Source organism: Aeromonas sp. FDAARGOS 1403 (assembly GCF_019047325.1).
Lineage (GTDB): Bacteria > Pseudomonadota > Gammaproteobacteria > Enterobacterales > Aeromonadaceae > Aeromonas > Aeromonas dhakensis.
Window position 1 is genome coordinate 2082925 of record NZ_CP077249.1, and the last position, 57671, is coordinate 2140595.

At 62.6% G+C, this 57671-nt stretch carries 49 protein-coding genes (2 of these 49 only partly in view); 30 read left to right on the top strand and 19 right to left on the bottom strand.

Annotated features, from left to right (window positions below; translation table 11 throughout):
- Both glnD and map read right to left on the bottom strand, forming a co-directional pair.
- Positions 1-285, bottom strand: the 5' end (the start) of a protein-coding gene (gene glnD / locus I6L33_RS09985; protein ID WP_005303472.1) for a bifunctional uridylyltransferase/uridylyl-removing protein GlnD. The gene continues 2352 nt to the left of window position 1, outside the view; the window shows 285 of its 2637 coding nt (coding positions 1-285); its start codon is at positions 283-285; the stop codon falls past the left edge of the window.
- 85 nt (positions 286-370) lie between these two features.
- Positions 371-1159, bottom strand: a complete 789-nt coding sequence (gene map, locus I6L33_RS09990) for a type I methionyl aminopeptidase (RefSeq protein WP_005303471.1) — start codon at positions 1157-1159, stop codon at positions 371-373.
- A 361-nt stretch (positions 1160-1520) separates the two neighbouring features.
- On the opposite strand from map, the gene rpsB reads away from it, so the two are divergent.
- From rpsB to pdxY, 21 genes are all read left to right on the top strand, one after another.
- Entirely contained in the window at positions 1521-2249 is a 729-nt protein-coding gene (gene rpsB, locus I6L33_RS09995) for a 30S ribosomal protein S2 (protein WP_005303470.1), read from the top strand.
- Positions 2250-2353: 104 nt separating this feature from the next.
- A complete protein-coding gene (tsf, locus tag I6L33_RS10000; protein WP_005303460.1) occupies positions 2354-3235 on the top strand; it encodes a translation elongation factor Ts in 882 nt (293 codons plus the stop codon).
- A gap of 71 nt (positions 3236-3306) precedes the next feature.
- Positions 3307-4041: a UMP kinase gene (gene pyrH / locus I6L33_RS10005; protein ID WP_005303458.1), complete on the top strand. Its 735-nt coding sequence runs from the start codon at positions 3307-3309 to the stop codon at positions 4039-4041.
- 94 nt (positions 4042-4135) lie between these two features.
- Positions 4136-4693, top strand: coding sequence for a ribosome recycling factor (gene frr / locus I6L33_RS10010; RefSeq protein ID WP_005303456.1), 558 nt, complete (start codon positions 4136-4138; stop codon positions 4691-4693).
- Between the two features lie 72 nt (positions 4694-4765).
- Positions 4766-5542: a polyprenyl diphosphate synthase gene (gene uppS, locus I6L33_RS10015; protein ID WP_005303454.1), complete on the top strand. Its 777-nt coding sequence runs from the start codon at positions 4766-4768 to the stop codon at positions 5540-5542.
- 26 nt (positions 5543-5568) lie between these two features.
- Positions 5569-6426, top strand: coding sequence for a phosphatidate cytidylyltransferase (locus I6L33_RS10020; RefSeq protein WP_005303453.1), 858 nt, complete (start codon positions 5569-5571; stop codon positions 6424-6426).
- 63 nt (positions 6427-6489) lie between these two features.
- Positions 6490-7683, top strand: a complete 1194-nt coding sequence (gene ispC, locus I6L33_RS10025) for a 1-deoxy-D-xylulose-5-phosphate reductoisomerase (protein WP_005303450.1) — start codon at positions 6490-6492, stop codon at positions 7681-7683.
- An 82-nt stretch (positions 7684-7765) separates the two neighbouring features.
- Entirely contained in the window at positions 7766-9118 is a 1353-nt protein-coding gene (gene rseP / locus I6L33_RS10030) for a sigma E protease regulator RseP (RefSeq protein ID WP_017764119.1), read from the top strand.
- Between the two features lie 34 nt (positions 9119-9152).
- Positions 9153-11576: an outer membrane protein assembly factor BamA gene (gene bamA / locus I6L33_RS10035; RefSeq protein WP_005303446.1), complete on the top strand. Its 2424-nt coding sequence runs from the start codon at positions 9153-9155 to the stop codon at positions 11574-11576.
- Positions 11577-11724: 148 nt separating this feature from the next.
- The gene (locus tag I6L33_RS10040; protein ID WP_017764121.1) at positions 11725-12237 is read left to right on the top strand and encodes an OmpH family outer membrane protein; all 513 of its coding nucleotides are present in this window, start codon (positions 11725-11727) and stop codon (positions 12235-12237) included.
- A gap of 3 nt (positions 12238-12240) precedes the next feature.
- Positions 12241-13260: a UDP-3-O-(3-hydroxymyristoyl)glucosamine N-acyltransferase gene (gene lpxD, locus I6L33_RS10045; RefSeq protein ID WP_005303442.1), complete on the top strand. Its 1020-nt coding sequence runs from the start codon at positions 12241-12243 to the stop codon at positions 13258-13260.
- 24 nt (positions 13261-13284) lie between these two features.
- A complete protein-coding gene (gene fabZ, locus I6L33_RS10050; RefSeq protein WP_010634777.1) occupies positions 13285-13746 on the top strand; it encodes a 3-hydroxyacyl-ACP dehydratase FabZ in 462 nt (153 codons plus the stop codon).
- Between the two features lie 5 nt (positions 13747-13751).
- Entirely contained in the window at positions 13752-14543 is a 792-nt protein-coding gene (gene lpxA, locus I6L33_RS10055; RefSeq protein ID WP_017764123.1) for an acyl-ACP--UDP-N-acetylglucosamine O-acyltransferase, read from the top strand.
- Positions 14536-15675, top strand: coding sequence for a lipid-A-disaccharide synthase (gene lpxB, locus I6L33_RS10060; protein ID WP_216973992.1), 1140 nt, complete (start codon positions 14536-14538; stop codon positions 15673-15675). The genes lpxA and lpxB overlap by 8 nt, the downstream gene beginning before the upstream one ends.
- 75 nt (positions 15676-15750) lie before the next feature.
- Complete coding sequence (rnhB, locus tag I6L33_RS10065; protein WP_019839053.1) at positions 15751-16341, top strand: ribonuclease HII; 591 nt, start codon at positions 15751-15753, stop codon at positions 16339-16341.
- 53 nt (positions 16342-16394) lie between these two features.
- Positions 16395-19874 carry a DNA polymerase III subunit alpha gene (gene dnaE / locus I6L33_RS10070; protein ID WP_216974118.1) on the top strand — a complete coding sequence of 1160 codons (3480 nt, stop codon included), beginning with the start codon at positions 16395-16397 and terminating at the stop codon, positions 19872-19874.
- 16 nt (positions 19875-19890) lie between these two features.
- The gene (gene accA, locus I6L33_RS10075) at positions 19891-20841 is read left to right on the top strand and encodes an acetyl-CoA carboxylase carboxyl transferase subunit alpha (RefSeq protein WP_005303428.1); all 951 of its coding nucleotides are present in this window, start codon (positions 19891-19893) and stop codon (positions 20839-20841) included.
- A 400-nt stretch (positions 20842-21241) separates the two neighbouring features.
- Positions 21242-22768, top strand: coding sequence for a lysine decarboxylation/transport transcriptional activator CadC (gene cadC, locus I6L33_RS10080; protein ID WP_201880358.1), 1527 nt, complete (start codon positions 21242-21244; stop codon positions 22766-22768).
- Between the two features lie 764 nt (positions 22769-23532).
- Entirely contained in the window at positions 23533-24867 is a 1335-nt protein-coding gene (cadB, locus tag I6L33_RS10085; RefSeq protein ID WP_017764129.1) for a cadaverine/lysine antiporter, read from the top strand.
- Between the two features lie 77 nt (positions 24868-24944).
- Positions 24945-27077 (top strand): lysine decarboxylase CadA, encoded by a 2133-nt coding sequence (locus I6L33_RS10090; RefSeq protein WP_211028285.1) that lies wholly within the window; start codon positions 24945-24947, stop codon positions 27075-27077.
- A gap of 71 nt (positions 27078-27148) precedes the next feature.
- Positions 27149-28012, top strand: a complete 864-nt coding sequence (gene pdxY / locus I6L33_RS10095; protein WP_211028286.1) for a pyridoxal kinase PdxY — start codon at positions 27149-27151, stop codon at positions 28010-28012.
- A 7-nt stretch (positions 28013-28019) separates the two neighbouring features.
- On the opposite strand, the gene I6L33_RS10100 is transcribed toward pdxY, so the two are convergent.
- Entirely contained in the window at positions 28020-29438 is a 1419-nt protein-coding gene (locus tag I6L33_RS10100) for an MATE family efflux transporter (RefSeq protein WP_005303418.1), read from the bottom strand.
- A 99-nt stretch (positions 29439-29537) separates the two neighbouring features.
- On the bottom strand, positions 29538-30452 hold the full coding sequence (locus I6L33_RS10105; RefSeq protein WP_065018166.1) for a LysR family transcriptional regulator: 915 nt from the start codon (positions 30450-30452) through the stop codon (positions 29538-29540).
- Between the two features lie 507 nt (positions 30453-30959).
- On the opposite strand from I6L33_RS10105, the gene I6L33_RS10110 reads away from it, so the two are divergent.
- Positions 30960-32255, top strand: a complete 1296-nt coding sequence (locus I6L33_RS10110; protein WP_005303413.1) for an HAAAP family serine/threonine permease — start codon at positions 30960-30962, stop codon at positions 32253-32255.
- 177 nt (positions 32256-32432) lie between these two features.
- Complete coding sequence (gene yjeH, locus I6L33_RS10115) at positions 32433-33713, top strand: L-methionine/branched-chain amino acid transporter (RefSeq protein ID WP_216973993.1); 1281 nt, start codon at positions 32433-32435, stop codon at positions 33711-33713.
- 40 nt (positions 33714-33753) lie between these two features.
- Here yjeH and I6L33_RS10120 read toward each other — a convergent pair whose 3' ends face one another.
- From I6L33_RS10120 to I6L33_RS10135, 4 genes are all read right to left on the bottom strand, one after another.
- Positions 33754-34293 carry a GNAT family N-acetyltransferase gene (locus tag I6L33_RS10120; protein ID WP_216973994.1) on the bottom strand — a complete coding sequence of 180 codons (540 nt, stop codon included), beginning with the start codon at positions 34291-34293 and terminating at the stop codon, positions 33754-33756.
- A gap of 72 nt (positions 34294-34365) precedes the next feature.
- The gene (locus I6L33_RS10125; protein WP_216973995.1) at positions 34366-36099 is read right to left on the bottom strand and encodes an ABC-F family ATP-binding cassette domain-containing protein; all 1734 of its coding nucleotides are present in this window, start codon (positions 36097-36099) and stop codon (positions 34366-34368) included.
- Between the two features lie 363 nt (positions 36100-36462).
- The gene (locus tag I6L33_RS10130) at positions 36463-36900 is read right to left on the bottom strand and encodes a PliI family lysozyme inhibitor of I-type lysozyme (protein ID WP_005303404.1); all 438 of its coding nucleotides are present in this window, start codon (positions 36898-36900) and stop codon (positions 36463-36465) included.
- 111 nt (positions 36901-37011) lie between these two features.
- Entirely contained in the window at positions 37012-39042 is a 2031-nt protein-coding gene (locus I6L33_RS10135) for a M13 family metallopeptidase (RefSeq protein ID WP_024941006.1), read from the bottom strand.
- A gap of 126 nt (positions 39043-39168) precedes the next feature.
- On the opposite strand from I6L33_RS10135, the gene tilS reads away from it, so the two are divergent.
- Positions 39169-40509: a tRNA lysidine(34) synthetase TilS gene (gene tilS / locus I6L33_RS10140; protein WP_216973996.1), complete on the top strand. Its 1341-nt coding sequence runs from the start codon at positions 39169-39171 to the stop codon at positions 40507-40509.
- A 66-nt stretch (positions 40510-40575) separates the two neighbouring features.
- On the opposite strand, the gene I6L33_RS10145 is transcribed toward tilS, so the two are convergent.
- Positions 40576-41496 carry a GGDEF domain-containing protein gene (locus I6L33_RS10145; RefSeq protein WP_005303398.1) on the bottom strand — a complete coding sequence of 307 codons (921 nt, stop codon included), beginning with the start codon at positions 41494-41496 and terminating at the stop codon, positions 40576-40578.
- A 100-nt stretch (positions 41497-41596) separates the two neighbouring features.
- Between I6L33_RS10145 and I6L33_RS10150 the strand changes: the two genes are divergently transcribed.
- Positions 41597-43549, top strand: a complete 1953-nt coding sequence (locus I6L33_RS10150) for a cation:proton antiporter (RefSeq protein WP_054545359.1) — start codon at positions 41597-41599, stop codon at positions 43547-43549.
- 66 nt (positions 43550-43615) lie between these two features.
- Here I6L33_RS10150 and I6L33_RS10155 read toward each other — a convergent pair whose 3' ends face one another.
- The 4 genes from I6L33_RS10155 to I6L33_RS10170 all read right to left on the bottom strand — a co-directional run bounded on the left by I6L33_RS10155 (position 43616) and on the right by I6L33_RS10170 (position 47138).
- A complete protein-coding gene (locus tag I6L33_RS10155; RefSeq protein ID WP_024941010.1) occupies positions 43616-44761 on the bottom strand; it encodes a patatin-like phospholipase family protein in 1146 nt (381 codons plus the stop codon).
- Positions 44762-44882: 121 nt separating this feature from the next.
- The gene (locus I6L33_RS10160) at positions 44883-45752 is read right to left on the bottom strand and encodes an alpha/beta hydrolase (RefSeq protein WP_216973997.1); all 870 of its coding nucleotides are present in this window, start codon (positions 45750-45752) and stop codon (positions 44883-44885) included.
- 71 nt (positions 45753-45823) lie between these two features.
- On the bottom strand, positions 45824-46405 hold the full coding sequence (locus I6L33_RS10165) for a TetR/AcrR family transcriptional regulator (RefSeq protein WP_010634758.1): 582 nt from the start codon (positions 46403-46405) through the stop codon (positions 45824-45826).
- A gap of 88 nt (positions 46406-46493) precedes the next feature.
- Complete coding sequence (locus I6L33_RS10170) at positions 46494-47138, bottom strand: response regulator transcription factor (RefSeq protein WP_095593209.1); 645 nt, start codon at positions 47136-47138, stop codon at positions 46494-46496.
- Positions 47139-47296: 158 nt separating this feature from the next.
- Between I6L33_RS10170 and I6L33_RS10175 the strand changes: the two genes are divergently transcribed.
- Positions 47297-47923 (top strand): glutathione S-transferase, encoded by a 627-nt coding sequence (locus I6L33_RS10175; RefSeq protein WP_025202074.1) that lies wholly within the window; start codon positions 47297-47299, stop codon positions 47921-47923.
- 106 nt (positions 47924-48029) lie between these two features.
- On the opposite strand, the gene I6L33_RS10180 is transcribed toward I6L33_RS10175, so the two are convergent.
- The 5 genes from I6L33_RS10180 to I6L33_RS10200 all read right to left on the bottom strand — a co-directional run bounded on the left by I6L33_RS10180 (position 48030) and on the right by I6L33_RS10200 (position 53541).
- Positions 48030-50138, bottom strand: a complete 2109-nt coding sequence (locus tag I6L33_RS10180) for an alpha-amylase (RefSeq protein ID WP_216973998.1) — start codon at positions 50136-50138, stop codon at positions 48030-48032.
- A gap of 208 nt (positions 50139-50346) precedes the next feature.
- The gene (locus tag I6L33_RS10185) at positions 50347-51510 is read right to left on the bottom strand and encodes a hypothetical protein (RefSeq protein ID WP_216973999.1); all 1164 of its coding nucleotides are present in this window, start codon (positions 51508-51510) and stop codon (positions 50347-50349) included.
- Positions 51510-51881, bottom strand: a complete 372-nt coding sequence (locus I6L33_RS10190; RefSeq protein WP_005303379.1) for a GtrA family protein — start codon at positions 51879-51881, stop codon at positions 51510-51512. The genes I6L33_RS10185 and I6L33_RS10190 overlap by 1 nt, the downstream gene beginning before the upstream one ends.
- A complete protein-coding gene (locus I6L33_RS10195) occupies positions 51878-52939 on the bottom strand; it encodes a glycosyltransferase family 2 protein (protein ID WP_124249174.1) in 1062 nt (353 codons plus the stop codon). Before I6L33_RS10195 ends, I6L33_RS10190 begins: the two co-directional genes overlap by 4 nt.
- Positions 52940-52995: 56 nt before the next feature.
- Positions 52996-53541 carry a hypothetical protein gene (locus I6L33_RS10200; protein ID WP_016349902.1) on the bottom strand — a complete coding sequence of 182 codons (546 nt, stop codon included), beginning with the start codon at positions 53539-53541 and terminating at the stop codon, positions 52996-52998.
- Positions 53542-53856: 315 nt separating this feature from the next.
- On the opposite strand from I6L33_RS10200, the gene I6L33_RS10205 reads away from it, so the two are divergent.
- From I6L33_RS10205 to I6L33_RS10220, 4 genes are all read left to right on the top strand, one after another.
- The gene (locus tag I6L33_RS10205) at positions 53857-54627 is read left to right on the top strand and encodes an ABC transporter substrate-binding protein (RefSeq protein ID WP_211028932.1); all 771 of its coding nucleotides are present in this window, start codon (positions 53857-53859) and stop codon (positions 54625-54627) included.
- Positions 54628-54708: 81 nt separating this feature from the next.
- Positions 54709-56193 carry a murein L,D-transpeptidase gene (locus tag I6L33_RS10210; protein WP_005303371.1) on the top strand — a complete coding sequence of 495 codons (1485 nt, stop codon included), beginning with the start codon at positions 54709-54711 and terminating at the stop codon, positions 56191-56193.
- A 150-nt stretch (positions 56194-56343) separates the two neighbouring features.
- The gene (locus I6L33_RS10215; RefSeq protein ID WP_005303369.1) at positions 56344-56889 is read left to right on the top strand and encodes a DUF882 domain-containing protein; all 546 of its coding nucleotides are present in this window, start codon (positions 56344-56346) and stop codon (positions 56887-56889) included.
- A 92-nt stretch (positions 56890-56981) separates the two neighbouring features.
- A complete protein-coding gene (locus tag I6L33_RS10220) occupies positions 56982-57233 on the top strand; it encodes a hypothetical protein (RefSeq protein WP_005303367.1) in 252 nt (83 codons plus the stop codon).
- Between the two features lie 93 nt (positions 57234-57326).
- Here I6L33_RS10220 and I6L33_RS10225 read toward each other — a convergent pair whose 3' ends face one another.
- Positions 57327-57671 carry the 3' portion of a trimeric intracellular cation channel family protein gene (locus tag I6L33_RS10225; RefSeq protein WP_005303366.1) on the bottom strand. 270 nt of this gene lie beyond the right edge of the window, so only the last 345 of its 615 coding nucleotides appear in the window; the start codon falls outside the window, past its right edge; it ends in the stop codon at positions 57327-57329.

Below are 57671 nucleotides of genomic sequence, written 5' to 3' on the forward strand. Positions count from 1 at the left end.
GAGGATCAGCAGGTCTATGTCGGAGTGGGGGTGCAGCTCGCCGCGGCCATAGCCTCCCACCGCGATCAGGGTGAGCTCCGTCTTGTCGAAGCCGAATTTCTGCCACAGCCGGGTCAGCAGCTGGTCCATGTATTCGGAGCGGGTGGCCACCAGTTCGATGATGTTGTCACCGGCGTCGAAGCGGGCGTGCAGCCAGCCGAGAAAACGGCTCAGGTACTCCTTGCAGTTCTCGCGGGTGAGCTGATCGTCGGGCAGCAGATGGGGGGAAAGCAGGCTGGCGTCCATGGCGTCTCACACTCTTGTCGCAGGCCGAAGTGCGGGGCCTGCGGCTGATAAAAACAAAACCCCGGCGAGGGGCCGGGGTTTGATGTTAACCGTGTTTGATGAGACGGTCGATAGTGTCGTCCGGGCGCAGGGTCAGCACCTCGCAGCCATCCTCGGTCACCAGCAGGGTGTGCTCCCACTGGGCGGAGTCGCCGCCATCCTTGGTGGTCACGGTCCAGCCATCCTTCGGGTTGACCTTGCAGTGGTACTTCTTGCTGTTGACCATGGGCTCGATGGTGAAGCACATGCCAGGTTTGAGCTCCAGCTTGCCGCCGTTGCGGTAGTGCAGGATCTGCGGCTCTTCGTGGAACTCGGCCCCGATGCCGTGACCACAGTAGTCACGTACCACGGAGAAACCGGCCTTCTCGACGATGGGCTGGATCACGGCGCCGATCTCGGTGATGCACATGCCGGGGCGCACCTGCTTGATGGCGGCGTAGAGGCTTTCCTGAGCCACCTTGCAGAGCTGGCGGCGCAGCGGGGTGGTCTCGCCCACGATGAACATGGCGGAGGTATCACCGTGGTAGCCATCCTTGATGACGGTGATGTCGAGGTTGATGATGTCACCCTCGCGCAGCTTCTTGTGGTTCGGAATGCCGTGGCAGATCACATCGTTCACCGAGGTGCAGATGGACTTGGGGAAGCCGTGATAGTTGAGCGGGGCAGGGATGGCCTGCTGCACGTCGACCATGTAGTTGTGGCAGATGGTGTTCAGTTCGTCGGTGGTGACGCCCGCCTTGACGTGGGGGGCGATCATGACCAGCACATCGGCGGCCAGCTGGCCGGCAACGCGCATCTTTTCAATCTCTTCCGGTGTCTTGATTTTAATGGACATGGGATCTCTCTTGGGACCTGACCGCGCACCCTGTGATGTCCGGCAATCAGGTAATGAAAAATAGATGCGTTTGCAATCAGGCCAAAATTTTATCCCCAACCCCCGTTTACTTCCAGTGTGATTGTCATCACAGCGTCAAATCGGTGCCGCAACCTGCTCGGCAGGGATCCATTTTTAGCGGTACGGCTGGTGGTGTCCTGACCAAAGTTATGGTATAAAGCGCGCCGGAATGGGGAACTTGTCTCCCCGTACCATCACCCTTACTTAAACAACACACACACATCGACACATATGCCGGGGTGCCTTAACGGGTCGGTTATATGGGATGTGTGGAGGCCTAACCCCAATACAGAGGTATAAAATGGCTAAAGTTTCTATGCGCGACATGCTGCAAGCCGGCGTTCACTTCGGTCACCAGACTCGTTACTGGAACCCGAAAATGAAATCCTACATCTTCGGTGCCCGCAGCAAGGTTCACATCATCAACCTGGAAAAAACCGTTCCGATGTTTGACGATGCCATGAACTTCATCAGCTCCGTAGCTGCCAAGAAGGGCAAGGTACTGTTCGTAGGTACCAAGCGTGCCGCGTCTGAAGCCGTAAAAGAAGCCGCTGAGCGTTGCGACCAGTTCTATGTTAACCACCGCTGGCTGGGCGGCATGCTGACCAACTGGAAAACCGTTCGTCAGTCCATCAAGCGCCTGAAAGATCTGGAAACCCAGAGCCAAGACGGTACCTTCGACAAGCTGACCAAGAAAGAGGCGCTGATGCGTACTCGCGAAATGGAAAAGCTGGAGAAGAGCCTGGGTGGTATCAAGAACATGGGCGGCCTGCCTGACGTTCTGTTCGTTGTCGATGCCGACCACGAGCACATCGCTATCAAAGAAGCCAACAACCTGGGTATCCCGGTAGTTTCCATCGTTGATACCAACTCCAACCCGGACGGCGTTGACTATGTCATCCCGGGTAACGACGACGCTATCCGTGCCGTTCAGCTGTACCTGAATGCTGCTGCTGACACCGTACTGGAAGCTCGCGCTCAGGACATCGTTGTTCAAGCCGAACAAGATGGCTTCGTTGAAGCTGAGTAATTGATAAGGACTGCAAAGCCCTTATTAACCAAGCTGATGTAATTGGTTAGCAGGGGCCCTTGTGGCCCCTGTTTCTTGTCAATTCAAGACCGAGGATACTGGACATGGCAAACATTTCTGCCGCCCTGGTAAAAGAACTGCGCGAGCGCACCGCCGCTGGCATGATGGATTGCAAAAAAGCACTGGAAGAAGCCAACGGTGATATCGAACTGGCTATCGAAAACATGCGCAAATCCGGTCAGGCCAAAGCCGCCAAGAAAGCTGGCCGTATCGCCGCTGAAGGTGTGATCTTCGCCCGTACCGAAGGCAACGTTGCCGTCATGATCGAGCTGAACTGCGAGACTGACTTCGTTTCCAAGGATGCCGGCTTCCTGGCCATGGGTCAGAAAATCGTTGAGATCGCCGCTACCCAGAAGATTGCTGACGTTGACGCGCTGAAAGCCGCTGACTTCGGCAACGGCGAGTCCGTAGAGCTGACCATCACCAACCTGATCGCCAAGATCGGTGAGAACATGAACCTGCGTCGCGTGATGCTGGTTGAAGGTGACAACCTGGGCACCTACGTTCACGGTTCCCGCATCGGTGTTATCACCAAGCTGGTCGGTGGTACCGACGAGCTGGCCAAAGATCTGGCCATGCACGTTGCTGCCAACAGCCCGCAATTCGTCAAGCCGGAAGATGTGTCTGCCGACGTCGTTGCCAAAGAGCGCGAAATCCAGATCGACATCGCCATCAACTCCGGCAAGCCGAAAGAGATCGCCGAGAAGATGGTTGAAGGCCGCATGAAGAAGTTCACTGGTGAGGTTTCCCTGACTGGTCAGCCGTTCGTGAAGGATCCTTCCATGACCGTTGCCGAGCTGCTGAAGAAAGAAGGCGCTGACGTTGTTTCCTTCACCCGTTTCGAAGTGGGCGAAGGCATCGAGAAGCAAGAGACCGATTTCGCTGCAGAAGTAGCAGCTCAAATCGCGGCCGCTCAAAAGGCCTAATCGAACCGGTTTTTCCGTTTCCCCAGACCGCGACTTATGTCGCGGTCTTTATATGACCAGGAATCAGTGACATGAGTACCAATCCCAAGCCTGCATACAGACGTGTTCTTCTGAAGTTGAGTGGTGAAGCCCTGCAAGGATCCGAGGGTTTTGGCATTGATCCGGCAGTGCTGGATCGGATGGCCCAAGAGATCAAAGAACTGGTTGAGCTGGGTGTTCAGGTCGGTCTGGTCATCGGTGGCGGCAACCTGTTCCGTGGTGCCGGTCTTGCCAAGGCGGGCATGAACCGCGTGGTGGGCGACCACATGGGTATGCTGGCTACCGTGATGAACGGTCTGGCCATGCGTGATGCCCTGCATCGTGCTTATGTGAATGCCCGTCTGATGTCTGCCATCTCCCTGCAAGGCATCTGTGACTCCTATGTCTGGGCTGAAGCCATCAGCCAGCTGCGCGCCGGCAAGGTGGTGATCTTCTCCGCCGGTACCGGCAACCCCTTCTTTACTACCGATTCTGCGGCCTGTCTGCGCGGGATCGAGATCGAAGCTGACGTCGTGCTCAAGGCCACCAAGGTGGATGGCGTGTTCACGGATGATCCGGTCAAGAATCCGGATGCCGTGCTGTACCATGAACTGAGTTATGATGAAGTTCTTGAAAAAGAACTCAAAGTGATGGATCTTGCTGCTTTTACTCTGGCCCGCGACCACGATCTGCCGATCCGCGTGTTCAACATGAACAAGCCGGGTGCGCTGCGTCGGGTGATCATGGGTGAGCCGGAAGGTACCCTGATCCACCATGTCAGCAAGTGAGACAAGCGTGAGCTCCGGCTCGTTTGTCCATGACGCCAGCAAATAAGATAGATACGGGCCGGTAGACGGCTCGTTCGCCAAAAGGAAAACCACTGTGATCAACGAGATTAAAAACGACGCCAAGGACCGTATGGGCAAGAGTGTCGAGTCGCTCAAGACCCAGATGTCCAAGATCCGCACCGGCCGCGCTCACCCGAGCCTGCTCGACGGCATCCAGGTGGAGTATTACGGTGCCGCCACTCCTCTGAAACAGTTGGCCAACGTGGTGGCAGAAGATGCCCGCACCCTCTCCATCTCCATCTTCGATCGCTCCATGATCCAGGCGGTGGAAAAGGCCATCCTGACCTCCGATCTGGGCCTGAACCCGTCCAGCAACGGCCAGACCCTGCGCGTGCCGCTGCCGCCGCTGACCGAAGAGCGCCGTCGTGATCTGACCAAGATCGTGCGTGCCGAAGCGGAAGGTGCCCGGGTTGCCGTTCGTAACATCCGTCGCGATGCCAACGCCGATCTGAAGGCCCTGCTCAAAGACAAGGAGATCTCCGAAGACGACGACCGTCGTGCCCAGGAAGAGATCCAGAAGTTGACCGATTCCTTCATCAAGCTGGTAGACGATGCACTGGCCGTGAAGGAAAAGGAGCTAATGGAAATCTAAGCCTCTGACAGGTATATTACGAGCGCCGTGTAGTGCCCCTGCACGGCGCTTTTGTCTTTGTGGGAGAAATGAATGTCGCTTTTGGCAGCCGTAGGTGATTGTGCCAATTCGTCCTTGCCTCGTCATGTGGCCATCATCATGGATGGCAACGGACGCTGGGCCCAGAACCGTGGCAAGATGCGGGTCTATGGCCACAAGGCCGGCGTGAAGTCCGTTCGCGAGGCGGTAACCTTTGCCGCGCGTGCCAAGCTGGATGCGCTCACCCTGTTTGCGTTTTCCAGCGAGAACTGGCGCCGTCCAGAAGGGGAGGTCAGTGCCCTGATGGAGCTGTTCATGACGGTGCTGGGCCGCGAGGTGCAGAAGCTGCACAGCAACGGCATTCGGCTCAAGGTGATCGGTGATACCGCCCGCTTCAGCGAACGGCTGCAGGCCAAAATCGCCAAGGCGGAGGCGCTGACCGCCAACAACAGGGGGCTGACCCTCAACATCGCCGCCAATTACGGTGGCCAGTGGGACATCACCCAGGCGGCCCGCAAGCTGGCCACGGCTGTGGCGGCAGGTGAATTGTCGGCCGACCAGATTGATGAAACCCTGCTTGGTCGCGAGGTGTGCATGGCCGACCTGCCGCCGGTGGATCTGCTGATCCGTACCGGTGGCGATCATCGCATCAGCAACTTCGTGCTGTGGCAGCTCGCCTATGCCGAGCTCTATTTTACCCCGGTGCTGTGGCCCGACTTCGGCGAAGCCGAGTTCAGCGAGGCCGTGGCCTCCTTCGTCTCCCGTGAGCGCCGTTTTGGCTGCACCGGTGAACAGATCCGGGAATTGATCGCCGAGCAACAGACCGGCTAACCCCCCTCCCAAGAGAGAGGCTTCTTTTGCTAAAACAACGAATTATTACCGCATTGCTACTGGTTCCCCTGGTGTTGGGAGCCCTCTTTTTTCTGCCGTTGAAATTCTTTGCCCTGTTGGCATCTCTGGTATTTCTGTTGGCCAGCCGCGAGTGGAGCGGCTTTGTCTCCGCCAAACCGCAACAGTGGCTGCCGCTGGTCTATTGCCTGCTGCTCGGTGCCAGCCTGTTCTGGCTGCCGGTGGAGCAGTTGTGGACTCCCCACCTGCATCCGCTGGTGATGGGCGTGCTCTGGACCGCCGTCAGCTGGTGGCTGCTGGGGCTGCTGCTGGTGCTGCGCTACCCCCAGAGCGCCAAGCTGTGGAAGGAGTCCATCTGGCTCAAGTCCCTGTTCGGTCTGGTGACCCTGGTGCCCTTCTTCTGGTCCCTGGTGGCCATCCGTGGTTACAACTTCTATCACGACCCCATGATGGGAGCCTGGATCCTGCTGTTCGTGATGGGACTGGTCTGGGCGGCAGATTCTGGCGCGTATTTTTTCGGCAAGGCGTTCGGCAAACACAAGCTGGCGCCGGCCGTGAGCCCGGGTAAAACCATCGAAGGCATGTGTGGCGGCCTGTTTACCGCCAGCCTGCTGGCGGTGGGGGTGACCTGGTTCATGGGCTTCGTGCCCGCCAAGATGGCCATAGTGCTGTTCTGCTCCCTGCTGGCGGTGCTCGCCTCTGTGCTCGGTGACCTGACCGAGAGCATGTTCAAGCGCGAGGCCGGCATCAAGGATTCAGGGACCCTGCTGCCCGGTCACGGCGGCATTCTCGACCGTATCGACAGCCTGACCGCCGCCCTGCCGGTATTCCTGCTCAGCTACCTGTTGCTCAGCCAGGAGTTCTGATGGACTGCCCGATGATCCGGCAGGCCGCAGGTGCCATCCATTCGTCATACAGCGGGAGTTTTGATGCATAACCTGGTGATTCTGGGAGCTTCCGGCTCCATTGGTCAGAGTACGCTCAAGGTACTGCGGCACAATCCTGGGCGCTGGCAGGTGCTGGCGCTGACGGCGGCCCGCAGCGTGGATGCCATGCTGCGCGACTGCCTCGAGTTTTCCCCCCGTTTCGCCGTCATGGTGGATGAGGCGGCTGCCGCCGAGCTGGCAGGTCAACTCAAGACCCACGGCAGCGCCACCCGGGTGCTGTCCGGTCCGGCCGCCCTGTGCGACGTGGCCGCTCACCCCGATGCCCACAGTGTGATGGCGGCCATCGTCGGTGCCGCCGGCCTCGCGCCCACCATGGCCGCCGTGCGGGCCGGCAAGCGCATCCTGCTGGCCAACAAGGAGGCGCTGGTGATGTCCGGAGCCTTCTTCATGGAGGCGGTACGCGAGCACGGCGCCGAGCTGCTGCCCATCGACAGCGAACACAACGCCATTTTCCAGTGCCTGCCCGAGGCCATCCAGCGCCAGCCGGGCTTTTGCGACCTGGCGGGGGCGGGGATCAGCAAGATCCTGCTGACCGGCTCCGGCGGCCCGTTCCGCTACACCGACATCGGCGAGCTGGCCCATGTCACCCCGGCCCAGGCCATCGCCCATCCCAACTGGTCCATGGGGGCCAAGATCTCGGTCGACTCCGCCACCATGATCAACAAGGGGCTGGAGTATATCGAGGCGCGCTGGCTGTTCAACGCGGCGCCCGAGCAGATCCAGGTGGTGATCCATCCCCAGTCGGTCATCCACTCCATGGTGCAGTACAAGGACGGCTCCGTGCTGGCTCAGCTCGGCAACCCGGACATGTGCACCCCCATCGCCCACGCCCTGGCCTATCCGGCTCGGGTCGAGTCCGGTGTGGAACCTTTGGACTTCTTCAGTGTCGGAGAGTTCAGCTTTATCCGTCCCGACTATGAGCGCTATCCCTGCCTGGCGCTGGCCATGAGTGCCTGCCGGCAGGGGCAGGCCGCGACCACGGCCCTCAATGCCGCCAACGAGGAGGCCGTAGCGGCTTTCCTTGCAGAGCGGATCGGTTTTATGGATATTGCCAGAGTCAATGAGGCCACCATGCTCGCCCTGGGCGGCACGGATGTCGGCTCGCTGGACGATTTGATTGCGCTGGATGGGGCGGCCCGTGCCCGTGCTCACAATTTGATTGAGGAGCTTAGCTGATGAGAAGTATTTCGTGGCATTGTGCTGCCTTCACCCTGAATGTCGGAGACAGGACCATGCATGAATGCGAGGTGATGGGCTGATGGGTGGTGTGTTGTGGAACATTGGTGCCTTTATCGTCGCCCTCGGGTTGCTGGTGGCGGTACATGAATTCGGCCACTTCTGGGTGGCCCGCCGCTGCGGCGTCAAGGTCGAGCGCTTCTCCATCGGTTTTGGCAAGGCGATCTGGCGCCGGCTTGGCAAGGATGGCACCGAGTACGTGCTGGCCCTGATCCCCCTTGGCGGTTACGTCAAGATGCTGGACGGCCGGGTCGACGAGCTCAAGCCCGGTGACGAGCAATACGCTTTCAACCACAAGAGCGTCTGGGCGCGGATGGCCATCGTCGCAGCCGGCCCCATGGCCAACTTCGTGTTTGCCCTGTTCGCCCTCTGGCTGATGTTCATGATCGGCGTCCCCGCCGTCAAACCCGTGGTGGGCGAGGTGCGTCCCGCCTCCATCGTGGCGGCGGCCGGGGTGGAGCCCGGCATGGAGATCGTCGGCGTCGGCGGCGAGGAGACAGGTGACTGGGAGAGCGTGACCTATGCCCTCATCAGCCACCTTGGCGATGACTCGGTCCAGCTCAAGCTCAAGGCGGCCAACACCAGCTATGCAGTGGACAAGACCCTGCAGCTGGCCGGCTGGAAGTTTGATCCCGACAAGGAGTCCCCCATCGGGAGCCTCGGGATAGTGCCCCTCGGCGGCAAGGTGCTGCCGGTGGTCGATGCGGTGGTGGCCGCGAGCGCCAGCGAGAAGGCTGGCCTCCAGGCTGGTGATCGCATCAAGCGGGTAGGGGATGAGGCGATCACCGAGTGGGCCCAGTTTGTCCACCAGGTGCAGCAGTCGCCCAGGCAGCCGCTTGAGGTGACCGTCGAGCGGGCGGGCAGCGAGCTGACCCTGACCCTGACCCCGGATGCCAAGAAGGTGCGGGGCCAGCTGGTCGGTTTCGTCGGCCTGTCGCCGCAACTGGTTCCATTACCGGATGAGTATCGGATTCTGTTACAGTATGGGCCTTTGCAAGCCCTGTGGCAGGGCGCCCAGAAGACCTGGAGCCTGACCACCCTGACCTTCGACATGATCGGCAAGCTGATCGGTGGCATCGTCTCGCTGGACAACCTGAGCGGCCCCATATCCATTGCCAAGGGGGCGGGCAGCAGTGCCGACTATGGACTGGTCTATTTCCTCGGCTTCCTGGCGCTCATCAGCGTCAACCTGGGGATCATCAACCTGTTCCCCCTGCCGGTGCTGGACGGTGGCCATCTGGTCTACTTCCTCATCGAGGCGGTCACCGGCAAGCCGGTATCGGAAAAAATTCAGGAAGTGGGTTTCCGGATTGGCGCCGCCATTCTGATGTTACTGATGGGTATTGCGCTGTTTAATGATTTCGCTCGCCTCTGAGGCCAGAGCATCAACAAGGACACATAAGAACAAAATGGCTGTTAAAAAAGCATTGGTGTTGAGTTGCCTGCTGGGTGCCAGTTTCCTGGCCCAGGCGGCCCCTGCCTCTTTTGTGGTGCAAGATATTCAGGTTGAAGGTCTGCAGCGGGTGACCCTGGGTGCCGCCCTGTTGAACCTGCCGATCCGGGTTGGCGATTCCGTCGACTCCGTCGCGCTGGCCAACGCCATCAAGAAACTCTATGCCTCCGGCAACTTCGAGGACGTCAAGGTCTACCGCGACGGCCAGGTACTGCAGGTGATGGTCAAGGAGCGGCCGACCATCTCCAGCATCGAATTCTCCGGCAACAAGGACATCAAGGAGGAGCAACTGACCCAGAGCCTGGAGTCCTCCGGCATCCGGGTGGGTGATCCCCTCGATCGCACCGTGCTGAGCTCCCTCGAGAAGGGGCTGGAAGATTTCTATTACGGCGTGGGCAAGTACTCCGCCAAGGTCAAGGCCATCGTCACCCCGCTGCCGCGCAACCGGGTCGACCTCAAGTTCACCTTCGTGGAAGGGGAAGCGGCCAAGATCCAGCAGATCAATATCGTCGGCAACAACGTCTTCCCGGAAGAGAAGCTGCTGGCCCAGCTCTCCCTCAAGGATGACGTGCCCTGGTGGAACTTCACCGGCGACCAGCGCTACCAGAAACAGAAGCTGGCCGGCGACATCGAAACCCTGCGCTCCTACTACATGGACCGCGGCTACATCCGCTTCCAGCAGGAGTCCACCCAGGTCTCCATGACCCCGGACAAGAAGGGGGTCTACGTCACCCTCAACGTCAAGGAAGGGGATCAGTACAAGGTCTCCGGCATCCAGCTCAAGGGCGATCTGATCGATCGCGGCGGCGAGATGAAGGGGCTCATCCCCATCGAGACCGGCAGCATCTACTCCGCCAGCCAGGTGACCCATACCGAAGAGGTGCTCTCCAAGTTCCTCGGTCGCTACGGCTACGCCTACCCGAAAGTGGTCACCTTCCCGCAGGTCAACGACCAGACCAAGGAAGTGGAGCTCATTGTCAACATCGAGCCGGGCCCGCGCGTCTACGTGCGCAACATCAACTTCAGCGGCAACGTTACCACCAAGGACGAAGTGCTGCGCCGCGAGATGCGTCAGATGGAGGGCACCTGGCTCTCCTCCGACAGCGTCGAGCAGTCCAAGACCCGTCTCAACCGCCTCGGCTTCTTCGAGAGCGCCGAAGTGGACACCAAGCGGGTGCCGGGCAGCGATGACCAGGTCGATCTGGACTTCAAGGTCAAGGAGCAGCCGGCCGGCTCCATCAACGCCGGTGTGGGCTACGGTACCGAATCTGGCCTGAGCCTGCAGGCGGGCCTGCAGCAGGACAACTTCATGGGGACCGGCAAGAAGATCGGCATCTCCGCCAGTACCAACAAGTACTCCAAGAGCGTCGACCTCAGCTACAACGATCCCTACTTCACCGTGGACGGGGTCAGCCTGGGCGGTCGTCTCTACTACAACCAGTTCAGTGCGGCCGACGCCAACATCGTGGACTACGAGAACACCACCATCGGCTTCCGCCTCTCCAGTGGTTTCCCGGTCAACGAGAACAACCGTCTCGACTTCAGCCTCGGGGTCGAAAACAACAAACTGTCCCAGCCCAACCCCTATCTGCAGGTGGATGAGTTCTGGAAGGTGTACAGCAAGAACAAGGATGGCGACAACCGCATGGTGTTCAACACCGTCGACGTCACCGCCGGCTGGACCCGCTCCACCCTCAACAAGGGCCAGTTCCCGACCGCCGGTGATCGTCAGCGGGTCAACGCCAAGGTCACAGTGCCGGGCATGGATCTGCAGTACTTCAAGCTCAACGCCGAAGACGCGCACTACTTCCCGTTCGATGCGGATCACAAGTGGGTGCTGATGGCCAAGGCGCGTGCCTCCTACGGCAACGGCTACGGCAGCAACGGCAACTATGATCATGTACTGCCGTTCTTCGAGAACTACTTCGCCGGTGGTTTCGACACCCTGCGCGGCTTCAAGAGCAACACCGTCGGTCCGAAGGCGCTCTACTACTACAACCTGAGCGGCAACGACGTCATCCAGGGCACCGACAGCTCGGTGGGCGGCAACGCCCTGGCGGTCGCCTCCCTCGAGATGATAGTGCCGACGCCGTTTGCGTCCGAGACCTATCAGCCGCAACTGCGGACCAGCTTCTTCATCGATGCCGGCTCCGTGTGGGATACCACCTTCGACTATGACCAGTATCGCAACCGTTGCTTCAGCGGCTGCAACTATCTGGCCGACTATTCGGATCCGACCAACTACCGCGCCTCGGCCGGTCTGTCGCTGCAGTGGCTCTCCCCGATGGGCCCGCTGGTGTTCGCGATTGCCCGTCCGCTCAAGCAGTACGAGGGCGACCGGACCGAGTTCTTCTCATTCAACATCGGCCGTACCTTCTAAGGACGGACCTTGCCCCCACCCAATGGTGGGGGTATTCAATGATGGGACGCGCAGCCTGCGTGCCTCACCAGGTAACAAGTCGGTCTGGGTACCACTTGCATAATCAGGTAAATCAGGTAGCCCTCACATGAGGGAACAAGGAGTAAGTGTGAATAAAGCGTTGAAAGTAGCTGGTTTGAGTTTTGCACTGATGGCTGCCGGCATGGGCTCCGCCTTGGCCGAGACCAAGATCGCCGTGGTCGACATGGGCGAAGTCTTCCAGAAGCTGCCCCAGCGTGAAGCCGTTTCCAAGAAGCTGAAAGGCGAATTCGAGCCGCGCATGCGCGAGCTGCAGAAGCTGGAAGCCGATGGTCAGAAACTGGTCGAGAAGTTCAAGAAGGACGAAGCCTTCATGAGCGCCGACCAGAAAAAACAAAGCCAGGAGAAGCTGGCCAAGCTGCAGATGGAGTTCAACCAGAAGCGTCAGGCGTTTGAACAGGACAACGGTCGCCGTCAGTCCGAAGAGCGCAACAAGATCCTGACCAAGGTGCAGGCTGCCATCGACTCCATCGCCAAGAGCAATGGTTACGATCTGGTGCTGGAGCGCAATGCCGCCCCGTACGCCGCCAGCAAGCTGGACATCTCTGCCCAGGTTATTTCTCAGGTAAGCAAGAGCAACTAATTGATGGCATTCACTCTCGCACAGCTGGCCCAGCAACTGGGGGCCCAGGTCCATGGCGACGGAACCCTGGAAATCCGCAAGGTAGCGACACTGGAAAAGGCCGGGGAGGGGGACATCACCTTCCTGTCCAATAAAAAGTACCGGCATTATCTGGAGCAGAGCAAGGCGACCGCCGTGCTCATCACAGAAGCGGATCTGCCATTTTGTCCCACCAATGCCCTGGTGCTCAAAGACCCCTACGTGGGTTTTGCAAGGGTTGCCCAACTGCTGGACACCACGCCGCAGCCGGCCACGGATATCCATCCGAGCGCGGTGATCGCGGCGGACGTGCAACTGGGCGAGAGAGTGGCCATCGGGGCCAATGCGGTGATCGAATCCGGCGTGGTGCTGGGGGATGATGTGCGCATCGGTCCGGGCTGTTTCGTTGGCAAGAATACCCGACTGGGAGCCCGCTCCCGGTTGTGGGCCAACGTCACCCTCTATCACGACGTCACCATGGGCACCGACTGTCTGGTTCAATCCGGCACAGTGATCGGCGCCGATGGTTTCGGTTATGCCAACGAGCGCGGCGAGTGGATCAAGATCCCCCAGCTCGGCGGCGTGACCATCGGCAACCGGGTCGAGATCGGTGCCTGCACCACCATCGACCGCGGCGCGCTGGAAGATACCCGCATCGCTGACAACGTCATCATCGACAACCAGTGCCAGATCGCCCACAACGTCGAGATCGGCTACGGCACCGCCGTGGCGGGCTCCACCGTGATGGCAGGTAGTCTCAAGGTCGGCAAATACTGTATCATTGGCGGCGCCTCCGTCTTTAACGGGCATATGGAGATCTGCGACCAGGCCACCGTTACCGGCATGGCCATGGTGATGCGACCCATTACCGAGCCCGGTGTCTACTCTTCCGGCATCCCCCTGCAAACCAATAAAGAGTGGCGCAAGACCGCCGCCCGGGTGATGCGTATCGAAGAGATGCACAAGCGGTTGAGCAAGCTTGAGAAGAAGCTGGACCAAGAATAATCACGATTGGTATAGGGTACTGTTTTGACTACTGAAAAGAAGAGCCTGGGTATCCAGGAAATAATGGATCTGCTGCCCCACCGTTATCCGTTCCTGATGGTGGACAAGGTGGAAAACTACGAGATCAGCGATGAGCGCAAGACCCTGCGCGCCATCAAGAACGTCTCCTTCAACGAGCCGATCTTCCAGGGGCACTTCCCGGCCAAGCCGGTGTTCCCCGGTGTGCTGATCCTGGAAGCCATGGCACAGGCCACCGGTATCCTGGCGTTTACCATGGTGGGCAAGCCGTCCCCCAACGAACTCTATTACTTTGCCTCAATCGACAACGCTCGTTTCAAGCGTCCGGTTGGCCCCGGCGATCAGCTGGTGCTCGACGTGGAGTTCCTGAAAGAGCGTCGCGGTATCGCCAAGTTCACCGGTGTGGCCACGGTCAACGGTGAAGTGGTCTGTACCGCCGAGCTGATGTGCGCCAAACGCGAGGTTTAACACACGTGATCGACCAGACTGCCATCATTCACGATACTGCCGTCGTCCATGAGTCTGCCGTCATCGGTAAAGGGGTTGAAATCGGCCCCTTTTCTGTCATCGGTGCCGAGGTGGAAATCGGCGACAACACCTGGGTCAGCTCCCATGTGGTGATCAAGGGCCCGACCAGGATTGGTCGTGGCAACAAGATCTTCCAGCACACCTCCATCGGTGAGGATTGCCAGGACAAGAAGTACGCCGGCGAGCGCACCTTCCTCGAGATCGGCGACAACAACGTCTTTCGCGAGAACTGTACCGTGCACCGCGGCACCATCCAGGATCAGTCCCTGACCCGGATCGGCAGCGGCAACCTGTTCATGGTCAACGTTCACGTTGCCCACGACTGCATCATCGGTGACAACTGCATCTTCGCCAACAACGCGACCCTGGCGGGTCACGTGGTGATCGGCGATTTCGTGATCTTCGGCGGTCTCTCCGCGATCCACCAGTTCGGCCGCGTCGGCTCCCACGCCTTCGTCGGTGGCTGCGCCGCCCTCAACAAGGACGTGCCGCCCTACGTGATGGCCGCCGGCAACTACGCCAAACCGTTCGGGGTCAACTCCGAAGGGCTGCGTCGCCGCGGTTACACGCCTGAGGCCATCTCCGCCGTCAAGCGCGCCTACAAGGAGATCTTCCGCTCCGGCAAGACCGTCGAAGAGGTGCTGCCTGTGCTGATCGAGATGGCGCAAGCCGAGCCGGCCGTCCAGCTCTATGTGGACTTCCTCAAAGACAACGAGCGCGGGATCATCCGTGCCTGATCCGGTTCGCATCGGTGTCGTCGCCGGAGAGGTCTCCGGCGACATTCTGGCTGCCGGTCTGGTACGCGAGCTGCAGGCCCGCTACCCGGACGCGCAGTTCGAAGGGATCGCCGGGCCGCGCATGCAGGCCCTCGGCGTGAAGGCCCTGTTCGAGATGGAAGAGCTCTCCGTCATGGGGATCACCGAGGTGCTGGGCCGTCTGCCGCGCATCCTCAAGGTCCGCCGCGAACTGCTGCGCCACTTCATCGCCAATCCACCCGATATCTTCATCGGGGTGGATGCACCGGATTTCAATATCGGGGTGGAGCTGAAACTGCGCCGCGCCGGTATCAAGACGGTTCACTACGTCAGCCCCTCGGTATGGGCCTGGCGCCAGAACCGCATTCACAAGATCAAGGCCGCCACCGACATGGTGCTCGCCTTCCTGCCGTTCGAGAAAGCCTTCTACGACCGCTTTGACGCCCCCTGCCGCTTCGTCGGCCACACCATGGCGGACGACATTCCGCTGGTGCCGGATCAGGCCGCGGTGCGCAGAACCCTCGGCATCGATGCCAACCGCCGCTGGCTGGCGGTGCTGCCGGGCAGCCGCACGGCGGAAGTGGGCTTCATGTCCCCCCTGTTTCTCGAGGCGTGCAAGCACCTGACGGTGCGCTACCCGGATCTCGGCTTCATCGTGCCGCTGGTCAACCAGAAGCGGCGCGAGCAGTTCATGGTCATCAAGGCCGACGTGGCGCCGGATCTCGACATGGTGCTGCTGGAAGGGCAGGGCCGCGAGGCGATGATCGCCGCCGACGTGGTGATGCTGGCCTCCGGCACCGCGGCGCTTGAAGCCATGCTGGTGAAAAAACCCATGGTGGTGGGCTACAAGCTCAAGCCTTTCAGCTACTGGCTGGCCCAGCGGCTGGTGAAGACCGAATTCGTCTCCCTGCCCAACCTGTTGGCCGGCCGCATGCTGGTGCCCGAACTCATCCAGCACGAGTGCACCCCGGAGAACCTGGTGGTCGAGGTGAGCAAGTATTTCGAGCACGACAACAGCGCGCTGGTAAACACCTTCACCGAGCTCCATCAGCTCATTCGCTGCAATGCCGACCACCAGGCCGCCGAGGCGGTGGCCGAGCTGCTGGGCCGGTAGAGGGCGGGCGGCCAGTGTGGCTGCACCAACGCGACGCCAGGCCCTGCGGGGCCTGTTTTGATTCAAGGCTACAAGATGATGATCGATATTCCTGACGACAAGCTGGTTGCCGGTGTGGACGAGGTGGGCCGCGGCCCCCTGGTGGGAGACGTGGTCACCGCCGCCGTCATCCTCGACCCGGCCAACCCGATCGAGGGGCTCAACGACTCCAAGAAGCTCTCCGAGAAGAAGCGGCTCGCCCTGTTTGACGAGATCAAAGAGAAGGCGCTGGCCTTCGCCATCGGTCGCGCCAGCCCGGCGGAGATCGACGAGCTCAACATCCTGCACGCCACCATGCTGGCGATGCAGCGCGCCGTGGCGGGGCTCAAGGTCACGCCCGAGCTGGTCTTCATCGATGGCAACCGCTGCCCGGCTCTGCCGATGGAGGCCCGCGCCGTGGTCAAGGGCGACAGCCTGGTGGCCGCCATCAGCGCCGCCTCGATCCTCGCCAAGGTGACCCGGGATGCGGAGATGACCGAGCTGGACAGCCGCCATCCCGAGTACGGCTTTGCCCGCCACAAGGGCTATCCGACTGCGGAGCACCTCGCCATCCTGGCCGAGCGCGGCCCGTTGCCGGAATATCGTCAAAGTTTCAAACCGGTGCGCCGCGCACTGGGAGTGGAATAACCCATGCTGATTTGTCTAAGCGATGGCTGCTTGCGTAATGAGAGGGCATGACGATGGCTGACCCCCGTTTCATTCACCTGCGGGTGCATACCGACTTCTCCATGGTGGATGGTCTGCAGAAGATCAACCCCATCGTCGGGGCCGCGGCGGCCGACAACATGCCGGCGCTGGCCCTGACCGACCAGATGAACATGTGCGGCCTGGTGCGCTTCTATGGCGCCGCCCACGGCAAGGGGATCAAGCCCCTGGTCGGTGCCGACTTCTGGGTGCAGAGCAGTGAACTCGGCGACGAGCAGTTCCGCCTCACCCTGCTCGCCATGGACAACGACGGCTACCAGAACATCACCCTGCTCATCTCCCGTGGCTATCAGCGCGGTCATGTGCAGGGACGGCCGGTCATCGACAAGGAGTGGCTGGTCGAGCACGCCAAGGGGATGATCGTGCTCTCCGGCGGTCGCGAGGGGGACGTGGGCAAGTTCCTGCTCAAGGGCAACCGCCAGATGACCGAGCAGTGCGTCGCCTTCTATCAGACCCACTTCCCCGATGCCTACTACCTGGAGCTGCTGCGTACCGGTCGCCCCGACGAGGAGGTCTATCTCCACATGGCGGTGAACCTCGCGAGCGAGTTCGCGCTGCCGGTGGTGGCCACCAACGAGGTGGTGTTCCTCACCGCCGATGACTTCGACGCCCACGAGATCCGGGTCGCCATCCACGACGGCTACACCCTGATGGACAAGCGTCGCCCGCGCCGCTACAGCCCGCAGCAGTACCTGCGCAGCCAGGACGAGATGTGCGAGCTGTTCGCCGACATCCCGGAGGCGCTGGAGAACACGGTGGAGATCGCCAAGCGCTGCAACGTGACGGTGCGTCTGGGTGAATACTTCCTGCCGAACTTCCCCACCGGCGACATGACCACCGAAGACTTCCTGGTGGCCAAGTCGAAAGAGGGGCTGGAGGAGCGGCTCGAGTTCCTGTTCCCGGATCCGGCGGTGCGTGCCGAGCGTCGTCCCGAGTACGACGAGCGCCTCGACATCGAGCTCAAGGTGATCAACCAGATGGGCTTCCCGGGTTACTTCCTCATCGTGATGGAGTTTATCCAGTGGTCCAAGGACAACGGCATCCCGGTCGGCCCGGGCCGGGGGTCCGGTGCGGGTTCGCTGGTGGCCTACGCCCTCAAGATCACCGACCTGGATCCACTCGAATTTGACCTGCTGTTCGAACGTTTCCTGAACCCGGAGCGGGTCTCCATGCCCGACTTCGACGTCGACTTCTGCATGGACCGACGGGACGAGGTGATCGAACACGTCTCCGAGATGTACGGCCGGGACGCTGTGTCCCAGATCATCACCTTCGGCAGCATGGCGGCCAAGGCGGTGGTACGGGACGTGGGCCGGGTGCTGGGCCACGCCTACGGTTTCGTCGATCGCATCTCGAAACTCATTCCGCCGGATCCCGGCATGACCCTGGCCAAGGCGTTCGAGGCCGAGCCCAAGCTGCCCGAGCTCTACGAGCAGGACGAGGAGGTCAAAGACCTCATCGACATGGCGCGCCGGCTCGAAGGGGTGGTGCGCAACGCCGGCAAACACGCCGGTGGCGTGGTGATCGCGCCCACCAAGATCACCGACTTTGCACCGCTCTACTGCGATGACGAGGGGCACCACCCGGTCACCCAGTTCGACAAGAACGACGTGGAGTATGCCGGCCTGGTGAAGTTCGACTTCCTGGGTCTGCGCACGCTCACCATCATCGACTGGGCCCTCGGCATGATAAACCCGCGTCTTGCCAAAGAGGGCAAGCCGCCGGTCGACATCGCCGCCATCCCCATCGACGACAAGCGCTCGTTCGACCTGCTGCAGCGCTACGAGACCACCGCGGTATTCCAGCTCGAATCCCGCGGCATGAAGGATCTCATCAAGCGGCTGCAGCCGGACTGCTTCGAAGACATGATCGCTCTGGTGGCCCTGTTCCGGCCGGGCCCGCTGCAGTCGGGCATGGTGGACAACTTCATCGACCGCAAACACGGCAATGAAGCCATCTCCTATCCGGACGAGAAGTGGCAGCACGAGAGCCTGCAACCCATTCTGGAGCCCACCTACGGCATCATCCTCTACCAGGAACAGGTGATGCAGATCGCCCAGACTCTGGCGGGCTACACGCTCGGTGGCGCTGACATGCTGCGCCGGGCGATGGGCAAGAAAAAACCCGAGGAGATGGCCAAGCAGCGGGCTGGTTTTGAAGAGGGCGCCATCAAGAACGGCGTCGACGGCGAGCTGGCGATGAAGATCTTCGACCTGGTGGAGAAGTTCGCGGGCTACGGCTTCAACAAGTCGCACTCTGCCGCCTATGCGCTGGTCTCCTACCAGACCCTCTGGCTCAAGACCCACTTCCCGGCCGAGTTCATGGCGGCGGTGATGACCGCCGACATGGACAACACCGACAAGATAGTGACCCTGGTGGACGAGTGTCAGCGGATGGGGCTGACGGTGATCCCGCCGGATGTGAACACCGGCCGCTACCGCTTCAGCGTCAACGAAGACGGTCACATCGTCTACGGCATCGGCGCGGTGAAGGGGGTGGGGGAAGGTCCCATCGATGCGATCCTGGAAGCACGGGATCGGGATGGCCCGTTCCGCGACCTGTTCGACTTCTGCAACCGGGTCGACATCAAGAAGCTCAACAAGCGGGTGATGGAGAAGCTTATCCTCTCCGGTGCCATGGACCGGCTCGGCCCTCACCGCGCCGCCCTGATGGCGACCCTGGAGGAGGCGATGCGTGCCGCCGAGCAGCACGCCAAGGCCCAGGCGGTGGGGCAGGTCGACATGTTCGGCGTGCTCACCGAGGAGATAGACGACGTCAAGAAGGCGTTCGCCAACGTGCCGCACTGGCCTGACAAGGTCTGGCTGGAAGGGGAGCGCGAGACCCTCGGGCTCTACCTGACCGGTCACCCCATCAACCAGTACAGCGGCGAATTGCGTCGTTACACCTCGGGTCGCCTGTGCGATCTGCATCCCACCTCCCGCGATACCGTGACCACGGCGGCGGGGCTGGTGATCGCGGCGCGCAGCATGGTGACCAAGCGTGGCAACAAGATGGGGATCTTCACCCTGGACGACCGTTCCGGTCGCCTCGATGTGACCCTGTTCAGTGAAGCGCTGGAAAAATATGAAGAGTTGATGCAAAAAGACCGTATTTTGGTGGTTTCTGGACAGGTCAGCTTTGATGACTTCTCCGGTGGCCTTAAAATGTCGGCCCGTGAATTACTGGATATCAACGATGCGAGAGAGCGTTTTGCCAGGGCAATCCGCATCTCTCTCGATGAACAGCGAATCGATGATCGCTTTTTCCCGCGTTTGTGCGAGATTTTGGAGCCCGCCCGTGCCGGAGTCTGTCCGGTTCAGGTAAACTATCGTCGCCCCGGCTCCCGGGTGCGATTGACGCTCGGCACCGAGTGGCGGGTGACGCCCACCGATCAACTGATAGATGACTTGCGCGTCCTGCTGGGACGAGAGCGGGTTGAATTGGTTTTTGATTAGAGGATCTATAGTCCCTATGAGTCTTTTTCTGGATTTTGAACAGCCGATCGCCGAGTTGCAGGCACAGATCGATGAACTGCGCCATGTGAGCGAGCACAACAGTGCCGTGGATCTGAGCGAAGATATTCGTCGGCTGGAGAAGAAAAACGAAGAGCTGACCAAGAAGATCTTCGGCGATCTGGGCGCCTGGCAGGTATCCCAGATGGCGCGTCATCCACAGCGCCCCTATACCCTCGACTACATCGAGCACATCTTCACCGATTTCGACGAGCTGGCCGGCGATCGCGCCTATGCCGATGACAAGGCCATCGTCGGCGGCATCGCCCGTCTGGACGGCGAGCCTGTGATGGTCATCGGCCACCAGAAGGGGCGCGAGACCAAGGAGAAGATCAAGCGCAACTTCGGCATGCCGCGCCCGGAAGGGTACCGCAAGGCCCTGCGCCTGATGGAGATGGCCGAGCGCTTCAAGATGCCGATCATCACCTTCATCGACACCCCGGGCGCCTACCCGGGCGTCGGTGCCGAGGAGCGTGGCCAGTCCGAAGCGATTGCCCGCAACCTGAAAGTGATGGCCGGTCTGACCGTGCCGGTGGTCTGCACCGTGATCGGTGAAGGCGGCTCCGGCGGCGCCCTGGCCATCGGTGTCGGCGATCGCGTCAACATGCTGCAGTACTCCACCTACTCCGTCATCTCGCCGGAAGGCTGTGCCTCCATCCTGTGGAAGAGCGCCGACAAGGCACCGGTGGCTGCCGATGCCATGGGCATCACGGCCCAGCGTCTGAAAGAGCTCAAGCTCATCGACAACATCGTTGAGGAGCCGCTCGGCGGCGCCCACCGCAACGTGGAGAAGATGGCCAAGCACCTGAAAGACCGCATCCAGCAGGATCTCAACGCCCTGCGTCCCCTCGACAACGAGCAGCTGCTGGAGCAGCGCTACCAGCGTCTGCTGGGCTACGGCTACTGCTGAGCCCGGTCGGGAACAAATGGATGATGAAAGGCCCTCGCACTGCGGGGGCCTTCTTTTTTACGGCGGCAGGCGCCCTGTCGGCAGGGAAAAATCCTGTCCATATGGATACCTGTTGGCACGATGTTTGCCAAAACCCCCATGTTGGATCAATTCAGCGGCGATTTGTGGCCAAAAAAAGTGGGATCCCACTCCCGTTTTGCTTAAAGTGACCCTTTCCGATCGACCCGATCGGCATGCCCGCAAGGACGCTCTGCGGACGTAAACAGGCCAGCCCGGCCTGACTCACAGGAATGTTCACCCCGCCGGCGGCACTGCCTTTTGCAGCGCCCTGCTGCCCGTTCAGCCGCCCGGTGTTACGTCACTCTCATCTTGCATCGTCTCCATCTGCAGCGAGTGAATCATGAGCGAATCGGTTTTTGAGATCCACGACTGGACCCTGAGCGTCGACGACAACATGCTCTGTCGCCCCGACCGCGAGGTCTACCTCGAGCCCCGGCTGGTCAATCTGTTGCGCTTCCTGGCGAGCAACGCCGGCACCGTGTTCGGGCGCGACTGCCTGATCAACGAGGTGTGGGACGGCGCCGAGGTGACCGATCAGGTGGTCACCCAATCCATCTTCGAGCTGCGCAAGATCCTCAAGGATGGCCGCAACGACGCCGCCGACTACATAGTCACAGTGCCCAAGCGCGGCTACAAGCTGGTGGCGCCGGTGCGGCCGCAGCAGGTGGTCTCGGTGGTGATGGCAGGCGAGCAGGAGAGCGTGAGTGCCCCCCGGCCGCCGCTTGCGGCGCCAGCCATCGATGAAGAGGAGGAGCAGGCCAACGTCACTCCCTTCCCGGCCGGCCCGCTGACCCGCGCCGTCACCACCCATGCCCGGGAGGGGGGCAGCCGCTGGAAGCTGGTGGGGTTCGATATTTTCGTGGTGGCGATCCTGGTCACCCTGGTCAGCCTGCTCAGTTATCAGCACGCCAGCCCCCAGGTGCACTCCATGCTGGATCCCGAGCTGCTGGTGTTTCGTTTTCACTCCGGCATGGATGGCAGCAACGAGAACGTGCGCCTCGCCGACGGCATCACCCGCGCCCTGATGGGGGAGGTGGCCGCCGCTACGCCGCTGCGGGTGCAGTACGGCGCCAACACCCTGATGGGGGGCATCCTGCCCGGCAAGGAGTTGAGCGTACGGGTCTCCCGCCAGCCGGGGGGCACCTATCTCGATCTGGAGTACCGCAACATCAACACCAACCGGGTGCTGTTCAGCCACCAGTACCAGCTCAGCCGCCACAACGTGCACGGGGTCTTGCAGGCGAGCAGCCGGGATCTGCTGAGCGCCCTCAATCAGCCCGACGCGCAGCCTGGCATGGGCTGGCCCACCGATGACGGCGCCTTGATGGCCATGATGGAGGCGCACTACTACATCAACAGCCAGGATCCGGTGGCCCTCAAGCGCGGCGTCGAGCTGCTCGACAAGTCGCTGACCAGCCAGCCGGATCAGCCGCTGCTGCTGGCGGAGCGCTATCTGGCCGGGGAGGCGCTGGCAACCCTGACGGGCACCCCCCAGAGCGACCGGTTGCAGCAGATAGGTGCTCACCTGGCCCGGGTGGTTCAGAGCCAGCCGTTGCAGCCGGCCCGGGTGTGGGAGGCGCTGACCCTGCAGGCCATTCTGGGCGGCCAGCAGCAGGAGGCCAACCGTCTGCTGGGCGAGGCTGGCAGCCGGGGTCGTTCTGTGCTCTATCACATATTGCGCGGCAAGCTGGCGGAGCTGGACGGTCACCCGGAAGCGGCGGGGGATGCCTACAGCCAGGCCTTCCTGATGGAGGCGACCGAGCAGACCTACCTGCTCTGCCAGCAGCTCGGCTTCTACAGCAACATGGAAACCCTCACCCCGGCGCTGTTCAACGCCCTGGGCCAGAGCAAGGTCAAGCTGTTCTGAGCGGCGCCGGCCGCGCTCTGCCCCGCCGATCGCAGGCCGCCCACGGGCGGCCTGCGTATTTCTTGCCCTCCCATGGGCACTCGGGCTTGCTTCCCTATCCCTATCCCTATCCCTATCCCTATCCCTATCCCTATCCCTATCCCTTGCCCGCAGCAACGACTGGCCATGGCAGGCCTGTGGCGGCGCCATCCCCCTGTTCCATCCTCTGCTGATCAAGCTCCGGCCGCCATTTGCAGCTGCAGCCTGTCGATGCCGACAGTCGTGACCGTCGCCCCGGCGACCTGGCCGCCTTAGTCAATATCGCACCGTGTCATCACTGCGTCTGTTTGGTGTGGGGGGGGGGGTTATGTCGGCCAAGGTGGCCTCGGATCATGCAAAGTGAGGGGTGAAGGAAGGGCGGTGAGGGGAAAAGGGGGTCGCTTTGGCATATGCAGTTCGGGGGAGAGGGGGTTGTTGGCCCAGCTGCACCGCAGCGGGTCATCAGAAAAATATCAAGGTGGTTCGGGTGGCACCGAGTGCTCTCATCAAGGGGGGCAACGGATATCAAGGTTTTATCAAGATGCTTGCGGCGCCTTCAGTCAACTTGCTGTTTTAACTCTGTTTTTATCAGCGTCGACAGGCGGGCTGAAAAAGTTTGCTCATGTTTTTATCCCTTAGCGGGACTTTATGTTTTCCGGGGCGCAGAGGCCTAGTCTGTGGCCATTGATTGGCGGAAGGCTCCGCCAAGCGTGTGTTTGATGCCTTAATATCGACCCGGAGATTTTATGTCCCTAGATACGAGCAAGAAGATCGGCCTTGTCGCCTGTACAGGTGTAGTGGCCGGCAACATGATGGGGAGCGGTATCGCGCTGCTGCCCTCGGCCCTGGCCACCATAGGTTCCATCTCTGTGTTCAGCTGGGCCATCTGCCTGGTCGGCGCCATGGGGCTGGCCTTCGTGTTCGCCCGCCTGGCCACCAAGAACCCGCAAGAGGGCGGCCCCATCGCCTACGCCGGCGAGATCTCCCCTGTGTTCGGTTTCCAGACCGGCGTGCTCTACTACCACGCCAACTGGATCGGCAACCTGGCCATCGCCATCACCGGCGTCTCCTACCTCTCCGTCTTCTTCCCGATCCTCAACAGCCCGATCCCGGCCGCCGCGGCCACCATCGCCGCCGTCTGGATCTTCACCCTAGTCAACCTGCTTGGCGGCAGCTGGGTGAGCCGGCTCTGTACTTTGGGTCTGGTGCTGATCCTGCTGCCGGTGGTGGGCACCGCCCTGGTGGGTTGGGGTCACTTCGACAGCGCCGTCTACAGCCAGAACTGGAACACCACCAGCGGCAGCGACCTGCATGCGGTCATCAGCGCCGTGCTGATCTGCCTCTGGTCCTTCGTGGGGGTAGAGTCTGCCGCCGTCTCTTCCGGCATGGTGAAGAATCCCAAGCGCACCGTACCGCTCGCCACCATGCTGGGCACCGGTATCGCGGGGGTCATCTACATCCTCTCCACCCAGGTGATCAGCGGTATGTTCCCGGCCGGTGAAGTGGCTGCCTCCGGCGCCCCGTTTGCCATGGCCTCCTCCGTCATCTTCGGCAACTGGTCCGCACCGTTCGTCTCCGCCTTCACCGCCCTGGCCTGCTTCACCTCGCTGGGCTCCTGGATGATGCTGGTGGGCGAGGCGGGCAAGCGCGCCGCCCACGACGGCAACTTCCCGAAAATCTACGGCGAAGTGGACAAGAACGGCGTGGCCAAGAAGGGTCTGATCCTGGGCTCCCTCAAGATGACTGCGCTGATGATCGGCCTGACTGCCTTCACCTCCCAGTCCGCCCACGCGGCCGATCTCTTCAACGTGCTGACCACAGATGCGGTGCTGCTGACCATGCTGCCCTACTTCTACTCCAGCATTAACCTCATTCGCTTCGAGGGCATGACCTCCCGCAGCATCGGCGCCATGATCTTCTCCGGTGTGGCCTGCGTCTTCTGCCTGATTGCCCTGATGGGGGCCAAGGGTTCCAACCTCACAGCAACCTTCGTGGTGTCGCTCATCATCCTGATGTTCTACGCCAAAAAACTGGGCCTGCGTCAGCACGATGCCCTGCTGAGCGAACAGCCCAGCAACTGATTTCCCCTTTTATCTTCCGAGCGCTCTTCACTCACCATCCCTGATGGAGAGCGCCCTCTTACGTGTGGAGCATCAAGATGAACATCATTGCCATCCTCAACCACCTCGGCGTTTTCTTCAAAGAAGAACCCATTCGCCAGCTGCAAGCCTCCCTCGAGCGCAAGGGTTTCGAGGTCGTCTATCCGGTCGATGTGGCCGACTTGCTGAAACTCATCGAGAAGAACCCCCGCGTCTGCGGTGCCATCTTTGACTGGGACAAATACTCCCTGGGTTTGTGCAAGGAGATCCACGATCGCAACGAGAAGCTGCCGATCTTCGCCTTCGCCAACGACCAGTCCACCCTGGACATTCACCTGACCGACCTGCGCCTGAACGTGCACTTCTTCGAGTACCGTCTCGGCATGGCTGACGACATCGCCCTCAAGATGGGTCAGGCCACCCAGGAGTACCAAGATGCCATCCTGCCGCCCTTCACCAAGGCGCTGTTCAAGTACGTGGAAGAGGGCAAGTACACCTTCTGTACCCCGGGTCACATGGGCGGTACCGCCTTCCAGATGAGCCCGGCCGGCAGCATCTTCTATGACTTCTACGGCCCGAACGCGTTCAAGGCGGACGTCTCCATCTCCATGCCGGAGCTGGGCTCCCTGCTGGATCACTCCGGTCCGCACAAGGAAGCCGAAGAGTACATCGCTCGTACCTTCAACGCCGATCGCTCCTACATCGTCACCAACGGCACCTCCACCGCCAACAAGATCGTCGGCATGTACTCCGCGCCGGCCGGCAGCACAGTGCTGGTGGATCGCAACTGCCACAAGTCGCTCACTCACCTGATGATGATGAACGACGTGACCCCGATCTACTTCCGTCCGACCCGCAACGCCTACGGCATTCTGGGTGGCATCCCGCAGAGCGAATTCAGCCGCGACACCATCGCTGCCAAGGTCGCCGCTACCCCGGGTGCCCAGGCGCCGCGCTACGCCGTGATCACCAACTCCACCTATGACGGCCTGCTCTACAACACCGGCTTCATCAAGGAGGCGCTGGACACCCCCTACATCCACTTCGACAGTGCCTGGGTGCCCTACACCAACTTCAGCCCGATCTACGAAGGCAAGTGCGGCATGAGCGGCGAAGCCATGCCGGGCAAGGTGTTCTACGAAACCCAGTCCACCCACAAGCTGCTGGCGGCCTTCTCCCAGGCGTCGATGATCCACATCAAGGGTGACGTGGAGGAAGAGACCTTCAACGAAGCCTTCATGATGCACACCTCCACCTCGCCGCAGTACGGCATAGTGGCATCGACCGAGATCTCCGCTGCCATGATGCGTGGCAACACCGGCAAGCGGCTGATCAAGGACTCCATCGATCGCGCCATCTCCTTCCGCAAAGAGATCAAGCGTCTGCGTGAGCAGAGCGAAGGCTGGTTCTTCGATGTATGGCAGCCGGACAACATCGACACCGTCGAGTGCTGGAAGCTGGATCCGAAGGATGACTGGCACGGCTTCAAGGACATCGACGACGACCACATGTACCTGGATCCCATCAAGGTGACCCTGCTGACCCCGGGCATGGGCCGTGATGGCCAGCTGCTGGAGCGCGGTCTCCCGGCGTCCCTGGTTTCCAAGTTCCTGGACGAGCGCGGCATCGTGGTGGAGAAGACCGGCCCCTACAACCTGCTGTTCCTCTTCTCCATCGGTATCGATCAGTCCAAGGCGATGCAGCTGCTGCGCGCCCTGACCGAGTTCAAGCGCGGTTACGACCTGAACCTGACCATCAAGAGCATTCTGCCGAGCCTCTATCGTGAAGACCCGAGCTTCTACGAAGGGATGCGCATCCAGGAGCTGGCCCAGCGCATTCACGAGCTGACCAGCAAGTACCGTCTGCCGGAGCTGATGTTCAAGGCATTCGACGTGCTGCCGGAGATGAAGATGACCCCGCATGCCGCCTGGCAGCAGGAGCTGGCCGGCAACGTGGTGGAAGTGCCGCTGCGCGACATGGTGGACCGCATCAGCGCCAACATGATCCTGCCGTACCCGCCGGGAGTGCCGCTGGTGCTGCCGGGCGAGATGGTGACCCAGGATTCCCTGCCGGTGCTCGAGTTCCTCGAGATGCTGTGCGAGATCGGGGCCCACTACCCGGGCTTCGAGACCGACATCCACGGCCTCTATCGTCAGGCCGATGGCAGCTACACCGTCAAGGTGCTGCGCTAATCACAGTGACAACAACGGGCCGCAAGGCCCGTTTTTCCCATTTTGGTTCATCCATTTTTTTGCGAGTCAGCATGAAGCGAGTTCTCTCCATCCAGTCTCACGTGGTGTTCGGTTGCGCCGGCAACAGCGCCGCCGTGTTTCCCATGCGCCGCATGGGGCTGGAGGTGTGGCCCGTCAACACGGTGCAATTTTCCAACCATACCCAGTACAGCGCCGGCTGGCAGGGGATGGTGATGCCAAACGGCCATATCCGCCAGCTGATGGCGGGGCTGGCCGACATCGGCGTACTGGGGCAGTGCGATGCGATCCTGAGCGGCTATCTCGGCTCGGCCGAGCAGGGGGAGGAGATCCTGGCGGCGGTGGCTCACCTCAAGGCGCTCAATCCGGCCGCCCGCTATTTTTGCGACCCCGTGATGGGGCATCCCGACAAGGGGTGCATCGTCGCGCCCGGCGTCGCCGATTTTCTGAAAAACCGCGCGCTGGCCTGCGCCGACCTGCTGGCCCCCAATCTGCTGGAGCTGGAGCAGCTCACCGGCCGTGAGATCCACAATCTGAGCGAGGCACTGGCGGCGTGCCAGCAACTGCGTGAGGGTGGCGTCGAGCTGGTGATGGTCAAGCATCTGGGCCGCGCCGGCTTGAGCCTGGATCGGTTCGAAATGCTGCTGGTGTGCGAAGAGGGGGCGTTTCATATCTCGCGCCCCCTCTATGAGTTTCAACGTCAGCCCATCGGAGTGGGGGATCTGCTGAGTGCCACCATGCTGGCCAACCTGCTGGCGGGCTTTACGCCGGTGGCGGCGTTCGAGCGCACCAATGCCAGCGTGGACATGGTGCTGGCCCGGACCTGGCTGGCGGGCGCCTACGAGCTGCAGCTGGTGGCCGCCCAGCAGGCGCTGGTCGAGCCCGAGATCCGCACCTGCGCCAGCCGGCTGGGTTAGCCGCGCATCAGCCTGCGCGCCGTGCCAGCGTGACCTGCTGGCGGGCAAGCGCCTTGGGCGAGCGCCTGGTGTGCGGGGCGCAGGCCAGCTTGAGCTGGTGCCACTCGCGCCACAGCAACCAGCACAGTGGCAGGGTCAGCAGCAGCACAGTGGTGGGCTGGGCCAGCAGCACGCCGTCGCGGCCCCACCAGAGCGGCAGCATGAAGATCAGCGGCAGCAGCAGCAGGGTCTTGGCGATGGAGATGAACAGCGCCTGACGGGTGCGCGCCATGGATTGCAGCAGCACGATGCCGAACATGATGATCCCCTCCAGCGGAATGGCGCCGAGGTTGAGGGTCAGGCTGCTGATGGCGGCCGCGAGCAGCTCGCCATCCTGATCGCCGGTGTAGAGCATGGCTACCTGGCGCGGCAGCAGCTGGATCAGCAGCCAGACCGCCAGACCGTAGACGAGCGTGATCTTGAGCCCCATCTCCATCAGGAACTTCAGATCGCGATGGCGCTTGGCGCCGGCCGCCTGACTGACCAGCGGCTGGATGCCAAAGGCCAGCCCCTGCAAGATGACGATGAACACCGCCTCTGTGTAGCCGGCCACGGTGAAGCCCGCCAGATCCTTGACCGAGCCGTGCACCATCAGCTGGCTGTTGTGCAGCATCAGCAGCAGGCCAAGGTTGAATTGGGCGATGAGGCTCGGCAGACCGGTGAACAGCAGGTTGGGCATGGCCGGCAAGCTGGGCAGCAGCTGGCGCCATTCCAGTCGCAATCTGGCGTGACGGGTAAAGAAGTAACCCAGGCCCAGCAGGCTGACCACCCCTTCCGAGATGAGGGTGGCCTGAGCCGTACCGATGAGTCCCAGCCCCAGCCGGCCCACCATGATGTAGTTGAGGATGATGTTGAGGATGGCGCCGCCGCTGACCAGCAGCATGGCGAGCCGCGGCCGGCCATCGTTGCGCAGCAGATAGGGCACCGCCAGGTTGCAGGCCAGCAGCAGGGTGCCGCCGCCGATCCAGTAGAGGTAGTCGCTGGCCTGTTGCCAGGTGTCGGTGCCCTGCTCGATGCCCAGTGCCAGCAGGATGTCGATGTGCCAGTAGTGCAGCAGCAGCGGTGCCACCGTGCCCAGCCCCGCCAGCAGCCAGAGCGCATTGACCAGCGCCTGGCGGGCCAGCCCGGTGTTCCTGGCGCCCTGCTGGAAGGAGATGGCGGTGGCCGCCCCCATGCTGATCATGGCGGCAAGGCCGATCAGCACCATGATGACCGGGTAGACCAGGTTGATACCGGCGAGGCCGGCGGCCCCCACGTAGTGGCCGACGAAGATGCCATCGACCAGGTAATAGGCGCCGGATACCAGCATGGCCATGACGGAGGGGAGGGCATAGCCCCAGAAACGGCGGGTCATCGCCCGCTGGCGCAGAGTGAAATAGGCAGACATATCTGTTCTCTTGGGGAGTTCGATTATCGAGCAGACAGTCTAGATTAATATTGTTTTTGCGATAATCCGGGTTCTACTTGAAGGATTGATGAGCAAAATTCAGTAATTGGTCGGCTGATAGTGGGCTTTCAGCATGTCGATGAGAGCTCGCAAGCCGCTGCCCAGCTGATGCCGGCTGGGATAGAAGAGGTAAAAACCGGCAAAGGTGGGGCACCAGGGCTCCAGCACGGTGAGCAGTTTCCCCTGGGCTACTTTTTGGCTCACCTCCTCTTCCAGACAGTAGGCCAGCCCCAGCCCCGCCTCGGCCGCCCCCAGATAGAGGGCCGGCGTGCTGGTGGTGAGCGGACCCGTCACCTCTATCTCCAGCAGGGAACCCTCCTCCCCGGCGAAGGCCCAGCGGTAGTGATGGGAGGGGGTGAGCCGGTAGCCGATGCAGGCGTGGCGCGACAGCTCGCGGGGGTGTTGCGGGGTGCCGTGTTCGGCCAGATAGGCGGGGGAGGCCACCACCAGATAGCGCTGGGGCGGCCCGAGCGGTACTCCGATCATCTCCTTGGGCAGCAGATCGCCGTAGAAGAGGGCGGCGTCATAGCCATCCTCGATAAGGCGCGGCATCAGCTCCTGTTCCACCACCTCCACCTGCATGCGCGGGTAGCGCACCAGGTAATCGATCAACACTGGGGCCAGCAGGTCGTCGATGGCCCCGCGCGGTGCGCAGATCTTCAGCCGTCCCACCGGTTCGTCGCTGTGACGGGTCAGCTCGTCCAGTGCGCTCTCCAGATGGTTCAGGGTCGGCAGCAGCTGGGTCAGCAGCCGCTGGCCCGCCTCGGTGGGCACCACGGCGCGGGTGCTGCGGTTGAGCAGCCGCACCCCCAGCCGGGTCTCCAGCCCTTTCAGGCTGTGGCTCAGGGCAGATGCCGAGACCCCGAGTTCGAGGGCGGCCTTGCTGAAGCTCTGGTGACGGGCGACGGCGGCAAACACCGCCAGTTCGGCGAGGTCGGTACGGGTGATGGCCATATTAATTCAGCGGAAAAATGTTGAACAACAGGGTACGCCAGGGCGGGGCAAGGCACAACGTGGCCAACAAACAGACATATGTAGCGAAATTGTTGTACCCATAAGGATATAGATACGGGTGAAACTACCGCTATTTGTTAACGGCTGTTCACAAAATTGGGCTCGAAACGTGATCTCTGACGCCAGAAAGGCGATTCCAATCAAACTTTGGTTGATTAATTCAAAAAAACACTGTGATCGCTAAGGGGATTTAATTAGAGTCAGCTCATCGAAACAAAGGCGTGTTAGTGAGTTGTAAAAACTGACGCGTTTGCGGCCCTCGGGCCCACTCCCCACTGGTCTGTTTGTTGCAATTTGGTTGTTACATGGAGTGATGACCAGTTTGCCGGAGCGATGGGAATGAGAATAAAACAGGGATGAACTGCAGGCGTTCCAGGGAAATGGGACAGGGCATCGCGCCCGGTTGACTAGATATTTTCTATTTTCCTTGATGACAGGAACACCCCTATGTCTGACATGAACATTGCAGTAGAAGGCAACTTAGCCAGTAATGCATCTTCCCGTGGCATCAACAAGGCCGATGTGGTCTGGATGCTGGGTCTGTACGGTACCGCCATTGGTGCCGGTGTGCTCTTCCTGCCGATCAACGCCGGTGTAGGTGGCCTGTGGCCGCTGGTTGCCATGCTGATCCTGGCCCTGCCGCTGACCTTCTTCGCCCACCGTGGCCTGACCCGCTTCGTGCTGTCCGGCTCCACCCGTGACGGCGACATCACCGAAGTGGTGGAAGAGCACTTCGGCAAGACCGCAGGCAAGTTCATCACCCTGCTCTACTTCTTTGCCATCTACCCGATCGTGCTGATGTACTCGGTCGCCATCACCAACACAGTCGAGAGCCTGATTGTTCACCAGCTGGGCATGACTGCACCTCCCCGTGCCGTCCTGTCACTGGCACTGATCCTGGGTCTGATGGCGGTTGTTCGTCTGGGCGGCCAGGTCATCGTCAAAGCGATGAGCGTGCTGGTATTCCCGTTCGTGATCACCCTGATGGGCCTGGCGCTCTACCTGATCCCGCACTGGAATGGTGCCATCATCACCGAAGCCCCGGCGCTGGGTGATGCCTTCAACGGCGATTTCATCAAGACCCTGTGGCTGGCCATCCCGGTCATGGTGTTCTCCTTCAACCACTCCCCGATCATCTCCTCCTTCGCGGTGGACAACAAGGGTCGTTACGGTGAAGGTGCCGAGAAGAAGTGCAGCAACATCCTGCTGGGCGCCCACGTCATGATGGTGATGACCGTTATGTTCTTCGTATTCAGCTGCGTACTGAGCCTCTCTCCGGCTGACCTGGCTGCTGCCAAGGAACAGAACATCTCCATCCTGTCCTACCTGGCCAACCACTTCGACAACCCGGTCATCGCCACCGTGGCTCCGCTGATCGCCATGGTTGCCATCAGCAAATCCTTCCTGGGTCACTACCTGGGTGCGCAAGAGGGCATGAACGGCCTGATGGCCAAGGCGCTGCGCGAGAAGGGCAAGAACGTTGACACCAAGCAACTGAACAAAGTCACTGCCGTGTTCATGATCCTGACCACCTGGGCCATCGCCACCATCAACCCGAGCATCCTCGGCATGATTGAAGACCTGGGCGGCCCCATCATTGCCATGCTGCTGTTCCTGATGCCGATGTACGCCATCACCAAGGTGCCGGCCATGCGCAAATACGCTGGCAACATCAGCAACGGCTTCGTGACCATCATCGGCCTGATCGCCATGTCCGGTATCATCTACAAGCTGATTGCCTGATAACTCCGGTTACCCGCTTGAATGAAGAAGCCGCCTCGCAAGAGGCGGCTTTTTTTATGGCCGCTGTCCAGGGCTACGGCCTTGCATAAAACCGGGCATATTCTCGCCGCCGCCCTTAACAAAGGGGCGGGGCAGGCCTAACATGACGGGATGTTTTTCTAGACAGGACAAAAGGATATGTCTGGGTTGAAAAAGGATCTCGGGCTCTGGCAGGGGATGGGGCTGCTCGCTACCTCGCTGCTCGGCACCGGGATCTTCGTGGTGCCGGCGACCGCCGCCTCGCTGGCGGGTGGGGCTTCGCTCTGGGCCTGGTTGCTGCTGATTGCGCTGGTGCTGCCCATCGCCTTTACCTTCGCTCGCCTCGGCCGTCGTTATCCCCACGCTGGCGGGGCGCCGCACCTCATCGGCCTTGCCTTTGGCAACGGCGCCGAGCGCTTCTCCGCCTTCCTGTTTCTGGCCGTGCTGCCGGTGGGCCTGCCCGCCGCCCTGATGATCGCCGCCGGCTTCTGGCATGCCCTATTCGATCTGGGGGAGTGGACCCTGTGGGGTATCCAGTTGCTCACCCTGCTGGGGGTATTTTTGCTGGGGCTGCGGGGGGCGCGCTCCTCCGGCAACCTGCAGTTGCTGATCGCGCTCGCCATTTTGGGGCTCACCCTGCTTATCTGGTTCAAGGGGGATATCAGCTGGCGCGACGTCGCCCGGCCGCTGCCGACGACGGAGGAGTGGCCCGCCATGGCCACCGCGCTGGCGGTGATGTTCTGGTGTTTCGTGGGGCTCGAGGCCTTCGCTCACATGGGGGAGGAGTTCAAGCGACCGGAGCGGGATTACCCTATCGCCCTGCTCGGTGGGGTACTGCTGGCGGGGCTCATCTACTGGGTGCACTCCTTGGTGGTGCTCAAATACGGCCTCTACGGCGATGAGGCGACCAACGCCACCGCCATTCCGGCCCTGCTCTCGCTGCTGTTCGGCCCCACCGCCAAGTGGCTGGTGGCGGTGCTTGGCTACCTCTCCTGCTTTGCCAGCATCAACATCTACATTCAGGGCTTTGCCCGGCTTATCTGGAGCATGGCGCGCGAAGGCAAGCTGCCCCCTTCGCTGGCGGTGCTTACCGCTCGCGGCGCGCCGCTGCTGGCGCTCGGTCTGGTACTGCTCATCTGCCTGCTCTGCATCACCCTCATCATCTGGTTGCGGTTGCCCCTCGATGAGCTGATCCGCTACGCCAACGGCAACTTCGTGCTTGTCTACCTGCTCTGCATGGCGGCGGGCTGGCGTCTGCTCGGCGGAGTGGGCAAGGGGCTGGCGGGGATAAGCGTGCTGCTCTGCGCCTTGGTGCTGGTGGCGCTCGCCTCCCAGGTGCTCTATGCCGTCGTGCTGAGTCTGGGGTATGGCTGCTTCTCGTGGTGGCGGCGCAGAGGTCGCCGCTCGGCACCAGATGATCGTGTCTGCGCCATCAAGTAACCCGAAAAAAGCCCCGCAGTGCAGGGCTTTTTGCTGCCTGTCAGCGGCTGGCGGACAGGTCGCTGCGCAAGATGGCGTAGTGGCGCAGGGAGATGAAGCCATCCCCCTTGCGTTCGCACTCCCGCGCCGTGCCCTCGTAGTGAAAGCCGGCCCGCTCCAGCAGACGGGCGGAGGGGCGGTTGGGCTCCTCCACCACCGCCAGCAGCCGGTGCAGCGCTGTGGTGCGATAAGTGAGCGGCAGCCACAGTTGCAGCGCCGCGCTCATCACCCCCTTGCCCCAATGTTCGGGATAGAGCCAGTAGCCCAGCTCGGCCCGCCGGTGCTCAGGGTCGGCATCGTTGTAGCCGATGGCACCGAGCGGTTCGCCCGTGTGCCGGTCACGAATGAGGTGCCAGGCGCCGCAGCCGGTGCGGGTCAGCTCGGCATACCAATCCATCTGGGCCTGGCACGCCGTCAGGCTGTCGTAGCTGACGCCGTAGTAGGCGACGACCCGTGGGTCGGAGAGGCCGCGGTAGATGTGGGGCAGGTCGGCGTCGCTGACGGATTCGAACCGGATCTCGGGAAACATTGAGTCAGTCATGATGGCTCCTTGCGGCCAACCTGAGTTGGCCGCGTGAGTTGAGTGATAAAGAATGGATGATGCTGGCTGGCGTCAGGCAAAGCCGAGCAGGTCGGCAAGGCGCTCCAGCTCGTCACGCCACTGCTGCTGCAGGCGCGGGGTCTGGTGCCTAGGCTTGCGGGCCAGATCGGCGGCGAGCAAGGCATCGAGCTCATACCAGCGTGCCAGCAGTGCCTCTTCGTCATGTGTCGGGCCGGCCGGGGCCTGCCCCATGGCGGGGTCGGCCAGGCTTGCCTTGTCTGCTGCCGGCGAGGGCGGGTTGCCCAGCAGCTCGGCATAGGCCCGCTCGGCGCTGTGAGCCTCCTGGATGCGGCCGTCTCTGATCAACCAGAAGCGGTTGCAACCGCGCTCGATCAGTTCCCGGTCGTGGGAGACCAGCAGCACGCCGCCCGGGAAGGCGGCAATGGCCTCGGCCAGCTCCTCCTTGCCCGCCAGATCCAGGTGGTTGGTGGGCTCGTCGAGCCAGAGCATGTGGTGGCTGCCGAGGGACAGGGCGAGAAACAGCAGCCGTGCCCGCTCGCCGCCGCTCAAGGTGTGCACCTGTTGGCCGTGGCGGGCATAGGGGAAGCCCGCCCGGATCAGCGCCTGCCGCCGTGCCCCCTCAGGCAGAGGGGCCAGCGGGTAGAGGGCGTCGCTCAGGGTGGCGTCGTCCGCCAGCTGCTGCAGGGACTGATCGTAATAGGCGATGCTGGCGCCGGGGTGGCAGTACCAGCCTGCCTGCGGGCTCTGCGCGGCCAGTTCGCGCCAGCACTGGCGCAGCAGGGAGGACTTGCCGGTGCCGTTGGCACCGAGCAGGGCGACCCTGTCCCCCGCCCGCAGCCAGAGTTCCTCGGCCCTCAGCAGCGGCGGCAATGATGGCGCCGGCGCCACGTCGAGGGCCTCCAGCCGCAGCAGGGTGTCGGCTGGCAGGCTCAGTCCGCGCAGCTCGAGCCGCCAGGGGGCCAGCGCCGCGACCTGACTCTGCTCCTCCTGCAGGCGGGCGATGCGTTTTTCCATGGATTTGGCTTGGCGCACCAGCTTCTCGTTGTCATGCTCCCGCCCCCAGAGGGCGAGGCGCTTGCTGCTGGCGCTCAGGCGGTCGATCTCCTTTTGCTCGTCGGCCCGGCGCAGGCGGGCCTGCTCATCCTCGGCGGCCAGCGTCGCCCTGGCCTGGCTGCAGGGCAGGGCGAAGCGGTGCAGCCGACCATCTCGCAGGATCAGGGTCTGATCCGTGACGCTGTCCAGCAGGCGAGCGTCGTGGGAGACCAGCACGAAGGCGCCGCGCCAGCCCAGCAGAAACTGCTCGAGCCAGAGCAGGGCGGGCAAGTCCAGGTGGTTGCTGGGCTCATCGAGCAGCAGCAGGTTGGGTTGGCGCAGCAGGGCGCGCCCTATCTGCAGCCGGCTGTGCTGGCCGCCGCTCAGCGCACTGACCGGCAGCGCAGCCTGGGCCTCCAGCTGCAGTTCGGCCAGCAGCTTGTCCACCTGCCACTCGGCGCTCGGGTCGTTGCCCAGCGCATCCAGCAGCACGGCGCGGGTGCTGAGGGTTGAAAGCCTGGTCGGCAGTTGCTGGGCCACGAACTCGCAGCGGCAGGCGGCAGCCTGCACGACCCGGCCAGCCTGGGGCGTACGCTCGCCCGCCAGCAGTGCCAGCAATGTGCTCTTGCCGCAGCCGTTGGCGCCAATCAGGCCGAGCCGGTCGCCTGCGCGGATGCCAAGTTCTAGGTGGTCAAATAACGGAAGGTGCCCCGCACTCATCTGCAGGGAATGGGTACTCATCAGGGTTGTCATGCTCTTGCTCTCTTAAATCGCGGGATCGAAGATCCCTGTCATCAGGAGCGCTGGCGACAACGGCAGAGTCGAGAAAGGTCTCGGTATGGAAGGGAGTCGGCTTTGCTCGAACCCGCTATCGCAGCGCGATGGTATGCAGGCAAGAGCAGGCGAATGTGCCGAACAGGCGAGCCGAGAACATCGGACACGCTTGGATAACCATTTTTTACCTCCTTGTGTTTCGTTATGGCACGGTGCGGCGATTATAAGCGCAGAAAAAATAACCGTCTATCCATGGCAACGCCCTGTGGATGGGGCGGGAAGGCGCTTTGTCAGCGGCGGGACAAAAAACGCCCCGCTGGGCGGGGCGTGGTGATGGGCATGTCAGTCGCGGGGGGTCTTGAGCGCCTCAATCACATCGTCATTGGGGGCCAGCCCCTCCACGTGATTGAAGTTCTCCACCCCCTCCTGTGGGTTGAGGGTGAAGGCGTCGGCGCTCAGGTAGCTGCCGCTGCCGGCACTCTCGACCACGACGATGAGCTCGGGCTGCTTGTCGCCGTTGAGATCCAGCAGCTTGAGCTCCTTGATGCTGCCATCGCGCGGCAGCACCTTGCCGTCGATGAACTGATCCAGCGGGAACTGGGGGTTGGTGCCGGAGTAGAGGCGCACGTCGTAGCTGCCGGTGGAGGCCGGTTCGCCGCGCCCTTCGCTGACGGTCACTACCTGGCCTGAGGGGAGCGTCAGCTGTTTGAAGAACCCGTCCGCCGCCTGGCTGGCGAGGGGCAGGGTGAGCAGGCCGAGTGTCATGAGCAAGGCTTTCATCGGTTTGACCCTTGTTACTGCGGTGGCGGTTGCCCGCCACCTGTGTTGCTGTGCGGATCGGCCGGGCAGCCCCCGCCGGTTCGCGTCATCCGCCCCTCAGCGGGGCCGTCATTACCAGATCTTGACCCGTTTGGCCGGGTCCAGATAGAGCTTGTCACCTGGCTGGATGTTGAACGCCTCGTAGAAGGCGGGGATGTTCGGCACCACGCCGTTGACCCGGTACTCGGGTGGCGAGTGGGGATCCGAGGCGAGCAGCATCTGCATCAGCTCGGGGCGATACATGCCCTTCCACACCTGAGCCCAGCCGAGGAAGAAGCGCTGCTCGCCGGTGAAGCCATCCAGCACCGGGGCCTCCTTGCCATCCAGCGACAGCAGATAGGCCTTGTGGGCGATGGTGAGGCCGCCCAGATCGCCGATGTTCTCCCCCAGGGTGAACTGGCCGTTGACGAACTGCCCCGCGATGGGCTCGAAGCGGTTGTACTGGGCCACCAGCCGGCTGGTGCGGAAGCGAAACTCCTTGAGATCGGTTGGCGTCCACCAGTCGCGCATCACGCCGTCACCGTCGGATTTGGCCCCCTGATCATCAAAACCGTGGCCCATCTCGTGACCGATCACCCCGCCGATGGCACCGTAGTTGACGGCGTCATCCGCCTGCATGTCGAAGAAGGGGGGTTGCAGGATGGCAGCCGGGAAGACGATCTCGTTGTTGCTCGGGTTGTAGTAGGCGTTCACCGTCTGCGGCGACATGTGCCACTCGTCTCTGTCCACCGGCTTGCCGAGGCGCGCCAGGTTGTCGGCGTATTCGAAGGCGCGGGCGCGCTGCAGGTTGCCCACCAGATCGTCGGCGCGGATCGCGATGGCGCTGTAATCCTTCCACTTGTCCGGGTAGCCGATCTTGGGGCGGAACTTGGCGAGTTTCTCTTTGGCCTGGGCCTTGGTGGCTGGCGACATCCAGTCCAGCTCCTCGATGCTCTGGCCGTAGGCGGTGCGCAGGTTCTCCACCAGCTGCTCCATGCGGGCCTTGGCCTGGGGCGGGAAGTAGCGCTCCACGTAGAGCTTACCGACCGCCTCGCCCAGATGATCGTCCAGCACGCCGAGGGCCCGCTCCCAGGGGGCGCGCTGCTTGGGCGTGCCGCTCAGGGTGGTGCCGAAGAAGGCGAAGTTCTGGGCATCGGTCTGGCTGTCGAGGTAGGGGGCGTAATCGGTGATGAGCTGCCACTTGAGGTAGGCTTGCCAGTCGCCGATCGGGGTCTGCTTCATCACCTCGTTCAGGGCCGCGAGATAGCTCGGCTGGCCGATGACCAGGCTCTGCTGGCCGGCGAGGCCGGCCTGGCTCAGGTAGGCGTCCCAGTCGATGGCGGGGGCGAGGCGTTTGAGCTCGCTCTGAGGCCCCTTGTTGTAGTTCTTCTCCCGATCCCGCAGGTTGACGTTGTCCCACTGGATCTTGGCGAGTTTGCTCTCGAGGGCCAGTACCCGCTTGGCCTTGGCAGCGGCATCCGGCTCGCCGAAGCGGCCCAGCATGGTGGCGATGTGCTGCTCGTATTTCTTGAGCAGCGCCTGGCTGGCGGCATCCGTCTTGAGGTAGTAGTCCCGATCCGGCAGGCTGAGGCCGGCCTGGTAGAGGTAGACGGCATAGCTGTCCGGGGCCTTGGCGTCGGCGTCTATCCAGAAGCCGAAGGGGGCGCCGCCGCCGTTGCGACCACTCTGGGCGAAGGCGCGGGCGAGATCCTGGCTGCTCTTGATCTGCTCGATCTCGCTCAGCATCGGCAGCAGGGGCGTGGTGCCCTTGGCATCGCGGGTCGCCTGATCCAGATAGCTGTGGTAGAGATCGCGGATCTGCTGGGCCTGGGTGCCGGCGGCAGCCTTGCCATCCAGCCCTTCCACCAGCACCCGCACGTCCGCCAGGGACTTGTCCCGCAGCAGGTAGAAGGCGCCGTCGGCGGGCCTGTCGTCCGGGATCTTGGCGGTGGTCAGCCAGTGGCCGTTCACGTAGCGGAAGAAGTCATCGCCGGGTTTGACGCTGGTGTCCATGTTGGCCAGCGCGAGGCCTGAGTGCTTGTTGCTGGTATCCGGCGCCTGACTGCAGCCTGCCAGCAGGGCCAGCCCGATGAGGCCGGCCAGTATGCTTTTCTTATTGTTCATTTTTTGATTCCAATTCGGGTTATATGGCTTCCTTGCCCACGCAGGGAGCGATTCACTCTAGCAGTCGGGTTAGCGCTTGATAAGCCCGACTCTGCTAAGATCGGCCTGGTCGTATTGGGGAAGCCTATGATTTCTCGTATTTATTCTCGCTTTTGTCAGACTCTGCCCGTGCCGGAAGGTTCCCGCGGCTTGCTGGTGGCCTTCAGCGGCGGGCTCGACTCCACCGTGCTGCTGGTGCTGGCGGCCCGCTTCGCGCACGCCCACGGCCTTGCCCTGCACGCCCTGCACGTCCATCACGGCCTGAGCCCACATGCCGACGAGTGGGTGGCCCACTGCGAAGGGGTGTGTCAGCAACTGGCGGTGCCGCTCATCACCGTGCGGGTGCAACTGCAACGGGGTAGCGGCGACAGTCTGGAGGCGCAGGCGCGGGAGGCCCGCTATCAGGCCCTCGCCGTCCAGCTGGGGGAGGGGGAGTGGCTGCTCACCGCTCACCATCAGGACGATCAGCTGGAGACCCTGCTGCTGGCGCTCAAGCGCGGCGCCGGTCTGCGCGGGCTGGCGGGCATGGTGCCGAGCCAGCCCTTTGCCGGCGGCTTGCTGCTGCGCCCGCTGCTCGAGGTGAGCCGGGCCGAGCTGGCCGAGGTGGCGGCCGGCCTCCCCTATGGCTGGGTGGAGGATGAGAGCAATCAGGATGTGAGTTATGACCGCAACTTCCTGCGCCAGCAGCTCATTCCCCAGCTCAAGGCCCGCTGGCCCGCCATGGCCCAGACGGCGGCGCGCAGCATGGCCCTGTGCGCCGAACAGGAGGCGCTGCTGGAGGAGCTGGCCGAGGCCGACTGGCGGCTGGCGGCGGCAGGAGAGGCGCTGGAGATCACGCCGCTGCAGGCCCTGTCAGGTACCCGGCGCAACAACCTGCTGCGTTACTGGATCCGCCGCCAGGGGGGCGAGATGCCCTCCCGCGAGCAGCTCGGCCTGCTCTGGCAGGAGGTGGCGCTGGCGCGGGAAGACGCCAATCCCCAGCTCAACTGGGGGGAGCAGAGCTGCCGCCGCTTTCAGGGCCGGCTTCATCTGGTGCGACCCGGACTGCAGCCTCGTCACGAGCAGCTGGCGTTGAGGGTGGGGGAGACGCTGATCCTGCCGGACGGGCTCGGCGAGGTGCGACTGATCTCGCGGACGGGGGGCGAGGGGCTGCGGCTGCCAGGGGCGGACGAGCCGCTGTCAGTGCGCTTCGGGGTGGCCGCCGGCAGCATGCTCAAGCCGGTGGGGCGCGGCGGCAGCCGGCGCCTCAAGAAGTTGCTGCAGGAGTACGGGGTGCCCTCCTGGCAGCGCGGCCGCATTCCCATCCTCTATTACGGCGAGCAGGTGGCGGCGGTAGGCGAGTTGTTCCTCTGTGACGGATTCATGACGCAGGAGCCAGGCCTGGCCTGGCACTGGCTGCCGGCGGCGGCCTGTCAGCCCCCGCTGTAATCCTCTCTGCAGCAAACGGACAAGGCCGGCATATGCCGGCCTTGTCGTACTCAGCGGCTGGCCGGTTCAGTCCAGCAGGCCGGCCTTGCCCGCCTTCTTGCGGGCGTAGAGGTGAGCATCGGCCGCCTCGTACAGGCTGTGCACGTCCACCCCGGACTGCCAGCTGGCGGCCCCCAGGCTGCAGCCGACCGAGAAGGTGCTGAGCTCCTTGTGAGTCAGCAACATGTGCTGCAGACGCAGCCAGACCGGGCGCCAGGCCTCGGGCTCGGCGGGTTGCAGCAGCAGGGCGAACTCGTCCCCACCGAGGCGAAACGCCTGATCCGTGCTGCGGATGCAGTGGGTCAGCAGCTGGGCGAAGCGGCTCAGCACCAGATCGCCCACCGGGTGACCCCAGGTGTCGTTGATTTGCTTGAAGCTGTCGAGATCCAGCAGTACCAGCACCAGCCCGTGGGATTCCCGGCTGTGCTGCTCCACCGCGCGGCCGATGGCCTCGTCAAAATAGGAGCGGTTGCCGAGCCCGGTCAGGTGATCGAGCCGCACCTGCAGCTCCAGCTGTGACAGGCGCAGATAGAGGGGCAGCGGCAGGCTGAGCAGCTGATGATACTGCTGCAGTACCCGTTGCTGACTGCCGCTCAGGGCGTGTTCGAGGGTGTAGTGCAGCTGGCCCAGCAGCTGGCCATGCTGACCGCGCAGCTCGAACGGGTAGCTGTGCAGGGTCAGGCTGGCCTGGGGGGGATGCTGGATCAGGGTATGCGGCTGGCCGCAGTCGAAGTGCAGGCTGTGGATCCGGACAATTCTTGCCGCACGGTCGGCAAAAGTTGCCAGCAGGCTGCCCAGATCGGTCTGCACCAGCAACTGCTCGAGCAGCTGGTTGCGATCCTGGCTTGCCAGCGGCGTGAGCCGCTCCATCTGGCGAACCCACTGCTCGATGCCATGTCCCAAACCGCTCAATGATGATGTGTTTTCCACGGTACAGCCCTCAAACAACCTACTTCCTGCTGCTTACCTGCAATACCTGTGCCCAAAATATGTTCGATGCGAACAAGGGCGGCTGGCTAGGCTTAAGTAGATAAAAAAGGAGGAAATATTGTACGCAGACGTATTGATCCTGCTGCTTGCCGCCGTCCTGCTGGTGGCGATTTTCCGGCGCCTGGGCCAGCCGGTGATCCTCGCCTACCTGCTCGCCGGGGTCGTGCTCGGCCCCCATGGTGCCGCCGTGATCACCGGCCAGGCGATCATGCAGACCATCGCCGAGCTCGGTATCGTCTTTCTGATGTTTTCGCTGGGGCTGGAGTTCTCGCTGCCCCGGCTCATCGCCATGCGCCGGCTGGTGATCGGGGTGGGCGGCCTGCAGGTGTTGCTCACCTCCCTGCTGTTTTTTGCCATCGCCTGGTGGTGGGGCTTGAGCCTGCCTCAGGCGCTGGTAGTGTCGGGCACCCTGGCGCTCTCCTCTACCGCCGTGGTGATCAAGCAGCTGGGGGATCAGAAGCAGTTGCATACCCGCCGTGCCCAGCTCGGGGTGAGCGTGCTGCTGTTTCAGGATCTGGCGGTGGTGCCGCTGTTGGTGATGATCCCCATTCTGGCCCGGCCGGAGATCCAGGGAAGCGCCCTGCTGGCGGAGATCGCCTGGGCCACCCTCAAGGGGCTGTTTGCCTTGCTGAGCCTGCTGGCGGTGGGCAAGTGGCTGCTGCCACTGCTGTTTCACGAGGTGGCGCGGGCCCGCTCCGACGAACTGTTTGTGCTGAGCACCCTGCTGGTGGCGCTGCTGGCCGCCTCGCTCACCCAGTGGATGGGTCTCTCCATGGCGCTGGGGGCCTTTCTGGCGGGCATGATGCTGGGGGAATCCCACTACCGTCACCAGCTGGAGGTGGACATCCGGCCGTTTCGGGACGTGCTGATGGGGCTCTTCTTCATCACCATCGGTATGACCATGGACTGGCAGCGGGTGGCGCTGGACTGGTGGCTGGTGGCGCTGAGTGTGCCGGCCCTCATCCTGTTCAAGTCGCTGCTGGTGCTGCTGGCCGGCCGGCTGATGGGGGAGCGCAAGCGCGACGCCATGGCGGCGGGGATCATGCTGAGCCAGGTGGGGGAGTTCGGCTTCGTGCTGCTGGCACTGGCCAACCACCACGGTCTGCTCGACCACCGGCTGGTCTCTTTGCTCATCGGTATCGGGGTCACCTCCATCGCCATGACCCCCTGGCTGGTGCAACAGGCTCACCAGCTGGCCCGCTCCCTCACCGATCCGGCCCTGCTCACCCGCTCCGAAGTGGCCCAGTCGGGCCTGAGCAAGAGCCAGCACGTGATCATCGCGGGCTTTGGCCGGGCCGGCCAGACCTGCGCCCGCTTTCTCAAGCAGGAGGAGATCCCCTTCCTGGCTCTGGATCTCGACCCCGAGCGGGTGAGCGAGGCCAAGTCGGCGGGGGAGCAGGTGGCATTTGGCGATGCCAGCCGGCGCGACATCCTGCTGGCAGCCGGCCTGCTGCGGGCCAGGCTGGTGATCATCACCTTTGACGATCCCAAGCGGGTCGAGGCCATGCTGGCGCTCATCAGGGAGCTGGCCGGGGAGGTGAAGGTGCTGGTGCGCACCCGCGATGACAGCTTCCTGGAGGCGTTCAAGCGGGCGGGGGCCTTCGAGGTGATCCCCGAATCCCAAGAGGGGGCCCTGATGCTGGTTTCCCACCTGCTGCTCAACTGCGACATCCCCATCGGCCGGGTGATCCGGCGCATGGAGCATGAGCGCAGCAACCAGTATCGCTTCCTGCACGGCTTCTACTGGGGAGATCAAAGCGCCGCCAATCTGGAGACGGATCAGCTGCTCGAGCGGCTGCACCCCGTGCTGCTGCACGAGCAGGCCTGGGCGGTGGGGCGTTGCGTGCAGGCGCTGGGGCTCGATGCGGTGCGGATCAGGGAGGTGCAGCGGGGCACACAGCGGCTGGAGCCCAGACCCGAACTGGTGCTGGCGACGGGGGATAAGCTGGTGCTGTTTGGCAATGCGGTGGCGGTGGAGCAGGCGGAGCAGCGCCTGCTGGAGGGGCGCTGATCCCTGAGCCCATGTTGCACCAGCCCTGCTGCCAATGCCGTCCCAGCCTCGCTTGAATGCCCCGGCTCAGGCCTCGACCCGTACCGCCTCCTCTAGCCCCAGAAACTGTTCGACCCGCTGGCGCTCGTTCAGGGTATCCAGGTAGCCCAGCTTGATCAGCTGCTGGCAGTAGCCGGGATAGAACATCAGGAAACTGGCCAGGCTGCTGGTCTCGTCCCCCGTCACCCCCAGTACCCGCAGCAGGCGGCGCAGATGCACTGGCAGCTTGCGCAGATAGGCCAGCGCCAGCAGATCGAGATCCTGGCTCGGCTTGAGCACGCAGGTCTCCACCCGTTTGAGTTTCAACCGGTTGCGCTCCCGCTCCGGGATGAGATCCAGGGTCTGGTTGATGCGCCACAGCCGCTCCAGATCCGAGTTGAGGGTATCGGTGAAGACGGTGTCCAGCAGGTGGCTGGCGATGTTGGAGCTGGTCAGGTGGCCATGGTGGAAGGTGGGCGCCGTGTGCGCCGGCGGATCCAGGGTGATCAGCAGGATCCGCTCCGCCCCCAGGTGGATGGCAGGACTGAGCGGGCTCAGCTGATGGATAGAGCCATCGCCGTAGAACTTCTCGCCGATGTGGGTGGCCGGGAAGACAAACGGCAGCGCCGAGGAGGCGAGCAGGTGATCCGAGGTGAGCAGGGTGCGCAGCCCGCGCCGTCTGGCCCGCTCCCACGGCAGGTGCTCGGCTCTCCCCTGAAAGAAGGTGGTGGAGAGACCGTCGTCGTAGTCGGAGGCGGTGATGGCCAGCGCCTCCAGGCTGCCGTAGAGGATGTTGTCGTCGATGCGGTGATAGTCGATGAGCTGATCCAGCAGGCGGCGCAGCGGCGCGTTGTCGAACAGGTGAAAGGCGTGGTTGGTGTGGGGATTGACGAGCCCCGCCGAGCCCTCGTACATCAGTCGCCACAACAGGCGCCCTGGGTGAAAGTCGAAGATGTGGTGGGTCTCGAAACGGCGCCAGACCCACTCCAGCTTGCGCACTCCCAAATGAAAACAGGAGGCGTAGCAGGCCAGTGCGGTGACATTGATGGCGCCAGCCGAGGTGCCGCACAGGATGGGAAACGGAATGCCGAGATTGCGGGGATAGAACTCGGCGATCGCCTTGAGGGCGCCGACCTGGTAGGCGGCGCGGGCACCACCACCGGTCAACAGAAGAGCTGTGTTGGGTCTGGCCATGATACTGCGCCTTATGCATGCCACTGGGGGTGTTGCCACCGAGCAATTTAACTATAAGACGCTGTATCAAATATAAAAACAGGCCTGCCAACCATTTTTTGCAGGCCCTTTTTGAGGCTGTTTAGTTGTCGCGGCGGGCGGCGCTCAGCTGATCGAAGGCGGCGAAGGCCGGGGCACTGGCGAGGATGCGGCCGTGGCCGAGGCCGCGGGTGCTCACCAGCCGGGTGCGGCCATCCTGGGTGGCGCGCAGGGAATCGCCGTGCGGGGCGAAGCGATCCTCCTCGTCGTGCACTATGATGGCGGCCCCGCTGCGGCCGGCGAGCCGCCCCAGCGGATCGACCGTGCTCAAGGGGTGCTGGTACTCCTGCTCAATCTCCTTGACCACCGCATCGAACAGCCGGATGGAGTAGCCGGAGCGCGCCACCATGCCGTAGAGCTGGGGCACGTAGTCGAGCACCGGCGAGATGAGCAGCAGCGGCAGGGCATCCAGCTCGCGTCGACGGCTGGAGAGGGTGACGGCGCCCCCCATGCTGTGGGCGATGACACCCTGCAGCGGGCCGCACTCCGCCGTCATCTTCTCCACCAGTTCGTCGAAGGCACGCACGAAGCGGGGCAGGTGGCCGGTATGGCCGGCGCTGTGGCCGTGGGCCGGGTGATCGTAGGCAATGGCCGTGAAGCCCTGGGCCGCAATGTGGCTCATCAGCGGGTAGAACTGACTGGCGCTGCCTGACCAGCCGTGCATCAGCAGCCAGACCGGCCCTTGGCCGAGCCGGTAGCTCATCAGGGTGCCTTCGCTGGTGTGTACGGCCTGCTTGGCCAGTCCGGCCGGTGCCGAGTCATCCCGCTGGTTGCGCTGGGGGGTGAGCAGCAGCTTGCTGGCGGTACGCTTGGCATGAGCGGGGGCCAAGGTGTGATGCAAGCGGGTGCCAAGGCCGAGCAGCCATTTGCTCGGGCTGAAGCGGCGGGTGTTGAAGTAGATCTTGCTGCTCATGGTCATCCTGTGGTTTTTATGTGCGAACGGTCGTGCTTTTTTGTCGGTTTTAAAAAAGAGAGGTCAATCCATCAGCGCCAGCCATCCAGCAGCGTCTCTACTTCGGGCCAGAAGTGGCGGGCCGGATCCTGACACAGGTCGAGGGCATTGAACACCTGATCCGCCAGATAGAGGCCATAGAGGCGGTAGACGGCGCGCCAGGGATCCATGTTGCTGCGCCACTCGCCCTCGCTCTGTCCCTGCACCACCTGGCGGGCCAGGTAGTCGAGCCAGAAGCGCACCAGCTGGCGGGCGGCCTGCTGCACCTCACCCTCCTGGGCCGAGGTCCAGGCGTCGAGGAACATGCAGCGACCGGCGAAACACTGGTTCCAGGCCAGCCAGGCCTGCAGCAGGGCAATCAGCTTCTCTCGCTGGCTGCCGTGCTGTTGCTGGCGCACCGGCTGGATCACCCGCTCCCGGAACACCTCGGCGGCGTACTCCAGCACGGCGATCTGCAGGTTGTCGCGGGACTGGAAGTGGGCAAACAGGCCGCTTTTCGACATCTCGCAGGCGCTGGCAAGGGAGCCGATGGTGAGGCTCTCCAGCCCCTGCTGGCTCGCCTGCTCGAACGCAGTCTGCAAAATGTTGTCGCGGGTCAGCCGGCCCTTGCTCATCGCACTCTCCTTCATTGACCGGGGCAGCATAAAGTACGACCGTGCTATTTGTCGAGTGGCAGATGATGTGCAGGCTTGCTGGGAGGGTTCAGCTCTCCTTGATATCCATCTGCTGCAGGGCTATAACCGCCTGGGTGCGGTTCTTGACACCGAGTTTTCTGAAGATGGCGGTGATGTGGGCCTTGATGGTGGCCTCGGAGACGTTGAGCTCCCAGGCGATCTGCTTGTTGAGGCTGCCGTCGCGCAGCATCACCAGCACCTTGTACTGCTGGGGGGTGAGGCTGGCCAGCTTGCTGGCAAAATCGGTGCCCTCACAGGGTTCAGGGTGGAGCGAGATGCCGGCCGGCACCCAGTTGTCACCCCCGATCACCGTATTGAGGGCGTTGACCAGCTCCTTCATCGGCGCCGATTTGGGGATGAAGCCGAGCGCGCCGAGCCGCAGCACCTGCTGGATGATGGCGGGCTCTTCCGAGGCGGATACCACCACGATGGGCAGGTCGGGATACTGGCCACGCAGGTGGGCGAGACCGGAGAAGCCGTTGGCCCCCGGCATCTTGAGATCGAGCAGCAGCAGGTCGACTTCCGGGTGCTCACCCAGCAGGTGGGCCAGGCTGTCGATGGAGTCCGCTTCCAGCAGCTGGGCATCGTCGATGGCCATGTGCACCGCTTGATAGAGGGCGCCCCGAAACAGGGGGTGGTCATCTGCGATGACGATGGTAAATTGGCTGTCCATTGCTCACATTGTTGCTAACTGATTGTTTTGGAAAATCAAACTAGCACCGCTCCCGGAGAGGGTCAAACCTGCCGGCGCGCAAATGTGAAGCGACCGTCGGATGTCGTGCCATTGGGGCTGATGGGATGGTCATGAACAACCCATGCAGGAGGCAATAGATGGGATCTCTGGTATTGACGGTGGGCACTGGCTCCACCTGGGCGATGCGGGCTGCGCTGGTGCTGGCCATGAGCGGGCTGGAGTGGCAGGAGCAGGTGTTCGATCTGGAAGATGCCAAGGATCTGCAGCGGCTCAAACGGCTGGCCCCCGCCGGCCTGGTGCCCTGGCTCGATCACGAGGGCGTGCGGGTGCACGACTCGCTGGCCATCGCCGAGTACCTGCACGAGCTCTGCCCCGATCGCTGGCTCTACCCCGAAGCGCAAGCCGAGCGGGCGCTGGCCCGCAGCCTCTGCGCCGAGCTGCACGCCGGTTTTAGCCAGATCCGTACCCTGCTGCCCTTCTTCCTCGGCGCCCCGACCCGCAGCGAACCGCCGGTGGAGGCCATCGGCGAGCTGGCCCGGCTGCAGACCATCTGGTCCCAGGCGCGGGGCCCCTTCTATTTTGGCGAGGCGGGGATCCTCGATGCCTTCTATGCGGTGATGGCCTACCGGCTGGCGAGCTACGGCATCCAGCTGCCCGGCCAGGCGGGCGCCTATCAGCAGGCGCTGCTGGCCTGGCCGCTGTGGCAGCAGACCCTGGTCAAGGCGCGTCTGCAGTGGCCGGCGGCCGCCCGTCAGCCGCAGTGAACCCGCGGGCACAACCGTTGTAAACAGTTTGTCTGAACGGCTGGTGTAAACAGAGAGGGGAGCCACTGGCTCCCCTCTCTGTTTGGGTTTGATTCCTTAAGCTGGATTACGGCTGGCGGCCGGCGAACACCACCACCACCTTGTCATCCCCCTTTTCCCGCACGAAGGCATAGGGGCTGTCGGCCAGTTTCTTGTGGCTGCCCGCCGCTACCGCCGGGTGGGCGGCGCGGAACTGGCCGAGCCGCTGCCAGTGCTTGACCAGCTCGGCTTTCTCGCCGCCGGCCAGTTCCTGCCAGTTCATGTCAGAACGCAAGCCTTGATCGAACACGCCGCCATCCTTGGCGAGCCCGCGGCCGGACTCATCGCCGTAGTAGATCTGGATGCCGCCCGGCAGCAGCATGAAGCTGCTGGCGACCCGGCGCTGCAGCGGCACGTCCTGATAGTCGCCGAAGAACAGTTTGGTGTCGTGGGAGCTGATGTAGCTCAGCACGTTGAACTCGGGATCCTGATTGATGCGGCTGGCATAGCCGGCATAGGTGGGCTCGGCGCTGGCCAGGCACTGGGCCTGGGGCAGGGCGAACTCGCGCTGATAATCGAAGTTGATCAGCGAATCGAAGCCATTTTGATACCAGAAATCCTTGGCCACCCCGTGATCCCACACCTCACCCACCATGTAGAAGGGCAGATCGTCGAGCTTCCTGGTCGGGTTGGCGGCTTTCCACTCCTTGAGGGCGGCGGTGCCGGCCTGCTTGAGGCGGGCCCAGACGGCGGGCTCCAGGTGTTTGACGGTGTCGGCTCTGAAGCCGTCGATGCCGAAGCGGCGCACCCAATCGGTGTGCCAGGCAATGAGATAGTCGCTCACGGTGGCGTTGGGCAGTGCCTTGGCCCTGGTGTCCTGTTTGGCCGCCAGCAGCGGCGGCAGCCCCACCGGCTTGGTGGATTCGGTCAGAAAGTCCGGCAGCCCCGCCACCGAGCCGGTGACATCATCTGTGCCGGGCTGCGGGTAGCCGGGCAGGCCGGCCCGCACCCAGTCACCGCTCCACCACTGGTCCCATTTCGGCGACTGGTAATCGATGAACTGGTTGTAGCCATGCCAGTTGAGACCGCCGCTCGGGCGCCACTGGTTCCAGGTGGTCGGTAGTTTGGCTGTGTTTTGGGCCAGATCGGTGAGCCCCAGATCTTGCAGGTCGGCGAGGGTGGCGTAGCCGGCATGGTTCATCACCACGTCGAGGATGATGCGCATGCCGCGCTTGTGGGCCTCGTCCACCAGGGTCTTCAGGCTCTCCTCGTCGCCGTAGTTGGGGTCGATTTTGGTGAAGTCGAGCGCCCAGTAGCCGTGGTAGGCGTAGAAGGGGAAGTTGCCCTGCTCACCACCGCCGATGAAGCCGTGCACCTGCTCCACCATGGGGGTGATCCAGATGGCGTTGATGCCAAGCTGCTTGATGTAGTCGAGCTTGGCGGTCAGCCCCTTGAAGTCGCCGCCATGCCAGGTGGCCACTTCATCCTGCCCGTCCTTTTGGCGACCGAAGCTGTGGTCGTTGGCGGGATCGCCGTTGTTGAAGCGGTCGGTCAGCAGGAAATAGACGCTCGCCTGATCCCAGCTGAAGGGGGCCGCCGTGACTGCCTTGACCGGTTCGAGCAGCAGCAGGCCGCCGCTCTCTTTACTGGGTGTCAGGGTCAGCTTGCCGCCCTTGACCACACCTTGCTGGCCGGAGTAGGCATCCTGCAGTTGGGTGCCGTCGGGCCAGACTCCTTTCAGGGATACGGTCACCGGGCCACCATCCCAGCTGATGCAGGGCTCCGCTGGCGGCTGGCGCTTGAACTCGCTCTTCTTGGTGGCCCGCAGCACCTTGAGGCTGGGGGTATCCGGGTTGAAGGTGAACTCATAATCCCCCGCCAGCATCACCCGCAGGTTGAAGTGCTGCCCCTTGCTGCACTTGTCCATGGGCTGGGCGGTGCCGAAGGGGAGCGGTTTGGCCTCGCTCGGGCCGAAGCTGGTGCCGCAACTGTTGCCCGCGTCGCTGATGCGGATCTGGTGGCTCCCCTTGGTGAGCGGATGGGTCAGCTGCACCGCCCCCTTGTCCAGCGCCAGTGGCGTGCCGACCGGCTGGTCATCCACGTAGAGGCGCACCTCGGCGGCCATGGCCTGATGGAGAAAGAGGGGGCAGGCCAGCAGGGCGAGCCAGAGGGAAGAAACCGAGGGGGTGCGACGCATAAGCCATTCCTTGCTGGGGTTAAGCGGACCAGATTGCCGTCAATGGGGCTCATTCTAGGAGGCATGAGGGCGCGCTTGGACAGGCAAACCGTCGATTTGTGACATCAGTTCAAATGGTTACGTTTTCAAGAGTGGAAAAGTGTGAGCGAGGTGTCGTGCCCATAAAAAAAGCCGGTCGATAGACCGGCTTGTTGCATTGCCACCTTCGTCACACGGTGAAGAACTTGAAGTTGACGAAGGCCACCGCGATGAAGGAGGCCACCATGCCGCTCAGGCAGAGCACGGCCGGGCGAATGGCCGGCCAGCGATGAGTCAACAGCACGATCGCCAGCATGGTCGGATAGAGGCCGAACATGTAGCGCGGTATGGCATTGAGCCCTGTCATCAGCGGAATGGTGCAGCAGATGAACATCAGGGTCGCCTCGGCCCAGCGCTTCTGGCTGAACAGATAGAGGTTCAGCGCCCAGCCGAACATCACCATGATGGAGAGGTAGGATTTGCGCCCGCCCAACTCGAAGCCGCTCAGCCACCAGTCCAGCGGGCTGTCCATGTAACGGCCCCAGGCCACCTGGATGTGCTTGAAGGCCAGCGCGTCACCGGTGAGGTGATAGAGATAGAACATGTAGGCGAACAGGCCGAGCGGGATCATCCAGAGGGTGAACACCACCTTGAAGGCGCGCTCGGTGAAGCGGAAGAACTCGCGCCAGCCGTAGGCCTGCAGCGCCAGGATCAGCACCGGGAACACCATCATCACCCCCAGGTTGCGGGTGGCGGAGATGAAGACGCCGAGCAGGGCCACCATCAGCCACTGCTGGCGATAGGCGAACAGGAACATCCCCAGCATCAGCGCCATGAACATTGACTCGGTATAGCCGGAGACGAAGTAGGCGGAGAAGGGGGAGAAGGCGAGCAGCCAGACGCCGAAGCGGGCGGTATCGTCACCCAGCTTTAGCTGGCGCAGTACCAGCAGCATCAGCGGCAGGCTGGCGAAGAAGGCCAGGTTGGCCACCAGCATCAGGCCGATCAGGCTCTCGACGTTGAGCAGGTTGGAGAGGGTGCCGGAGATCATCGGGTAGAGCGGCATGAAGGCCCAGTTGGCCGCGTTGCCCTTGCTCAGCCAGCGCGGGTAGAGGTCGTAGCCGTTCTCGATGATGCGCTGGAACCAGACACAGTCAAACTGGCAATAGGCCTGCAGCGGGCCTATGTCGGTGGCGCCGTAGAGCTGGACGCCGAAGTAACCCATGCCGTACAGGGCAACCCGGCTCAGCACGAAGGCGGCGATGATCATCAGCCAGTCGCGACCGCTGATGCGAAGTGACGGGCGATAGGGCGCCACCTGGTCGGGGGCAGTGGTGGTAGTCGTGTCATTCATCAGGCAAATACCCAGATCCTGGAGAGGAGGTAGGTGAGCACGGTGACCGTCAGGGTGGCGATCACCACCGGCAACAGACCGGAAAGACCCGCAAACAGCAGACCGCTCAATATCAGGTTACGCACCGCCAGCGAGAAGAGGGCGACCAGCAAGAACTTGCTGGCGGCACCCTGCTTCTGGAAGGTGATGTAACGGTGACCGAAGAAGGAGAACCAGAAGGCGATGGCAAAGGCCAGCGTCGTCACCAGGTGCTCCGAGATGGTGGGCCAGGTGTGAAACAGGGCGATGGAGGTGCCCAGATCGACGAGGGTGGCACCCCCGCCGACAAACCCAAAACGTACCAGCCGCCAGAATTCCTCGCGGGAGATCATTGAGAAGCCTGCTCCTGCTGGTCATCAGCGGCCTTAGCGGCAGCTGTCTTCTTGCCGGCGCTCTTCTTGCTGCCGCTGGCGGCGTCCTGCTTGGGCTCTTCATCCTGCTTGGCATACTGGCCGTAGACCCCTTCGATGAGGTAGACGGGGCGCTGCTTCACTTCCACGAACATGCGGCCGATGTACTCGCCGATGATGCCGAGCGACAGCAGCTGGATGCCGCCGAGGAACAGCACCACCGACATCAGGGAGGCGTAACCCGGCACGTCGATGCCGAAGAAGACCACCTGAGTGACGATCTTGAGGATGTAGAGGAAGGCGACGAAGGAGACACCGACGCCGACGTAGCTCCATACCCGCAGCGGCCAGCTGGAGAAGCTCATCAGGCCGTCGAGGGCGAAGTTCCACAGCTTCCAGTAGTTGAACTTGGTCTCGCCAGCATGGCGGGCGGGGCGCTCGTAGGGCACACCGACGGCGCGGAAACCTGCCCAGGCGAACAGCCCCTTCATGAAGCGGTTGCGCTCTGGCAGCTGCTTGATCGCCTCGACCACCTTGCGGTCGATCAGGCGGAAGTCACCGGCGTTCTCCGGCAGCTTGGTGCTGGTGGAGAGGGCGTTGAAGAAGCGGTAGAAGCCGCCGGCGGTGAGGCGCTTCATCGGAGTGTCGGCGCTGCGATCCACCCGGATGCCGTAGACGGTGTCGTAGTCGCCGGTCTGCCACAGCTTGACGAATTCGAGAATGAGAGAGGGCGGATCCTGCAGGTCCACGTCCATCGGCACCACGGCATCGCCCTTGGCGTGATGCAGGCCGGCGGTCATGGCTGCCTCCTTGCCGAAGTTGCGGGCCAGGTTGACCAGGGTGACGCGCGGGTCGCGGGCGATGGCCTGCTCGACCACCTCACGGGTGCGGTCGCGGCTGCCGTCGTTGACGAATACTATTTCCAGCTGATCCTTGAGCGGCGCCAGTTCGTTATCTATCGCGTTGATGAAGGCATCTATGCTCTCTTCCTCGTTGTAAACGGGAACGATCAGAGAGAGTCGAAAATCGGCATGCGACATGAAAACTTCCTTATTTGGAAAATTATTTTATAAAACAGCGTATTGGAGAATACGTCTTACTGGGCGACGGTCAAGCGCACCGACTGGACATTGAGCGGTGTCGGGGCGGAGAGCGCCAGAAAGTTGGGACGCTTGGGATCCGAGGTCAGCGACTCGCCCGGCAGGCTGAGACGGATCTCGTTGATGCCGGCCTTGGCCAGCTTGACGGTGGTGGTGAAATCGTGACCCAGCGCCACCTTGAGCAGGGCGCCGGCCTGCGGGCTGTTGACCCGGGCCTGGATGGTCAGCTGTTCCGGTTGTGCCTGCTGTTTGGGCAGCACGAAATAGAGGCCGCCCTGGCCGCTCAGTTCGGTGCCATCCGCGCTCGGTTTCTTGGCCCAGCCTTCGCTGGAGAGGAAGCGGCTCGGCTTGGTCAGATTGAGCTCGTTGCCGGGCTGGTAGGTCATGCTGGAGTTGTGCTCCCAGAAGCGGGTCTTGCCTTCCAGGTAATAGAGCTTGTAGGCCAGGCTCACGTTGGGGTGGGCGGCCAGATAGAGGGTGTAGAGATAGAAACCACTCAGCGCCATGATGGCGGTCAGAAAACCAAACTTTTTGTACGTCATATCACTCTCTGCGCCTCACGGTTTGTAGGCTGATTTCGCGCATATGCTAATCCAATTGCAAAAAAAGCATAGTGGATCACAAAAATATATTTGGTCACATATTAACCCCTTTCTGATTGGTGTTCCAAATGTTGCTTCCCTCTCTTTTTAACTAGTCCCCAGGCCCTGTTGTGGCGGGCCGGCCGGGCCCCTTTTCTGCTCGGGCGATGCCGCTTTTTCGGTGCCCCGATCATGGTCTGCATCCCTGTGGCAGGATCTGTCGCCATTTTGCCGAGGCCGATTTATGATGAGCTGATACGCCGTCAAGGATGACCCATGAAGCTGAAACTCTGCTGCTGGATGCTCTGGTTGCTGACACCGCTGGTATCGGCAAATGCGCTGTGCCCTGTTCCCTTGCGGATCGGTTATGACAACTGGCCGCCCTATCACTATTACCTCGAGTCCGCGGCCGGCAAGAAAGAGCTGCAGGGCTTTGCCATCGAGGCGCTCAACGCCATGCTCAAACGGCTGGATTGCAAGGCCAGCTACGTGGAGATGCCCTGGAAACGGGTGTTGCACGGCCTGGAGTTGGGGGTAGTCGACATCGCCATGGAGGCCTACTTCAACGAGGATCGTGCCCGTTATGCCTGGTTTTCCGATGCCTACAATCCGGGCCGCAGCGTGCTCTGGATCCGCAAGTCAGACGCCTATGCCGACACCGATCTGGCGAGCTGGCTGGCCAATGGGCATACTCTGGGGATCACCAAGGACTACTACTACGGCGCAGAAATCAGCGAGCTGCTGCGCCGTTATGCCGCCCAGGTGAGCGTGGTCAACGACGAGCAGAACTACGGCAAGCTGGTGTTGGGTCGCATCGACGGTTTTCTCGGCGATGTGCTGGCCACCCCCTGGGGCTTGAAGAAGGAGGGGCTGAGCGATCTGATCGTCCCCCATGCCATGGCCGTATATGAAGCACCGACCTTTTTCATGTTCAGCAAGAAACGGCTGTCCCCCGAATTCGTGCGGGAGTTCAATCGCGAACTGGCCAAATTTAAAGCAACAAATGAGTATGACATTATCTGGCGGCGCTATGCGCCCGCCGGCTAGCAAAGTCGCGGGCATTCACGCATGATGAGCGCCTTGACCGCCGGGTCTGACGGATTGAAGTGAACCAATCTTGAGGTAAGCATGGGGAAGAAGTATTGGCTGGCATTGGCAAACCTGATCTGGCTGGGCTGCTGGCCAGCTGCCATGGCACAGGCCAGCGAAGGCCAGGTGGTGGTGAGCAATGCGGCGGAGCAGCACGACTGGTATCAGAACCGGACGGCGGAGCAGGCCAGGCAAGAGCTGGAGCAGCAACTGCAGGAGGCCGTGCTGGCCCAGCTGCACCCGGATTTCTATACGCTCTGGAAGAAGCTGCAGGCCAAGCCGGCAGATCAGCGTGGCGCCCTCTATGACGAGGCGTTTGGCAAGCTGGCCCGGTTCCAGCAGGCCTGGCGCGCCATGGATCTGGTCTCCCGCGAGCAGATGCAGACCCTCAAACTCAATCTGAACAAGCCGCTGGCTCACGAGCCGGCCGGCGACAACCTGCTGGAACAGGTCAAGCAGCTCAGACCCCAGGTCGCGGAATACGAGGCGGTGCGCGAGGAAGTGCGCAAGCTGCTGGCGCTGCCCATGGCCAAGAAGTGGCCGACCCTGACCATGCCAACCCTGCGAGCCGGCGAGGTTTCCCCGGAGCTGGGCCAGATCCGCTCCATCCTCAACGAGCTGGGCGACACGGCCCCGCGCCATGACGACGCAACCTACGACGACGACACCCTGCAGGCGGTCAAGCAGTTCCAGCGCCGCCACGGCCTGACCGCCGACGGCATCATAGGCCGGCAGACCCGCAGCTGGCTCAACACCGGGCCCGAGGTGCGCGCCAGTCTGCTGCTGCGCAACCTGTGGCGACGTGACCTGGTGGATCAGCTCTCCGGTGCCCGCTACGTGCTGGTCAACATCCCCGACTATCGGCTGAGCGTGGTGGAGTCCGGCAACGAGGTGTTTACCAGCCGGGTGATCGTCGGCAAGGAGCAGCGAGCTACCCCGATCCTCGCCAGCGAGATCCGCTCCATCGTGCTCAACCCGGCCTGGCACGTGCCGCGCTCCATCCTGAGCAAGGACATTCTGCCCAAGCTGGGGCGTGACCCCGCCTACCTCAATCGCGAGCAGTTCGAGGTGATCGACGGCGAAGGCAATCCGGTGCAGTTCACCGAAGAGGGCTGGCAGCAGGCATTGGCGTCCGGTTTCCCCTATCGTCTGCGGCAAAAGCCGGGCGATCACAATGCACTGGGTCGCTACAAGTTCTATCTGCCCAACAACGAGGCGATCTACCTGCACTCGACTCCGCGCAAGGCGCTGTTCGAGCAGGGCGCGCGCGCCTTCAGTTCGGGTTGCATCCGGGTGGAGCACGCCGACGATCTGGCCGAGTTGCTGCTGGCGGACTCCCGCTACCAGCCCGACAAGGTGGCCAGCATCCTGAAAGAGAGCCAGACCAAGTGGCTGCCGCTGACCACTCCGATCCCGGTGTTCACCGTCTACTGGAGCAGCTGGATCGACGAGGAGGGGCGTCAGCAACTGCGCAACGACATCTATGGATTTGATCGAGTCAGCTACCAGAGTCGCCTGCTGTGATCCTCGCCACAGAGTGAAAAGCCCGGCCTGCGCCGGGCTTTTTCATGGCCCCTTGCGGTTTGACAGCGGCCGGCTCGGCGGGTAGTTTCAAGCGCCTGTATCAAATTCATTCAACGGTTTCACCTCAACATTGCGATGGACGGACAAGGGATGCTTGATCAAGAGATAAGCCGACGTCGCCTGCTGCTGGGTGCCGGTTGCCTGCTGGGGGGCTCGCTGTTGTCCTTCCCCGCCATGGCGAGCCGCAGTACGGCGGGACGTGAACTCAGCTTCTTCAATCTCAATACCGGCGAGCGGGTGCGCACCAGCTACTGGGAAGATGGCCGCTATCTGAAAGACGGGCTGGCCGAGCTCAACCACATCTTTCGCGACTACCGTCGCAACGAAGTGTTCAACATCGACAGGAAGCTGTTCGACCAGCTCTACCTGCTGCAGCACAAGCTGGGTCGCCACGGCGAAATCCAGCTCATCTCGGGCTATCGCTCCCCCGTGACCAATCGCCAGAAGCGCAGTCGCAGCCGCGGGGTAGCCAAGCACAGCTACCACACCCTGGGGCAGGCGGTGGACGTGCGGATCCCCGGGGTACAGCTGGCGCACCTGCGCAAGGCGGCGCTCCATCTCAAGGTGGGCGGCGTCGGTTACTACCCGAGCGACAACTTCGTGCATCTCGACACCGGGCCCGTGCGCAGCTGGTAACGGCGGTTTGCTGGCCGCATCGGCCCGGCGGGTGACTGGTCAGCGGGGTGGTCGAGCTGGTAGGCTCTGGACACCATGCAGAGGAGAACCAGATGAAACATATTTTGCTTGGCGGGCTGATTGCCCTGCTGCTGACCGGCTGTGGCAAGCTCAACCGCGAAAACTACGACAAGCTCAAGATGGGGATCAGCTACGCCGAGGCGAGCAGCATCCTCGGCAAGGCCGAGCGTTGTGACGATGCGCTGGGCACTACCAGCTGCATCTGGGGCGACGAGGGCAAGAACATCAAGATCCGTTTCATCGCCGACAAGGCGACCTTCTTCAGCTCGGAAGGGATCAACTGAGGTAGTTGCAGCCCCCCTGCCCAACAAAAAAGCGCCTGACCGGCGCTTTTTTGTTGGCTGTGATCCGTACCGGCTCGCCAGAAGCTGGCGCGCTCAGTGCGCGGCGTACTGATAGTGAAAGGTGGGCAGCCCCCACTTGAAGCGAACCGCCAGCAGGCGCAGCACGAAGCCGATGCCGATGGCACCGAAGGCGGCCCAGTCGTTGGGCAGGCCCTGATCCAGCGCCAGGCAGTAGAGGGCGGCGGTCACCAGCGAGATGGCGGCATAGAGCTCGCGGCGAAACACCAGCGGAATGCGCTGGCAGAGCAGATCCCTGAGCACGCCGCCGAAGGCCCCCGTCACCACCGCCATGATGCAGGCGATGCCGGCGCCGTGACCCATTTCCAGCGCCCTGGCCGCACCGAAGATGGAGAAGACCACCAGCCCCAGGGCATCGAG

What these genes read in the sequence shown, in the direction of transcription:
- map (WP_005303471.1), bottom strand. Translation starts at nt 1,159, where the DNA reads ATGTCCATTAAAATCAAGACACCGGAAGAGATTGAAAAGATGCGCGTT.
- rpsB (WP_005303470.1), top strand. Translation starts at nt 1,521, where the DNA reads ATGGCTAAAGTTTCTATGCGCGACATGCTGCAAGCCGGCGTTCACTTC.
- tsf (WP_005303460.1), top strand. Translation starts at nt 2,354, where the DNA reads ATGGCAAACATTTCTGCCGCCCTGGTAAAAGAACTGCGCGAGCGCACC.
- pyrH (WP_005303458.1), top strand. Translation starts at nt 3,307, where the DNA reads ATGAGTACCAATCCCAAGCCTGCATACAGACGTGTTCTTCTGAAGTTG.
- uppS (WP_005303454.1), top strand. Translation starts at nt 4,766, where the DNA reads ATGTCGCTTTTGGCAGCCGTAGGTGATTGTGCCAATTCGTCCTTGCCT.
- ispC (WP_005303450.1), top strand. Translation starts at nt 6,490, where the DNA reads ATGCATAACCTGGTGATTCTGGGAGCTTCCGGCTCCATTGGTCAGAGT.
- rseP (WP_017764119.1), top strand. Translation starts at nt 7,766, where the DNA reads ATGGGTGGTGTGTTGTGGAACATTGGTGCCTTTATCGTCGCCCTCGGG.
- bamA (WP_005303446.1), top strand. Translation starts at nt 9,153, where the DNA reads ATGGCTGTTAAAAAAGCATTGGTGTTGAGTTGCCTGCTGGGTGCCAGT.
- lpxD (WP_005303442.1), top strand. Translation starts at nt 12,241, where the DNA reads ATGGCATTCACTCTCGCACAGCTGGCCCAGCAACTGGGGGCCCAGGTC.
- rnhB (WP_019839053.1), top strand. Translation starts at nt 15,751, where the DNA reads ATGATGATCGATATTCCTGACGACAAGCTGGTTGCCGGTGTGGACGAG.
- dnaE (WP_216974118.1), top strand. Translation starts at nt 16,395, where the DNA reads ATGGCTGACCCCCGTTTCATTCACCTGCGGGTGCATACCGACTTCTCC.
- accA (WP_005303428.1), top strand. Translation starts at nt 19,891, where the DNA reads ATGAGTCTTTTTCTGGATTTTGAACAGCCGATCGCCGAGTTGCAGGCA.
- cadC (WP_201880358.1), top strand. Translation starts at nt 21,242, where the DNA reads ATGAGCGAATCGGTTTTTGAGATCCACGACTGGACCCTGAGCGTCGAC.
- cadB (WP_017764129.1), top strand. Translation starts at nt 23,533, where the DNA reads ATGTCCCTAGATACGAGCAAGAAGATCGGCCTTGTCGCCTGTACAGGT.
- I6L33_RS10090 (WP_211028285.1), top strand. Translation starts at nt 24,945, where the DNA reads ATGAACATCATTGCCATCCTCAACCACCTCGGCGTTTTCTTCAAAGAA.
- pdxY (WP_211028286.1), top strand. Translation starts at nt 27,149, where the DNA reads ATGAAGCGAGTTCTCTCCATCCAGTCTCACGTGGTGTTCGGTTGCGCC.
- I6L33_RS10100 (WP_005303418.1), bottom strand. Translation starts at nt 29,438, where the DNA reads ATGTCTGCCTATTTCACTCTGCGCCAGCGGGCGATGACCCGCCGTTTC.
- I6L33_RS10105 (WP_065018166.1), bottom strand. Translation starts at nt 30,452, where the DNA reads ATGGCCATCACCCGTACCGACCTCGCCGAACTGGCGGTGTTTGCCGCC.
- I6L33_RS10110 (WP_005303413.1), top strand. Translation starts at nt 30,960, where the DNA reads ATGTCTGACATGAACATTGCAGTAGAAGGCAACTTAGCCAGTAATGCA.
- yjeH (WP_216973993.1), top strand. Translation starts at nt 32,433, where the DNA reads ATGTCTGGGTTGAAAAAGGATCTCGGGCTCTGGCAGGGGATGGGGCTG.
- I6L33_RS10120 (WP_216973994.1), bottom strand. Translation starts at nt 34,293, where the DNA reads ATGACTGACTCAATGTTTCCCGAGATCCGGTTCGAATCCGTCAGCGAC.
- I6L33_RS10125 (WP_216973995.1), bottom strand. Translation starts at nt 36,099, where the DNA reads ATGACAACCCTGATGAGTACCCATTCCCTGCAGATGAGTGCGGGGCAC.
- I6L33_RS10130 (WP_005303404.1), bottom strand. Translation starts at nt 36,900, where the DNA reads ATGAAAGCCTTGCTCATGACACTCGGCCTGCTCACCCTGCCCCTCGCC.
- I6L33_RS10135 (WP_024941006.1), bottom strand. Translation starts at nt 39,042, where the DNA reads ATGAACAATAAGAAAAGCATACTGGCCGGCCTCATCGGGCTGGCCCTG.
- tilS (WP_216973996.1), top strand. Translation starts at nt 39,169, where the DNA reads ATGATTTCTCGTATTTATTCTCGCTTTTGTCAGACTCTGCCCGTGCCG.
- I6L33_RS10155 (WP_024941010.1), bottom strand. Translation starts at nt 44,761, where the DNA reads ATGGCCAGACCCAACACAGCTCTTCTGTTGACCGGTGGTGGTGCCCGC.
- I6L33_RS10160 (WP_216973997.1), bottom strand. Translation starts at nt 45,752, where the DNA reads ATGAGCAGCAAGATCTACTTCAACACCCGCCGCTTCAGCCCGAGCAAA.
- I6L33_RS10165 (WP_010634758.1), bottom strand. Translation starts at nt 46,405, where the DNA reads ATGAGCAAGGGCCGGCTGACCCGCGACAACATTTTGCAGACTGCGTTC.
- I6L33_RS10170 (WP_095593209.1), bottom strand. Translation starts at nt 47,138, where the DNA reads ATGGACAGCCAATTTACCATCGTCATCGCAGATGACCACCCCCTGTTT.
- I6L33_RS10175 (WP_025202074.1), top strand. Translation starts at nt 47,297, where the DNA reads ATGGGATCTCTGGTATTGACGGTGGGCACTGGCTCCACCTGGGCGATG.
- I6L33_RS10180 (WP_216973998.1), bottom strand. Translation starts at nt 50,138, where the DNA reads ATGCGTCGCACCCCCTCGGTTTCTTCCCTCTGGCTCGCCCTGCTGGCC.
- I6L33_RS10185 (WP_216973999.1), bottom strand. Translation starts at nt 51,510, where the DNA reads ATGAATGACACGACTACCACCACTGCCCCCGACCAGGTGGCGCCCTAT.
- I6L33_RS10190 (WP_005303379.1), bottom strand. Translation starts at nt 51,881, where the DNA reads ATGATCTCCCGCGAGGAATTCTGGCGGCTGGTACGTTTTGGGTTTGTC.
- I6L33_RS10195 (WP_124249174.1), bottom strand. Translation starts at nt 52,939, where the DNA reads ATGTCGCATGCCGATTTTCGACTCTCTCTGATCGTTCCCGTTTACAAC.
- I6L33_RS10200 (WP_016349902.1), bottom strand. Translation starts at nt 53,541, where the DNA reads ATGACGTACAAAAAGTTTGGTTTTCTGACCGCCATCATGGCGCTGAGT.
- I6L33_RS10205 (WP_211028932.1), top strand. Translation starts at nt 53,857, where the DNA reads ATGAAGCTGAAACTCTGCTGCTGGATGCTCTGGTTGCTGACACCGCTG.
- I6L33_RS10210 (WP_005303371.1), top strand. Translation starts at nt 54,709, where the DNA reads ATGGGGAAGAAGTATTGGCTGGCATTGGCAAACCTGATCTGGCTGGGC.
- I6L33_RS10215 (WP_005303369.1), top strand. Translation starts at nt 56,344, where the DNA reads ATGCTTGATCAAGAGATAAGCCGACGTCGCCTGCTGCTGGGTGCCGGT.
- I6L33_RS10220 (WP_005303367.1), top strand. Translation starts at nt 56,982, where the DNA reads ATGAAACATATTTTGCTTGGCGGGCTGATTGCCCTGCTGCTGACCGGC.